Source organism: Methylobacterium currus (genome assembly GCF_003058325.1).
In the GTDB taxonomy this organism is placed as follows: domain Bacteria; phylum Pseudomonadota; class Alphaproteobacteria; order Rhizobiales; family Beijerinckiaceae; genus Methylobacterium; species Methylobacterium currus.
Genome location: NZ_CP028843.1, coordinates 2772092 through 2829762, shown reverse-complemented (window position 1 = coordinate 2829762; position 57671 = coordinate 2772092). Strand labels below are relative to the sequence as shown.

13 protein-coding genes, 1 tRNA gene and 1 pseudogene (1 of these 15 cut by a window edge) are annotated in these 57671 nt (G+C 72.3%); 7 read left to right on the top strand and 8 right to left on the bottom strand.

What is annotated here, in order from left to right; genetic code table 11:
• The 4 genes from DA075_RS13210 to DA075_RS13195 form a co-directional block, all read left to right on the top strand.
• A protein-coding gene (locus DA075_RS13210) for a PQQ-dependent dehydrogenase, methanol/ethanol family (protein WP_099953627.1) crosses the window boundary here: on the top strand, positions 1–1156 show its 3' portion. 680 nt of this gene lie to the left of the window's left edge; only the last 1156 of its 1836 coding nucleotides appear in the window; the start codon falls outside the window, past its left edge; the stop codon is at positions 1154–1156.
• A 26-nt stretch (positions 1157–1182) separates the two neighbouring features.
• Complete coding sequence (locus tag DA075_RS13205) at positions 1183–1677, top strand: hypothetical protein (RefSeq protein ID WP_099953626.1); 495 nt, start codon at positions 1183–1185, stop codon at positions 1675–1677.
• An 81-nt stretch (positions 1678–1758) separates the two neighbouring features.
• Positions 1759–2964, top strand: coding sequence for an acyl-CoA dehydrogenase family protein (locus tag DA075_RS13200; RefSeq protein ID WP_099953625.1), 1206 nt, complete (start codon positions 1759–1761; stop codon positions 2962–2964).
• A 72-nt stretch (positions 2965–3036) separates the two neighbouring features.
• Positions 3037–4005, top strand: coding sequence for an alpha/beta hydrolase (locus DA075_RS13195; protein WP_099953624.1), 969 nt, complete (start codon positions 3037–3039; stop codon positions 4003–4005).
• A gap of 122 nt (positions 4006–4127) precedes the next feature.
• On the opposite strand, the gene DA075_RS13190 is transcribed toward DA075_RS13195, so the two are convergent.
• The 5 genes from DA075_RS13190 to DA075_RS13170 form a co-directional block, all read right to left on the bottom strand.
• Positions 4128–4550, bottom strand: a complete 423-nt coding sequence (locus DA075_RS13190) for a thiol-disulfide oxidoreductase DCC family protein (protein WP_099956577.1) — start codon at positions 4548–4550, stop codon at positions 4128–4130.
• Between the two features lie 161 nt (positions 4551–4711).
• Positions 4712–5011 (bottom strand): hypothetical protein, encoded by a 300-nt coding sequence (locus tag DA075_RS13185; RefSeq protein ID WP_099953623.1) that lies wholly within the window; start codon positions 5009–5011, stop codon positions 4712–4714.
• A 50-nt stretch (positions 5012–5061) separates the two neighbouring features.
• Positions 5062–6078, bottom strand: a complete 1017-nt coding sequence (locus DA075_RS13180) for a CobW family GTP-binding protein (protein WP_232388598.1) — start codon at positions 6076–6078, stop codon at positions 5062–5064.
• Positions 6078–6371: a hypothetical protein gene (locus DA075_RS13175; protein WP_099953621.1), complete on the bottom strand. Its 294-nt coding sequence runs from the start codon at positions 6369–6371 to the stop codon at positions 6078–6080. Before DA075_RS13175 ends, DA075_RS13180 begins: the two co-directional genes overlap by 1 nt.
• A gap of 15 nt (positions 6372–6386) precedes the next feature.
• Complete coding sequence (locus DA075_RS13170; protein ID WP_099953620.1) at positions 6387–7286, bottom strand: polysaccharide deacetylase family protein; 900 nt, start codon at positions 7284–7286, stop codon at positions 6387–6389.
• A 140-nt stretch (positions 7287–7426) separates the two neighbouring features.
• On the opposite strand from DA075_RS13170, the gene DA075_RS13165 reads away from it, so the two are divergent.
• Together DA075_RS13165 and DA075_RS13160 are read left to right on the top strand one after the other, a co-directional pair.
• Positions 7427–7518 (top strand) — tRNA-Ser (locus tag DA075_RS13165).
• Between the two features lie 123 nt (positions 7519–7641).
• Positions 7642–7869, top strand: coding sequence for an Arm DNA-binding domain-containing protein (locus DA075_RS13160; protein WP_331254785.1), 228 nt, complete (start codon positions 7642–7644; stop codon positions 7867–7869).
• A gap of 25 nt (positions 7870–7894) precedes the next feature.
• Here DA075_RS13160 and DA075_RS13155 read toward each other — a convergent pair.
• The 3 genes and pseudogenes from DA075_RS13155 to DA075_RS13145 form a co-directional block, all read right to left on the bottom strand.
• Positions 7895–9078 (bottom strand): annotated as a pseudogene (locus DA075_RS13155) (IS3 family transposase).
• Positions 9079–9255: 177 nt separating this feature from the next.
• On the bottom strand, positions 9256–54753 hold the full coding sequence (locus DA075_RS36570) for an LEPR-XLL domain-containing protein (protein WP_099953619.1): 45498 nt from the start codon (positions 54751–54753) through the stop codon (positions 9256–9258).
• Positions 54754–54930: 177 nt separating this feature from the next.
• Positions 54931–55719 (bottom strand): SapC family protein, encoded by a 789-nt coding sequence (locus tag DA075_RS13145; RefSeq protein WP_099953618.1) that lies wholly within the window; start codon positions 55717–55719, stop codon positions 54931–54933.
• Between the two features lie 431 nt (positions 55720–56150).
• Between DA075_RS13145 and DA075_RS37040 the strand changes: the two genes are divergently transcribed.
• On the top strand, positions 56151–57239 hold the full coding sequence (locus DA075_RS37040) for a hypothetical protein (RefSeq protein ID WP_174800088.1): 1089 nt from the start codon (positions 56151–56153) through the stop codon (positions 57237–57239).
• Positions 57240–57671: the final 432 nt, after the last annotated feature.

Here is a 57671-nt window from a genome sequence, read left to right as displayed (position 1 = left end):
CGACGCCGAGACCGGCAACGAGGCCTGGAAGACCTATACGGTGGCCGGTCCCGGCGACCCGGCGGCGGAGACCTGGAAGGGCGACGCCTGGAAGACCGGCGGCGGCTCGGTCTGGATCCAGGGCAGCTACGATCCGGCGGCCAACCTCGCCTATTTCGGCACCGGCAATGGCGGTCCCTGGACGCCGGACGCCCGGCCGGGCGACAACCTCTACACCTCGTCGGTCGTCGCCCTCGACCTCGATACCGGCAAGATCAAGGGCCACCACCAGTACCACTGGAACGACGCCTGGGACTGGGACGAGGTCTCGGCGCCGGTGCTGATCGACATCGAGCGCGACGACAAAAAGATCCCGGCCGCCATCCATGCCGGCCGCAACGGCTATCTCTGGACCCTGGAGCGCAGCAAGGACGGGCCGCTGAGCTTCGTCGACGGCAAGCCCTTCGTCTACCAGAACGTCTTCTCCTCCCTCGACCCGAAGACCGGCCGGCCGAGTTACGACCAGTCCAAGATCCCCGGCATCAACCGCCGCGCCGCCTTCTGCCCCGGCCTGTGGGGCGGCAAGGACTGGCCGCCGGAGGCCTACAACCCGAAGACCGGCCTCTTCTACATCCCCAGCAACGACAACCTGTGCTCGGAGCTGGCCGGCGCCCAGGCCGGCACGCGCAAGCCGGGTGAGCTCTATATCGGCATCCCGATCGACGAGGTGCTGAACTCCCTGCGCCTGCGCGACGGCGTCGACAAGTCGAAGCCCTTCGCCATCGGGGCGATCCAGGCCTGGGACCCGAAGACCGGCAAGCGCGTGTGGCAGCACGACTTCCAGGATTCGGCCAACTGGGGGCCGCTGCTGACCACCGGCAGCGGACTGATCTTCGCCGGCGGCACCAGCGACCGGAAGTTCCGGGCGCTGGACGGCACCACCGGCAAGGTGCTGTGGGAGACGCGGCTCAATTCCGGCGTCACCGGCGTGCCCTCGAGCTACATGGTCGACGGCGTCCAGTACGTCGCGGTCCAGGCCGGCTGGGGTGTCGATGCCGAGCGCATGCTGACCGGCATCAACGCCCTCATCCCCGAGGAGCGCCGGGTCAGCATCCTGCCCCAGGGCGGCGTGATCTGGGTGTTCCGGGTCATGGGCGAGGAGGCGGCGGCCAAGTGATCTCTCGTCGAGTGAGGGGCCGTTCGATGGTGAAGCCGGGGCTGCGTCTCGCCGCCCTGGCGCTCGCCGGCCTGCTCGCGGGGCCGGCGGGCGCGCAAAGCCCCCCGGACGTGACGGCGGCCAGTGCCGCTGCCCCCCTCCCCTCGCAGCCGGACGCGCTCGTCGCCTACGTGACGACGGCCATCCGCGACCACGACCTCCCCGCCTTCGAGCGGCTGGTGAACTGGACTGGTACCCGGGCTCAGCGCAAGCGGCTGACGCTCTACCAGATCCGCTCCGGCTTCGGCCGGCCGATCAAGGCGGCGGCGCTGGAGCCGATGCCGGAGGACGGCCTCGCCGAGGCGACCGCCCGGGGCACCCTCAAGGCCAACATGCCGGTGACCGACCGGCTGCGGGTGGTGTTCGACGAGCCGCCGGTCGAGGGCGACGCCGCGCCCACCAGCGTGTTCCTGATCGGCCGCGAGGGCGGCACCTACCGCATCGCCCTGCTGGTGCCGACCGGGCCGCCCCGCGGCAAGTAGCGGGTCGGTCAGTGCTTGACCGCGGGCCCCGGGTGGCGCAAGCGTTCGGAATTATAATTCCACCGCCCGGAGGATTCGGTCATGGACTTCACGCTCTCCCCGCGCATCGAGGAGTTCCGCGCCCGCATCGCGGCCTTCGTCGAGAGCGAGATCCTGCCCGTCGAGGCCGACCGCAGCACCTGGGACGAGCACGAGAATATCGGCCCCGAGGCCCTGGCCGCCCTGCGCGCCAAGGCGAAGGCCGCCGGCCTGTGGTGCCTGCAGCTCAAGCCCGAGACCGGCGGCCAGGGCCTCGGCAAGGTCGGGATGGCGGCCTGCTACACGGAGATGAACCGCTCGATCTTCGGGCCCGTCGTGTTCAACTCCGCCGCCCCCGACGACGGCAACATGATGGTGCTGGAAGCTCTCGGCACGCCCGAGCAGAGGGCGCGATGGCTGGAGCCGATCGTCTCGGGCGCGGTGCGCTCGGCCTTCGCGATGACCGAGCCGCATCCCGGCGGCGGCTCCGACCCGTCGATGATCCGCACCCGGGCCGAGCGCCAACCGGACGGGTCCTGGCGGATCTCCGGCCGCAAATGGTACATCACCGGCGCCGAGGACGCGGCCCACTTCATCCTGATCGCCCGCACCTCGGACGATCCCCGCTACGGCCTCACCGCCTTCCTGTTCCACCGCGACCAGCCGGGCTGGGAGATCGTCCGCCGCATCCCGATCATGGGACCGGAGGAGCATGGCGGCCATTGCGAGCTCGCCTTCGACGGCCTGACGATCAAGCCCGAGGACGTGCTCGGGGGCGAGGGCAAGGGCCTGAAGGTGACGCAGGTCCGCCTCGGCCCGGCCCGGCTCACCCATTGCATGCGCTGGCTCGGGCTCGCCGGCCGCTGCGTCGAGATCGCCCAGGACTACGCGGCCAAGCGCGAGGGCTTCGGCGTGCGGCTCGCCGACCGCGAGAGCGTGCAGCTGATGCTCGGCGGCCTCGCCATGGATATCGAGATCGGCCGTCTCCTGGTGATGCGCGCCGCCTGGGAGCTCGACCAGGGCCGCTTCGCCCGGAAGGAGGTGTCGATGGCCAAGGTCCACGTCGCCAATACCCTGCACCGGGCGGCGGATATCGGCATCCAGATCAACGGCGCCCGCGGCTATTCCAAGGACACGGTGCTGGAGTGGATCTACCGCTACGCCCGCCAGGCGCGCCTGGTCGACGGCGCCGACGAGGTCCACCGCATGGTGCTGAACCGCCACCTCGAATCGGAGGGACGCGGCTTCTTCGCCTGGCCGACGGCGTAAAGCTTGAGCGCGACGGTCGGGGCGGAGACCTGTTAAGGATCTGTCCGCCCCGAATCTCTGGTCGAGTCTCCCATGCCCGCCATCCATCCCGACGTCCAGGCCCTGCTGGCGATGCTGCGCGCCGCCAACGCGCAGCCCCTCGAGGCCCTGCCGCCCGAGGCGGCGCGGCGCGGCTACCTGGCCGGGCGCCGGGCCCTTCAGCCGCCGCCGGACCCGGTCGCCGAGATCCGCGACCTCGCCGCCCCCTCCCCCGCCGGGCCCGTGCCGCTGCGGCTCTATCGCGGCGAGGGCACGGTCCCCGGGACGGCCCTGCCCTGCCTCGTCTACCTGCATGGCGGCGGCTGGGTGCTCGGCAGCATCGAGTCGCATGACTGGGTCTGCCGGCGGCTGGCCAACCTGACGCAAGCCTGCGTGATCGCGGTCGATTATCGGCTGGCCCCCGAGCATCCGTTCCCGGCGGCTGTCGAGGACGCGGCGGCGGCCCTCGCCTTCGTGGTCGAGCGGGCGGAAGGCTTAGGCGTCGATCCGGCCCGGCTCGCGGTCGGCGGCGACAGCGCCGGCGGCAACCTCGCGGCGGTGCTGGCCCTGATGGGCCGCGACGGCACCCTGCCGCAGACGGCGATGCAGGTGCTGCTCTACCCCTCCGTCGATCTCGGCCTGACCAGCGAGGGGTTCGAGCGCATCACCGAGGGCCAGCCCCTCACCGCCGGCACGATGCGCTACTTCGTCGACCACTACGCCCCCGAGCCGGGCGACCGCACCGACTGGCGCGCCTCCCCGGCCCGCGCCGCGAGCCTCGCCGGCACGGCGCCGGCCCTGGTGCTGACCTGCGGCCACGATCCGCTCTGCGAGGAGGGCCGCCTCTACGCCCACCGCCTCGAGCGCGAGGGCGTGCCGGTCACCGCCCTGCACCTCTCCGACCAGACCCACGGCATCCTGACGATGAGCCGCGTGGTGCGCAGCTCCGCGACGGTGCTGGCCTTCGTGGCCGAGGCCCTGCGGGAGCGCTGGAGCCTGGGCGGGCCGGAGGGCGGGCGCTGACGGACCGCAGGGCCGGGATCACCGATCGGGCTCGGTAGCGCGGCCGCCTTCGCCCCCGCCGGGCTCCAGCGTCCCGCGATAGGCGACGATCGCTTCGACGAGCTGGAATCAGGGCCTGTCCCTCACAGGATCCGGTCCCGGTACCGGTCGGGCGGCACCCAGCAGGTCTCCCGTCGCCCGAACAGGCGATGGCGGTTTCGCGCGAGGACTCGGTAGACCGGATCGCGCAGCACGGCCGGCACGAGCCGGAAGACGCGAGCGAGCCGCCAGGGATATCCGAGGGCCTCGCAGATGCCGAGGACCGCATCGCTGTCCCGGCGGACCCGGTCGCCCACCACCAGCAGGCTCGCCGGATCGTCCGGGTCCAGGCCGTGCCGCTGGAAGAGGGACCGGCCGGCCTCGCTCTGCATCGAGGCCAGGCGAAAGGTCGCGCGGCAGTCCCGTTCCAGGACGAAGCGGGCACTGGCCGAACAGAGCACGCATTCGGCATCGAACAGGATGATGGGGCCGGCGGGATCCGGTGTCGTGCGGGCTGGCGTCGCCATGGGCGAATCATAGCCGATCACCCCGGCGCGAGAGAAGCCGGCGCGCCGATCGGATCGCCGAGGCCGCGCGGATGTCGGCCTCGCTCAAGCGCGTGGCGAAGCCGGCTCCGCCGCGCGGGTCAGGCGATCCGGCTTCCAGCCCACTTCGTGCGAGGAGCGCCTCACGCCTCCTGGCGGGTTCTCCGCTTGGCGGAGGACGTCCGGCGGGGCTTCGGCGCCTCGGGCTCGGGCGCCGGCTCGGCTGCGCGCACCACCGCTTCGGGCGCCTTCGCCTCGCGGGTGATCATCTCCACCATGCTCTGCGGCAGGCGGACGAAGTGGCCGGTGCCGTGGCCGGACCGGTCGAGGATCTCGGCGAAGACCGGCTTGTGCGGCTCGTGCCCGGCCTCGCCCAGCGCGCAGGGACGGCGCGGCAGGGCGCTCAGCTTCGCGGCGAGTTCCTTCGGCACCAGTGCGTTCACGCCTCACCCTCCCGTCTGCCGGACAGAGCGGAGATGTAGGACCGTCAAGGTTAACGATCGGCTGCCACGGCGGCGGGTGCGCCCGGGAAGGAGGGGCGTGCGCCCGTGAAGGCTCTTGCGCCTGTAAAGGCTCCATAGGAGCGGCGCAGGAGGTTTGCATCGAGGTCGTGGCCGATCAGCACGAGGCGGGTGCGGGCGCCGCCGTCGGGCCAGGCGGGAAGGTGCCGCGGCGGATGCACCAGGTGTTGCACGCCCTGGATCACCACCGGCGTGTCGACGCCCGCGACCGCCACCAGGCCCTTGAGGCGCAGGACCCGGGCGCCGTGCCGGTTGAGCAGCATGCCGAGCCAGAGCCCGAACCGGGTCCAGTCCACCGGCCCGCTCTCGATCAGCACCGCGCCGACCGGGCCGTGCGGCGCCGCGGGGATCTCGGCGCAGAGCCAGCGCCGGGCGCTCGGGCTCCCGGTCGGGTCGTCGGTGAGAAGGGCGGCCTCGGGCGCGTCGTCGAGGGTGAGGTCGGTGACCGGCGCGAGGGGATTGAGCGCGGCCAGCCGCGCCCGCAAGGCCGCGGCGAGGCCGGGCTCCGCCAGGTCGGTCTTCGACAGGATCAGCCGGTCGGCGCAGGCCACCTGCCGCACGGCCTCCTCGTGGCTGTCGAGGGTGCGGGCCCCGTTCACCGCATCGACCACCGTGACGATGGCGCCCACCGCGAAGGCGTGGCGCAAGACCGGATCGGCCACCAGGGTGGCCACGGCCGGGCCCGGATCGGCGAGGCCGGTCGTCTCGATCACCACCCGGCGGAACGGGGCGACCCGGCCGCGCCGGCGGCGGTCGTGCAGGTCGATCAGGGCCGCCTTCAGGTCGCCGCGGATGCTGCAGCAGACGCAGCCGCCGCGCAGGAGCGCCACCTCGCCCTGCAACGGCTCGACCAGCAGGTGATCGAGCCCGACCTCGCCGAACTCGTTGATCAGCACCGCGGTGTCGGTGAGCGCCGGCCAGCGCAGCAGGCGGGCCAGCAGCGCGGTCTTGCCGGCGCCGAGGAAGCCGGTGAGCAGGGTGACGGGGATCACCCCTGCCCCTCGAGCGCCGCGATCACCACCGGGTCGAGGGGGTCGCAAGGCCGCCCGGACAGGCGCTCCGCCGCCGGCCATAGCGCGCCGAGATGATCGACCACCGCGCTCCGCCCGGTGCGCCCGGACAGGGTGTAGCGATCGGCCCAGGCGGCGAGGCGCAGGCCGTAGAAGCCGAGCACGCGGTTGGCGGCAGCGGCGCGGGCCCGGCGCTCGGCCTGCGGCGTGCCGCTCCTCACGCCGTCGCTCCAATGGTCGGGCGCCCCGAAGGCGCCGCACAGGCCGCACATCGGGCAGTCCCTCCGTCAGGATTGCGGCCGCGCCGTACCCTCGAACGGGAAGCGCCGCGAAAAATCCTCGGCGATCGTCTCCATCGTCACGAAGCGCACGCCCTCGTGGGCCTTGAAGTGCTGGAACAGGCGGTCGTGCATCTGCAGCACGTGCGGCTTGCCCGACACGTCGGGGTGGATGGTGATCGGGAAGACGGCGTAATCGTAATGGGCATAGACCCAGTCGAACTGGTCCCGCCACATCTGTTCGATGTCGCGCGGGTTGACGAAGCCGTGGCTGTTGGGCGCCGCCTTGACGAACATCATCGGCGGCAGGTCATCGAGATTCCAGGAGGCGGGGATCTCGATCAGCCGGGTCTCGGTGCCGTGCTCGAACGGGCGCATCCAGGTCGAGGGATGTTGGGAATAGTCGATCTTGGTCCAGGATTCGCCGACCCGCACGTAGTAGGGGTGGTGGTCGTTGTGCATCAGCGAGTGGTCGTAGCGGATGCCCTTCTTCTGCAGGAGCTCGTTGGTCTTCGGCCCGAACTCCCACCAGGGCGCGACGTAGCCGCGGGGCGGCTTGCCGGCGAGATCGGTGATGAGCCCGACGCACTTGTCGAAGATCGCCTCCTCCTGCTCCGGGGTCATCGCGATCGGGTTCTCGTGGCTGTAGCCGTGCATCCCGATCTCGTGGCCGGCCGCCGCCACGGCCTTCATCTCCTCGGGAAAGGTCTCGATCGAGTGGCCTGGGATGAACCAGGTCGTCTGGATGCCCCAGCGGGCGAACATCCGCAGCAGCCGCGGCGCCCCGACCTTGCCGGCAAAGACCCCCCGGGAAATGTCGCAGGGGCTGTCCTCGCCGCCATACGACCCGAGCCAGCCCGCCACCGCGTCGACATCGACGCCGTAGGACACGAAGATCTCTTTGGTCACGCCGGCCTCCCCGCCTGCCCGGCCGCCATCTGACAGCCGGCGGCGCTGCGAGGTCAAGCGGCGCCCCCCGGTGCGGAGCGCGGACACGCGACGAAACCGGTTGACCGCGCCCCGCCGATTCCCTAGAGCGTTGACCCACAGGAGACGTGGCCGAGCGGCTGAAGGCACTCGTTTGCTAAATGAGCAAGCCCCGAAAGGGGCTTCGAGGGTTCGAATCCCTCCGTCTCCGCCAGATTTGCGTTTCAGGCTGTTCCCAACCGTCTTCTAGCCGCCCCTAACCCATTGGGCTGGCTGTGAGGACGGCTTGCCGTCGTTCCAGACTGTCTCCTACAATTCAGCATCACCGCTGGGGTGAGTGCTGGGGCTGGGCGGGCAGGTGGCCCGGGAAATCGATAAGCTCAGCGCCCGAGCGGTCGCCACGCCGACCAAGCCGGGCCGGCATTCCGACGGCGGCGGCCTCTACCTCATCGTCGATCCAAGCGGCGCCAAGCGCTGGCTCTTCATCTATCGCCGCGACGGCAAGCAGAAGGAGATGGGCCTGGGCGGGCTCATGTCCGTATCGCTCGCGGAAGCGCACCGGTGATCCTCCCGTTTCAGCGGACACGGGGTTAGCCTGCGTTCCGCTCGGCCTGCTCGGGCGTGATGTAGCCGAGAGCCGAGTGGATACGCTGTCGATTGTAGTAGCCCTCGATGTAGGCGAACAGGTCGCGCCTGGTCTCGTCCCGGGTCGCCCACCGTCGCTGGTGGACGAGTTCGACTTTGAGGGTGTGGAAGAAGCGTTCCATCGGGGCGTTGTCGTAGCAGTAGCCGGCGCGGCTCATGGACGGTGTCGCCCGAATGCTGGCGAGTTGTCTACGGTAGACCTCCACCGCGTACTGGCTGCCGCGCGATCCGAGTGACAGATGAGCCCGGCGGCTGGTCGCTGCCGTTGGGTGGCCATCATCAGGGCGGCCGACGTCAGTTCAGTCCGCATGTGGTCGCGCATCGGCCAGCCGACGATCTTGCGGGTGGCGAGATCGAGGACCGCTGCCAGGAAGAGCCATCCTTCTCCCGTGGGCAGATCGGTGATGACCGCCAGCCGGACCTGGTTGGGCAACGTGACCGAGAGAAGCTGCTTGAGAAGGTTGGAGGCGATCGGCAGATCATGACGGCTGTCGGTCGTGCAGGGCCGGAACCGACGTCCCGCCAGGAGCCGGATGCCAGGACGGCGCATCAGGCGCTCACCCGCCCGCGGCTGGCTGTACGGCCCTCCGCACGCAAAGCGGCATGCACCCGAGGCGAACCGTATCGCCGCTGATGCCCGGCATGGATCCGTCGCACGTCGTCGAGGAGTGGCCGCTTGGAGGCTGCCCGCGCGCTCTCAGGACGCGATCGCCATCCATAATGCCCACTGGGCGATACTCCGAGCACGCGGCACATGTGACGCACCGGCCAGGTGGTCGCATGCGCGATGGAAGGCGAACGTCACTTGGGCATCGCCGCGAAGATGCCGATCGCTTTTTTTAGTACGTCGCGCTCCATGCGCGTCCGGTCGAGTTCGCGGCGCAGGCGGGCGATCTCGGCCGCCCGGTCGGACGGCGAGGCGACCGGGGCTCATCGTGGCAGTGCCCGGCGAGCCTGTGGGCCGCTCGTGCGGGGAGCCTTCCACCAGCACGGTCCGCCACTGGCGCAGCATGGAGGGCTGGATCCCGAGTTCGGCGGCGATCTGCACCTGCGACCGGCCGCTTCTCTCGAGCAAGGCCACCGCCTCGCGTTTGAACTCGGGGGTGAACTCGCGTCGTGTCTCTGCCATCAAACACCTTCCCCGCCCGCACCGAGCGTACCCGAGGTGTTCGCGAAACCGGGGGAGGATCATCCCGCACCACCGCTACGGTGCGCACGGCGTCGGACAGCACCTCGCCCGGACCGGATCCGGCCCGGGAGCAGGCCCTGCCGGGCGGAGAGCCGCGGGCGGCTCTCCGCTATTCGCTCAGTAGAACCGGATCTCGTCCGCCTCCGCCTTCCGCTCCAGAGCCCCGCTGTCCTCGTCGAGGACGTAGGTCGTGTAGCGGCCCTTCAGCACCTCGGGATCGGTCGGGTCGACCCGCACGACGATCGTCGTGTCCCGGATGGCCCGGATCACGTCGGCGGGCATCAGGGGCTTGTGCGCGAGGCCCCGGATCGGCGTGTCGGCCGCGACCTGGGCGGCGAGCAGGCCGGCGGCCGCCCGGCCCATGCCCGGACGGGTGACGCCGGCATCGAAGCTCCAGTAGGGCACCTTCTTGTAGATGCCGAGGAAGGTGTAGCCGGTGCCGCCGGTGATCACGTCGTTCCCCGACCGGTAGGACGGGGCGGTGCCGCTCATGATCGCCCCGATCTGGTCGGTGGTCAGCCACGGCGCCACGGCCTGCACCTGCCGGTACCACGCCAGCATCGCCTTCTTCCCCGGATGCGGGTTGTTCAGGAACGGATAGCTGATGGTGCCGCCCCAGCTCGCCGCACCGAGGTTCCCGGTCGCCGTCATGGAGTTGTACCAGGCCATCATGGCCTTCTTCCCGGGATGCGGGGTATTGGCGAACGGATACTGGTAGCCCCAGGGGAACAGGCCGGCCGCCCCGGGCGGCGAGCCGAAGGAGAAGCTCGCATAGGGGTAGAGGCCGTAGGCGCCCCCAGTCGCGGGAATGCCCCAGTAGGTGCTGTTGTAGGCCGCGAGCGCCTCGCCGGTCGACCGGCCTGGCACCGGGACGCCGTTCGTGTAGCTCAGCGCGTAGCTGGGCGAGCCTGCCGCGGTGATGAACCCGCGGGTGGCGCCGCCCATGCCGAGCGTCACCGCGCCTTGCGCCAGGCCGACCGGGCCGGGGGCGATGGCATAGAGGGCGTCCGGCCCGACGAGGCCGCCGGCCGCGTCGAGGGCCGGGACCAGCATCACGGTCTCGCCGAAGATGCGGTTGGCCTCGTTGCCGCCGTCGATCACGTCGCGGTTGATCAGCACCGCACCCGGATCCCGGGAGAAGTGGCGCCCGTCCGGTCCCCAGCCGTCCGTCGCCACGCTGAGCAGGACGCCGGTGCCGCGGACCTCGCCGTTCCAGGAGAACGGGCTGGTGGTGCCCGCGAACAGCCGGGCGAGGACCTGGATCCGGTCCGCCGCGAGGGAGTCGCGCGAGGTCTGGCCGCCCTCGCTGGTGCCCGCGACCGGCAGCTGGATGAAGGCGGTGTCGCCGACCAGAACGTCGGTCCCGGCACCGCCCGCGATGCGATCATTGCCGATGTCGAGCGCGTAGCCCTGCCCGTTGCCGAACACGATCTCGACCGTGGCCTTGGCGGCCAGGTCGGCCGGATGGTCCTTGGCGAGATGGGCGTTCAGCGCGGCATCCTGCTCCGCCACCTTGGCGACGAGGACCCCGTTCACCGCCCTGGCGAGGTCCCAGGCATCGGGATCGAACTCGGCATTGGTGCGGGCGACACCCGCCTGCACCATGATCAGGTTGTCGCCGGTCACGAGATCGTCGCCGTCGCCGGCATCGATCACGTCGTTCCCGAGCACCAGGTGGTGCGGCGCCCGGAAATCCGCCAGCGAGCCGGAGATCGTCGCCATCGAAGCGGCGACGAACTCGCGGGCCCGGCCCACCGTCGCGGTGAGGTCGGAGACCGCCCAGCGCATGTCGCCGAGGAAATCGGCGAGGGCGGTGGCCGAGGCCATGGACAGGTCGTCGAGCGGGCCGCGGCCGCGCACCACGATCCGGGCCTGGTCGCCGACGATGGTGTCGCTGCCGTCGCCGCCCGCGATCGAGTCGTTCCCGAACCGCAGTTCCTCCGGCGAGCGGATGCCCTTGGCGTGGTCGGTCATGTCGACGCCGGAGGTGAAGCTGTCGAGCGTGTCGAGCAACTGCTGCATGGCGAGCGTCACGGCGTCGATCCGGCCGTTGAGCGCGGCGTAGCGCGTCACGTCGAGGGCGAAGATCTGGACGTCGTCGCCGTAGACCGTGTCGTCGCCCGCGCCGCCCTCGAGAAGGTCGTTCCCCGGCAGGACGCCGTGGGTGTCGACGAGGTTCGGCACCACCGCGGCGTAGACGGTGAGCGCCGCCCCGTCCCCGCGCCGGATCGGACCGGCCCCGGCGATGTCGCCGAGCGCGCCCGCGAGGTTCGGGTAGGCGGTGACGCGCGGGGCGCTCGCATTGAGCACCTCGGGCATGAGGTTGGCCGCCGGCACCACCACCGCGCCGCCGAGTGGCAGGTCGAGCCCGGCCGAATCCGGTGCACCGATCAGGCGGACCGCGTTCACGATGGTCGGGACATCCGACACCGTCTCGGCGACGTTCGAGACACGGTCGCCGAAGATCAGGTCGTCGCCGGTCCCGCCGCGGATCGTATCGTCGCCGCGCTGGCCGAACAGCGCGTCGTCGCCATCGCCGCCGTCGATGACGTCGTTGGCGGCGGGTGCCAGCGACACCGCGAGCACCGAGGTGTCCGGGTTGCCGCCCGCAAGGCGGAGCGCCGCCCCGGCCGCGTCCCGCGCTCCCGTCGCGAGGAGCAGGTCCGACTTGGCCAGCGCCTCGATCTGCAGGGTGAGATCGACGCCGTCGCGGCTGTCGGTGCGCATCACCGCCGTGACGGTGCCGACCTCCTCCAGCACGACGTCGCGGTGCCAGCTTCCGTCGCTGTTGAGCAGGGCCGAGCCGTCCGCCCGGTAGGCCCGGACGATGCGGCCGACATCGCCCAGGACGACGTCCCGGCCGGCATCGCCGCTCAGGGAATCGGCGCCCAGCCCGCCGACGATCTCGTCGTCGCCGAGGCCGCCTTCGATCCGGTCGTCGCCGCGCTGGCCGAAGAGCCGGTCGTCGCCGTCGTCGCCGGTGATCACGTCGTTCCCGCCGACCCCGTCGACGAGATCGAACGGCATCACCTCGCGCCGCACTCCGCCGAACGGAGCCGGATCGCGCAGCCACGCCACCGCCTTCACGTCGTCCACGAGAACGTGGCGGGTGACGACCCCGTTATCGCCGAGGATCACGTCCGCACCGGCTCCGCCGGAGATCGTGTCGGCCCCGTCGGCGGCGCCGGCCACGTTCGATCCGCCGACGATGTCGTCGTCGCCCGTGTCGCCGAACAAGCGGTCGTTGCCCTGCTCGCCCACGATGGCGTCGTCGCCGTCACCACCGTGGATCTCGTCGTTGCCACCGCCGTCATCGATCCCCGTGAAGATCGCGACGCCGCGCTGGTTCACCGGCAGCGCCGTGTCGTAGAGCGCGTGGTCGCCGAACAGCCGGTCGTGGCCGTCGCCGCCCGCGATGGTATCGTCTCCCGTGCCGCCAGCCACGAAGTCGTTGCCCGCTCCGGCGTCGATCCGGTCCGCTCCGCCCGCGAGCGGGTCGGTGGCCTGAAGGCGGATCAGGGTGCGCTGGCCGGCGACGACCATGACGCTGGCCGTGCCGTTGTCGCCGAGGATGAAGTCGGCTCCGGCCCCGGTGGCGATCGTGTCGGACCCGAAGCCGCCGAGCACGACGTTGTCCCCGTCGCCCGCCGTGATCGTGTCGTCGCCGCCGACCGTGGCGTCGGTGGTGGCGAGCTGGCCGACCATTCCGGCGACGAAGCTCACCGAGCCGGCATCGCCCAGCACCACGTCGCCGCCCGCGCCGGTGGTGATCCGGTCGGCGCCCGCGCCGCCCAGCACCACGTTGTCGCCGTCGCCTGCCGCGATCACGTCGTCGCCGCCGACCCCGGTATCGGTCGCCCGGACCAGAACCGGAAGCCCGGACGCGTCGAACGTCACCTCGCCCGCATCGCCCAGGATCACGTCGCTGCCCGCCCCGGTGGTGATCGCGTCCGCATCCGCGCCGCCCAGCACCACGTTGGCCCCGGTCCCCGCCCGGATCTCGTCCGCCCCGCCCACCGACGGGCTCAGCGTGCGCACCGAGACCGGTACAGAGGCGCTCAGCGTCACCGTGCCGGCATCGCCCAGGAGCACGTTCGCGCCCGATCCCGCCTCGATCCGGTCGCCGCCCGCCCCGCCGAGCGCCACGCTGCCGCCGTCGCCCAGCGTGATCAGGTCGCGCGCGCCCACCTCCGGGCTCGTCGCCGTGATTACGCCCGCCCGCCCCTGGCCGTCGAAGTCGACCGTGCCGTTGTCGCCCAGCACCGCCGAGCGGCCGTCGCCGACCACGATCGTGTCCGCACCCGAGCCACCCAGCACCACCGCGTTGCCGCGGCCGAGGGTGATCGCGTCGTCGCCCGCCACCGTGACGTCGCCGGTCTCGGCATGCGCCGCCAGGCCCGCCGCGAAGCGCACCAGACCCGCATCGCCGATCACCAGGCCGGTGCCGGTGCCGGCCGCGATCACGTCCGCCCCGGCGCCGCCGATCACCACCTTGGCCCCGTCGCCGAGGGTGACGGCATCGGCCGCGCCGATCGCCGGGTCGAGGCTCACGGCCAGGGTGAGGAGGCCGGCCGCGAGCTCGACGCGCCCGCTGTCGCCCAGGACCAGGTCGGTCCCGCCGCCCGCCGTGACCGTGTCCGCCCCGAAGCCGCCGACGACGAGGTTGTCGCCCTCGCCCGCCGCGATCACGTCGTCGCCGCCGAGGCCGGTATCGGTGGAGAGCACCAGTTGCAGCAGCCCGTCGGCGTCGTAGGCGACCTCGCCCAGGTCGCCCAGGAGCACGTCCCGGCCCGCGCCCGCGGCGATCCGGTCGGCACCCGCGCCGCCCAGCACCACGTTGTCGCCCGCGCCCGCATCGATGCGGTCGTCGTCGCCCAAGCTCGGGTCGCTCGTGGCGATCCGCACCAGGCGGCCGCCCGCGAAGCGCGCCTCGCCCCCATCGCCCAGGATCACGTCCGAGCCCGCGCCCGTCGTCACCGCGTCGCGCCCGACGCCGCCCACCACGATGTTGTCGCCCTCGCCGGCCGCGATCACGTCGTCGCCGCCGTTGCGCGGATCGAGCGTCGCGAAGTCGGTGATCACGCCGGCGGCATCGAAATGCACGATCCCGTCGTCGCCCAGGATGATGTCGGCCCCCGACCCGGTCGTCACCGCGTCCCGATCGATGCCGCCCAGCACCACCGCGTTGCCGCCGCCGATCACGATCGTGTCGCGACCGCCCGAGTCCGGGTCGGTGCTGCTCACCTCCGCCCGGATCCCGGCCGCAAAGCGCGCCACGCCGTTGTCGCCCAGCACCACGCTGTCGCCCCGGCCCAGGGTGACGGCGTCGTTGCCGGCCCCGCCGATCACCACCTTGTCGCCGTCCCGGCCGCTGATGCGGTCGTCCCCGCCAAACAGCGGGTCGAGGCTCGCCATCACCGCCCGCACGCCGCCCGAGAAGGTCACCTGACCGTCGTCGCCCAGCACGAGATCGCCGCCGGTCCCGACCGTGATCGTGTCCGCGCCCACGCCGCCGATGACGATGTTGTCGCCATCGCCCGCCGCGATGCGGTCGTCCCCGCCCGCGTTCGGATCGGTGCTGCCGACCTGGCGGCGCACCCCGGCTGCGAACACCGCGTAGCCGTTGTCGCCGATCACCACGTCGGCCCCCGACCCCGCCGTGATCGCGTCGGCCCCCACGCCGCCGATCACCACGTTGTCGCCGGAGCCGACCTCGATCTGGTCGTCGCCGCCCAGCGTCGGGTCCAGGCTCTCGGCCCGCACCAGACGGCCCTGCCCGTCGAAGGTCAGGTGAGCGTCGTCGCCCAGCACCACGTCGGCATCGGTGTCGGCCTTGCCCGCGTCGATCACGTCGCCGCCAAGCCCGCCCACCACGATGTCGGCGCCCGCGCCGGTGATGATCCGGTCGGATGCACCGCCGATGCGGTCGCTCGTCACCTCGGCGATCACGCCGGCGAGGTAGGCGACGCTGCCGTTGTCGCCCAGGACCAGGTCGGTCCCGCCGCCCGCCGTGACCGTGTCCGCCCCGAAGCCGCCGACGACGAGGTTGTCGCCCTCGCCCGCCGCGATCACGTCGTCGCCGCCGAGGCCGGTATCGGTGGAGAGCACCCGCTGCAGCAGCCCGTCGGCGTCGTAGGCGACCTCGCCCAGGTCGCCCAGGAGCACGTCCCGGCCCGCGCCCGCGGCGATCCGGTCGGCACCCGCGCCGCCCAGCACCACGTTGTCGCCCGCGCCCGCATCGATGCGGTCGTCGTCGCCCAAGCTCGGGTCGCTCGTGGCGATCCGAACCAGGCGGCCGCCCGCGAAGCGCGCCTCGCCCCCATCGCCCAGGATCACGTCCGAGCCCGCGCCCGTCGTCACCGCGTCGCGCCCGACGCCGCCCACCACGATGTTGTCGCCCTCGCCGGCCGCGATCACGTCGTCGCCGCCGTTGCGCGGATCGAGCGTCGCGAAGTCGGTGATCACGCCGGCGGCATCGAAATGCACGATCCCGTCGTCGCCCAGCACGATGTCGCGCCCGGCTCCCACCGTGACCGTATCCGCGCCCACGCCGCCGATGACGATGTTGTCGCCCGCGCCGCCCAGGATCGTGTCCGACCCGCCCGCGGACGGGTCGCTGCTCGCCGCCTCGCGACGGATCCCGTCGGCAAACACCGCGTAGCCGTTGTCGCCGATCACCACGTCGGCCCTCGACCCCGCCGTGATCGCGTCCGACCCCACGCCGCCGATCACCACGTTGTCGCCGGAGCCCGCCTCGATCTGGTCGTCGCCGCCCAGCGTCGGGTCCAGGCTCTCGGCCCGCACCAGACGGCCCTGCCCGTCGAAGGTCAGGTGAGCGTCGTCGCCCAGCACCACGTCGGCATCGGTGTCGTCCTTGCCCGCGTCGATCACGTCGCCGCCAAGCCCGCCCACCACGATATCGGCCCCCGCGCCGGTGATGATCCGGTCGGATGCACCGCCGGTGCGGTCGCTCGTCACCTCGGCGATCACGCCGGCGAGGTAGGCGACGCTGCCGTTGTCGCCCAGCACCACGTCCCGGCCTGCGCCCGCCGTGATCGTGTCGCTGCCCGCCCCGCCGAGCGCGAGGTTGTCGCCCTCGCCCAGCGTGATCAGGTCGTCGCCCCCGGTCTGCGGGTCCAGGCTCTCGACCCGCACCAGCACGCCTGCCGTCAGGCTGACCTGGCCGCTGTCGCCCAGCGCCACGTCCCGGCCTGCGCCCGCCGTGATCGTGTCGGCCCCGAAGCCGCCGATGACGAGGTTGTCGCCCTCGCCCGCCGCGATCACGTCGTCGCCGCCGACCCCGGTATCGGTCGCCCGGACCAGAACCGGAAGCCCGGACGCGTCGAACGTCACCTCGCCCGCATCGCCCAGGATCACGTCACCCCCCGCCCCGGTGGTGATCGCGTCCGCATCCGCGCCGCCCAGCACCACGTTGGCCCCGGTCCCCGCCCGGATCTCGTCCGCCCCGCCCACCGACGGGCTCAGCGTGCGCACCGAGACCGGTACAGAGGCGCTCAGCGTCACCGTGCCGGCATCGCCCAGGAGCACGTTCGCGCCCGATCCCGCCTCGATCCGGTCGCCGCCCGCCCCGCCGAGCGCCACGCTGCCGCCGTCGCCCAGCGTGATCAGGTCGCGCGCGCCCACCTCCGGGCTCGTCGCCGTGATTACGCCCGCCCGCCCCTGGCCGTCGAAGTCGACCGTGCCGTTGTCGCCCAGCACCGCCGAGCGGCCGTCGCCGACCACGATCGTGTCCGCACCCGAGCCACCCAGCACCACCGCGTTGCCGCGGCCGAGGGTGATCGCGTCGTCGCCCGCCACCGTGACGTCGCCGGTCTCGGCATGCGCCGCCAGGCCCGCCGCGAAGCGCACCAGACCCGCATCGCCGATCACCAGGCCGGTGCCGGTGCCGGCCGCGATCACGTCCGCCCCGGCGCCGCCGATCACCACCTTGGCCCCGTCGCCGAGGGTGACGGCATCGGCCGCGCCGATCGCCGGGTCGAGGCTCACGGCCAGGGTGAGGAGGCCGGCCGCGAGCTCGACGCGCCCGCTGTCGCCCAGGACCAGGTCGGTCCCGCCGCCCGCCGTGACCGTGTCCGCCCCGAAGCCGCCGACGACGAGGTTGTCGCCCTCGCCCGCCGCGATCACGTCGTCGCCGCCGAGGCCGGTATCGGTGGAGAGCACCAGTTGCAGCAGCCCGTCGGCGTCGTAGGCGACCTCGCCCAGGTCGCCCAGGAGCACGTCCCGGCCCGCGCCCGCGGCGATCCGGTCGGCGCCCGCGCCGCCCAGCACCACGTTGTCGCCCGCGCCCGCATCGATGCGGTCGTCGTCGCCCAAGCTCGGGTCGCTCGTGGCGATCCGCACCAGGCGGCCGCCCGCGAAGCGCGCCTCGCCCCCATCGCCCAGGATCACGTCCGAGCCCGCGCCCGTCGTCACCGCGTCGCGCCCGACGCCGCCCACCACGATGTTGTCGCCCTCGCCAGCCGCGATCACGTCGTCGCCGCCGTTGCGCGGATCGAGCGTCGCGAAGTCGGTGATCACGCCGGCGGCATCGAAATGCACGATCCCGTCGTCGCCCAGGATGATGTCGGCCCCCGACCCGGTCGTCACCGCGTCCCGATCGATGCCGCCCAGCACCACCGCGTTGCCGCCGCCGATCACGATCGTGTCGCGACCGCCCGAGTCCGGATCGGTGCTGCTCACCTCCGCCCGGATCCCGGCCGCAAAGCGCGCCACGCCGTTGTCGCCCAGCACCACGCTGTCGCCCCGGCCCAGGGTGACGGCGTCGTTGCCGGCCCCGCCGATCACCACCTTGTCGCCGTCCCGGCCGCTGATGCGGTCGTCCCCGCCAAACAGCGGGTCGAGGCTCGCCATCACCGCCCGCACGCCGCCCGAGAAGGTCACCTGACCGTCGTCGCCCAGCACGAGATCGCCGCCGGTCCCGACCGTGATCGTGTCCGCGCCCACGCCGCCGATGACGATGTTGTCGCCATCGCCCGCCGCGATGCGGTCGTCCCCGCCCGCGTTCGGATCGGTGCTGCCGACCTGGCGGCGCACCCCGGCTGCGAACACCGCGTAGCCGTTGTCGCCGATCACCACGTCGGCCCCCGACCCCGCCGTGATCGCGTCGGCCCCCACGCCGCCGATCACCACGTTGTCGCCGGAGCCCACCTCGATCTGGTCGTCGCCGCCCAGTGTCGGGTCCAGGCTCTCGGCCCGCACCAGACGGCCCTGCCCGTCGAAGGTCAGGTGAGCGTCGTCGCCCAGCACCACGTCGGCATCGGTGTCGTCCTTGCCCGCGTCGATCACGTCGCCGCCAAGCCCGCCCACCACGATATCGGCCCCCGCGCCGGTGATGATCCGGTCGGATGCACCGCCGGTGCGGTCGCTGATCACCTCGGCGCGCAGGCCGAGGGCGTAGTCCATCGCACCGTTGTCGCCGAACACCACGTCGTCGCCGGCCCCGGTCGTGATGGAGTCGGAGCCGGAACCGCCGAAGACCACGTTGCGCCCGTCGCCGGCCACGATTGCGTCGTTGCCCGAGACGCTGGCGTCCTCGGTCTCGGCGCGCACCAGGATGCCGGAACGGAACGTCACCCGGCCATCGTCGCCCAGGACCGTGTCCGAACCGGCACCGGTGGTGAGGGTGTCGTCGCCAGTGCCTCCGATCACGACGTTGTCGCCGTCGCCCGCCTCGACGACGTCGCCGCCGCCGAGCATGGACTCGAGGCTCCGGGCCAGGACGAGCACGCCGTCCGCGAAGGTGAGGCTACCGTCGTCACCGATGACGACGTCGCTGCCGTTGCCGGTGACGATCCGGTCGGCGCCGACGCCGCCGATGACGGTGCTGCCGCCATCGCCGAGGGTGATGGTGTCGGCCCCGCCCGCCATCGGGGCGGACGACACGACCGTCGCCGGCCGGCCGAGGGCGTCGAAGGCCACCTGGCCGTTGTCGCCGAGCACCACGGCCCGGCCGTTGCCGCCGCGGATCGTGTCGGCACCGGAGCCGCCGAGGATGACGCTGCCGCCATCGCCGACCGTGATCCGGTCCGCGCCACCCACTGCCTCGTCGCTGGTCTCGGCCTGCACCGGCAGGCCCGTCGCCGTGAGCGTGGCGCGACCGTTGTCGCCCAGGATGACGTTCTGCCCGTCCCCGGCCGTGATCACGTCGGCGCCCGCGCCCGCGATCACCACGTTGCGGCCCTTGCCGAGCGCGATGGTGTCGACGTCACCGATGGTCGGGGCGACGCTGGCGATCGCCACCACCTGACCGTTCTCGAAATCGGCCTGCCCGCCATCGCCCAGGACGACGTTGGCGCCGTCGCCGAGCGAGATGCGGTCGCGCCCGACGCCGCCGATCACGACGTTGTCGCCGGCCCCCGCGGTGATGACGTCGTCGCCGCCGATGTCGGGCGAGGCCGTGATCGCGCGCAGGATGGTGCCGGCCGCGTCGAAGGTGACGGTGCCGTTGTCGCCCAGGATCACCGCGCCGCGGTCCTGGCCCTCGATGGCGTCGCCGCCCGCGCCGCCGAGCACGACGTTGCGCCCGGAGCCGAAGCTGATCCGGTCGCCGCCGCCGATATCGGCCGCCAGGGTCTCGACCCGCGTGCGGGTGGCGGTGGCGACGCCGCTCGCGAGGCGAACCACGAAATCGGCCCGGCCGCTATCGCCCAGGATCACGTGATCGCCGGCTCCCGCCGTGACCAGGTCGCTTCCCGCGCCGCCGATGACGACGTCGTTGCCGTCCGACGCCGTGACCGTGTCGTCCCCGCCGATCTCGAAATCGATCGATTCGACGTGATCCGCCAGGCCGGCAGTGAAGCTGGCCTTGCCGCTGTCGCCCAGGATGACGTGGTTGCCGCGGCCGACCGTGATCGCATCGGCGCCGAAGCCGCCGATGATGGTCACGTCGCCGTCATCGGCCTGGATCGTGTCGCCGCCGCCGATATCGGTGGCGATCGCGGTCACGGTGGCGATCAGGCCGCCCGAGAACGTGGCGCGGCCGCTGTCGCCCAGCACCACCTGCGTGCCAGAGCCGACCGTGATCCGGTCCGCATCCGCGCCGCCGATGATGGTCGAATTGCCGTCGCGAGCCGCGATCGTGTCGGCGCCGCCGATCTCAGGATCGATCGATTCGATGCGGGTCAGCACGCCGGCCGCGAAGACGGCCGTGCCGTTGTCGCCCAGGATGACGTGGTTGCCCTGGCCGACCGTGATCGCATCGGCGCCGAAGCCGCCGATGATGGTGGCGTCGCCGTCGTCGGCCGTGATCGCGTCGTCGCCGCCGATGCCGGTCGCGACCGAGGTGATGCCGGCGATCAGGCCGCCCGAGAAGGTCGCGCTGCCGCTGTCGCCCAGCACCACCTGGCGGCCCTTGCCGACCGTGATCCGGTCCGCATCCGCGCCGCCGATGATGGTCGAATTGCCGTCGTGGGCCGCGATCGTGTCGGCGCCGCCGATCTCAGGATCGATCGACTCGATGCGGGTCAGCACGCCGGCCGCGAAGGCGGCCGTGCCGTTGTCGCCCAGGATGACGTGGTTGCCCTGGCCGACCGTGATCGCATCGGCGCCGAAGCCGCCGATGATGGTGGCGTCGCCGTCGTCGGCCGTGATCGCGTCGTCGCCGCCGATACCGGTCGCGACCGAGGTGATGCCGGTGATCAGGCCGCCCGAGAAGGTCGCGCGGCCGCTGTCGCCCAGCACCACCTGCGTGCCAGAGCCGACCGTGATCCGGTCCGCATCCGCGCCGCCGATGATGGTCGAATTGCCGTCGTGTGCCGCGATCGTGTCGGCGCCGCCGATCTCAGGATCGATCGACTCGATGCGGGTCAGCACGCCGGCCGCGAAGGCGGCCGTGCCGTTGTCGCCCAGGATGACGTGGTTGCCCTGGCCGACCGTGATCGCATCGGCGCCGAAGCCACCGATGATGGTGGCGTCGCCGTCGTCGGCCGTGATCGCGTCGTCGCCGCCGATGCCGGTCGCGACCGAGGTGATGCCGGTGATCAGGCCGCCCGAGAAGGTCGCGCGGCCGCTGTCGCCCAGCACCACCTGGCGGCCCTTGCCGACCGTGATCCGGTCCGCGCCGGCGCCGCCGATGATGGTGGTGCCGCCCTCGCTGGCCTCGATGACGTCGTCGCCGCCGATCGCCGCCTCGCCGTCCCGGGTCGTGATCGACGCCAGGGCCCGAGCGCCGTTGACCGGCGTGAAGGTGGCCTCGCCGGTATCGCCGAGGATGACCTGCGTGCCCTTGCCGACGCGGATCCCGTCGGCGCCGGCCCCGCCGACGATGACCGAGTCGCCATCCTGCGCGGTGATCGTGTCGTCGCCGCCGATCGTGCCCGACAGGCTCGTGATCGCCGTCAGGACGCCGCCCGTGAAGACGGCGTCGCCGTTGTCGCCGAAGATGACGTGGTTGCCCGCACCGGCGGTGATCACGTCGGCACCGGCACCGCCGATGATGACGCTGTCGCCGGCCGTGGTGGTGACGGTGTCGCCCGCCCCCGCGGCGGTGTTGGTCGAGACGGCACGGCTGAGGACGTGCGTGCCCTCGAGGAACACCTGCGGCGTCGTCAGCCCGTCCTGGTAGAGCTGGCCGTGGTCGCCGATCACCACGTTGGCACCGGCCTTGGCGTCGATCGTGTCGGCGCCGGCCGCACCGGTGTCGTCGATGGTCAGGATCCGGGTCGCGGCCGCGAGGTTGAAGGCGGAATCGCCCAGGATGATGTCGGCGGCCGGACCGCCGGTGATGGTGTCGTTGCCGGAGCCGCCCGCGATGACGTTGCGGCCCTGGCCGCCGATCAGCACGTCGTCGCCGGCGCCGCCATCGATCATCACGATGCCCGTGGCGCCCGAGGCGTCGATCCGGTCGGCGAGGCTGACGGGCCGGCCGTCGCCGCCGACCATGCCCTCGCGCCGGAAGGCGTAGGCGCGACCGGTCGGGTTCTCGGGCGTGGAATCGTAGCGGCTGCCGTCGGCCGTGGTGTCGCCGAACAGGGCGAGCGGACCGGTGGACCCGGTCACCGTGAGCGTGTCGGCGCCACCGCCGCCATGGATCTCGGTGAGCGTGGCGGTCGCGGTGCTCGCCACCGTGAAGGTGTCGTCACCCTGGCCGAGCAGCACCTGGACCACGCCGAACCCGGCATAGGTGACGCCGCCGCGATAGGTCCCGCTGCCGGTGACGATGCTCGCCGCGGACATCCCGAGGCCGCCGATATGGTCGGCCTCGAGCACGCCGCTGACGCCCACGCTCGTCGAGTCGTTGTAGACGGTGAGCCGGTCGAGATCGGGCTGGCCGTTCGACGCGATGGCCCGCGCGATCGGGGCGTTCGCCTCGCCCGGCAGGGCCACCGCCTGCTGGAGCCCGCGGTTCTGCGGACCGGTTCCGCCCTGGAGCACCAGCGGACCCTGGATGCCGCTGACGTCGTGCGGCTGGCGCGAGAAGGTCTTGAGGTCGTTCTGGGTCTTCGCCCCCTGGGGATCGCGGGCGATGGTGATGCGGATCGGCACGTCGTAATCGGCCGGCCCGAAGGTCACGGTGGCGGGCCGTCCGGCCGCCGCCGCGGTGAAGCGCGGATCGCTGCTCGACAGGATCGTCTGGCCGTCGCCCGCCAGCGTCACCGTCACGGGCGCGGTCGGCGGCGCCGTCAGCACCAGGTCGTAGTAGGAGGTCTGCGTGTCGGTGACGGTGACCCCGCCCGGGGCCGGACGCACCAGCACGCCGGCGGAGTTCCCGTCCACCACCGTGACGTTCACCACGGGCGCGTCGGCCATGCTGCCGAAGAAGCCGCCGGCACCGAGCGAACTCGTCACCCGGTGGGTGATCTGGACGGTTTCCCGGTTCTGGACCTGGGCGTCCGGCGGCGCCGAGACGAGCACGGTCTGGGCGACGTTCCAGTCGGCCGCCGTGAAGGTCAGGACGGCGTTGCCGTCCGCATCGACGGGAAGCGCGCTGCCGTCGGCCCGGGTCAGATGAATCCGGCCGCTCGTCGTCGACAGGGCGACGGTGACGGTCTCGCCCGGCCGCGGCTGATTGTTGAGGACGACCGTGTAGCTGTCCTTCTGCTGCGGCTTGGTGCCTTCGAGGACCGTGGTCTCGCCGTCGGTCTGGGTGATGATCAGGCCGGGCTTGTCGTCGTCGATCACCGTGACGATGACGGTGCGCAGGGCCGCGCCATCGACCTCGGCATTCGAGCTGATCACCGAATGACCGACCGCGATCCTCTGGTCGCCCTCGGCGGCGGTGTCCGACTTGGCGCGGACATAGACCGTCCGGGCCGGCGCCCAGACGTAGCCGCCGCGTCCGTCCGCGACGGTCGTGAAGCTCAGCGTCAGGCTGTCGGCATAGGTGATCCCGTCGAGCGAGACCTCGACCGTGCCGGCCTGGCCCGCCAGCGCCCGCATCTGCGCCGAGGATTGCGCCGCCGAGACCGTGATCACGGCGACGTCCGTCGCGGTGAGCGCCGTGGTGGCCGGCGGCGGCGGCGCCACCGTGTAGGTGGCGACGCGGCTGCCCGCCGCGTTCGCGGCGGTCACGGCGCTGTCCTCGCGCACCGTCAGGCCGCCGCCATCGCCGATCGCCTGGCTCTGGTCGGTCCCCACCGTGGCGTTGATGCCGGCGGCGAACACGCCGTCGTAGCGCTTGTCGGCGCTGGACGTGGTGTGGTTGATCACCGCCGAGTTGCCCTTGGCGTCGCGCGAGACGACCTCGCCCGAGACGTCGCCCGCCACCACGAAGGTGTCGCTGCCCAGGCCGCCGATCAGGGTGGTGACGACATCGGCCGCGGTCGACAGCACGTAGAAGGTGTCGTCACCCTCCAGGCCGTCCACCTCGACCGCCTGGATGTTGCTGAACTTGATCGACAGCCCGGCGCCGAACACGCCGTCCTTGGTCACCACGAAAGTGTCGGCGAACTCGGTGCCGAGTGCCACGATCTTGTTGAAGCCGCTGCCGCCGTCGATGTCGAGCGGGGCGTTGATGTTGTACTCGACCTTGTCGTCGCCGGCGCCGGCATTGAGCTTGATCTTGCCCGTGGTGGCGAGCGCGAAGGACCGGATCACGAACGTGTCGTCGCCATCCTCGCCGTTGAGGCGCAGGTCGGCCTTGTTCGAGTAGATCTGGAACGTGTCGTTGCCGGTGCCGCCATAGATGACGATCGGCACCGAGTTGCCCTTCGAGAGGTAACCGCCGAAGGAGAGCTGGACCGTGTCGAAGGCGTCCTCGGCGAGCAGGCCGTTCGCGACGTCGCGCGGGGTCGCGAAGACCTGTCCCATCTGGAAGAAGTCGTCGCCGGCGCCGCCGTCGATGGTCATCAGCGCGGCGTCGTCGTCCATGTAGAAGCGGTCGTCGCCCAGCCCGCCCTCGACCACGATGCGGCCGTTGAGCGAGGCGTCGACGTTGATGCGCTCCACCGCCGCATCGGCCGGGTAGGTGCCGTCCGGGTTGGGATGCAGCAGGGCGATGAAGTTCCGGCGGCTGAGGAAGGTGTCGGCGGCGTCGGTCCCGAGGATCGTCAGCGTATCGACGCCACGGTCGGCATCGCCGCTGTCATGGACGTTGATCCGGTAGGAGGAGGTCCCGGCGAGCTGGATCAGCACCGTGTCGGTGTCCTGGCCACCGTCGATGTCGAGGGTATCCCGGCGCCCGTTATTGACGCTCGACAGGCTGGGGAGGCGGGTGACCGTGATCGCGTCCTGCCCGTCCTCGCCGCGGATCCGGGTGTTGCCGGCGATCTCGGTGAGCGCGGCGTCGAGCACGTCGTCGCCCGCGCCGAGTGCGATGTCCGTCGTGGTCGACCGCAGGCGTCCGCGCAGGGTCACGCGGTCGCGTCCCGCAAGCGTGGTCAAGGCCAAGGTGGAAGCCGCGACCGTGCTGCCGAGCAGCGTGATCACGTTGTCGCCCGCGCCCGCCCGGATCGCGACCGAGCCGGCCTGGATCGCGGCCGTCTGCAGCACGACGCCGTTCGCCGACACGGCGTCGGTGATCGTGTCGAGATCGGCCCCGGTGTCGAGCGTGAAGGCGCCCGAGGCGGTCCAGCGGCCGCCGAGGGTCACGGTGTTGGCGCCCTCGCGCAAGTCGATCGCCACCGAGCCCGCGTTGACGGTCGCGGAGGCCTGGACGGTGCCGGAGACGATCGACGCGTCGGTCAGGGTGTCGATCCCGCCGCCGCCCTGGATGGTCAGGGCGCCGGTGACCGTGGTGAGGCTGGTCAGCCTGATGTCGTTGCGGCCGTTGCCCGGGCCGCTGCCAGAGGCGGCGGCGATCTCCATCGAGCCCGCCTGGATGGTGCCCGCGAGGGTGATCGTGTCGGCGTCGCTGCCCGTCCGCACCGCGAGCGCCCCGGTCACGGCCAGGTCGGCGTTGACGTCGATGGTGTTCGCGCCCTCGCCCGCGTCGATGGTCATCGACGCCGCCTTGTAGCGGCCAGCGAGGGTGATCGCGTCGGCATCGGAGCCGGACGTGATCCCGACCGCGCCGCCGACATTGAACTCGCCGTCGAGCGTGACCGCGTTGCGCCCACGTCCGGCGTCGATGCGCAGCGAGCCGAGGCCGACCACGCCGCCGGCGATCGAGCCGTAGGTCCCTCTGAGCGTGATGGTGTCGTCGCCCGACCCGGTGACCAGGGCGAGCTCGCCCGTCACCGTGATGAGGCCGCCGAGGGTGATCGCGTTGGTGCCGTCGCCGGCCATGATCGCCAGCGAGTCAGCCTTCAGCGTGCCGGTGAGAGAGATGGTATCGGCGCCGGTGCCCGACGCGATCTGCGCCGCAGCACCGATGGTGAGGTCGCCAGCGAGCGTGACCGCATTGGTGCCGTCGCCGGCATCGATGGAGAGCGAGCCCGCCTTGGCCGTGCCGGTGAGGGAGACCGTGTCGTCGCCGGAGCCCGACGCGAGCTGCGCCGCGCCGCCGATGTTGTACTCGCCGGTGAGCGCGACCGTGTTGGTCCCGCCGCCCGCGTCGATCCGCAGGGAGCCCAGGCCGACCACGCCGCCCGCGACCGAGCCGTAGGTCCCCTTGAGCGTGATGCCGTCCTGGCCCGTCCCCGTGACCACCGCCAGCTCGCCCGCGACCGTGAAGTCGCCGTCGAGCGTGACCGTATTGGCGCCGTCGCCCGCCGTGATCGCCAGCGAGGCCGCCTGCATCGCCCGGGTGATGGAGATCGTGTCGTTGCCGAGGCCCGTCGTGATCTGCGCCGCACCACCGATGGTGAAGCCGCCGTCGAGCGTGACCGCGTTGGTACCGTCGCCCGCCGTGATCGCCAGCGAGCCCGCCTTCAGCGTGCCGGTGAGGGAGACCGTGTCGTCGCCGGAGCCCGATGCGAGCTGCGCCGCGCTGCCGATGTTGTACTCGCCGCCGAGCGCGACCGTGCTGGTCCCGTCGCCCGCGTCGATCCGCAGGGAGCCGAGGCCGACCACGCCGCTCGCGACCGAGCCGTAGGTCCCCTTGAGCGTGATGCCGTCCTGGCCCGTCCCCGTGACCACCGCCAGCTCGCCCGCGACCGTGAAGTCGCCGTCGAGCGTGACCGTATTGGCGCCGTCGCCCGCCGTGATCGCCAGCGAGGCCGCCTGCATCGCCCGGGTGATGGAGATCGTGTCGTTGCCGAGGCCCGTCGTGACCTGCGCCGCGCCACCGATGGTGAAGCCGCCGTCGAGCGTGACCGCGTTGGTACCGTCGCCCGCCGTGATCGCCAGCGAGCCCGCCTTCAGCGTGCCGGTGAGGGAGACCGTGTCGTCGCCGGAGCCCGATGCGAGCTGCGCCGCGCTGCCGATGTTGTACTCGCCGCCGAGCGCGACCGTGCTGGTCCCGTCGCCCGCGTCGATCCGCAAGGAGCCCAGGCCGACCACGCCGCCCGCGACCGAGCCATAGGTCCCCTTGAGCGTGATGCTGTCCTGGCCCGTCCCCGTGACCACCGCCAGCTCGCCCGCGACCGTGAAGTCGCCGTCGAGCGTGACCGTATTGGCGCCGTCGCCCGCCGTGATCGCCAGCGAGGCCGCCTGCATCGCCCGGGTGATGGAGATCGTGTCGTTGCCGAGGCCCGTCGTGACCTGCGCCGCGCCACCGATGGTGAAGCCGCCGTCGAGCGTGACCGCGTTGGTACCGTCGCCCGCCGTGATCGCCAGCGAGCCCGCCTTCAGCGTGCCGGTGAGGGAGACCGTGTCGTCGCCGGAGCCCGATGCGAGCTGCGCCGCGCCGCCGATGTTGTACTCGCCGCCGAGCGCGACCGTGCTGGTCCCGTCGCCCGCGTCGATCCGCAGGGAGCCGAGGCCGACCACACCGCTCGCGACCGAACCGTAGCTCCCGCCCAGGGTCACACCGTCGACGCCCGTTCCGGTCAAAACCGCGAGCTCGCCCGTGATCGCGTAGGTGCCCGCGAGGCTCACCGAATCGGCGTCGTTGCCGCTCGCGCCCGGTGCCGCCACGTCGATCGACAGGGCACCGCTGCGATAGCTGCCGGCGAGGGTGACGGTGTCGCTCCCGTCCTTGCCCAGGATGGACAGAGAACCGCCGACGGTCAGCACGCCCTCGACCGGGTTGTCGTTCTGGTCGAGGGTGATGGTGCGCGTGCCCGTCGCGAAGCTGCCGTCGAGACGGATGACGTCGCTGTTGGCTCCGCCCTCGATCCGGATCGAGGCGCCGACGTAGAGGCCCTTGAGGTCGATGGTCGCGCCGGTGTTGTCGGGCGTGCCCGAGGCGCTGTAGTCGCCGCGCAGGATGATCGCATCCCGGGCCTTGATCACCGCGCCGGCCTGGATGGTGAGGTTGTCGCCGGCGTTGAGCGTGACCGAGCCGCCGGTCGAGAAGATGGTGACGCCGGCGAGCACGGTGAGATCGTCGCCGGACGCGCCGGTCTCGCCGGCGGTCTGGACGATGTCGCTGCCCGAGATGATGTCCCGGTCGATGGTGAGCGGGCTCGACGTGCGGATGCTCAGCGTCCCCGCCGCGCGGAAGCCGGGCGCGGTGTTGGTGGTGACGCCGCCGACCCGCAGGCCGCCGATATTCCACAGGTAGACGCTGCCGGCGGTGCTGTAGCCCTCGATGCCGCCGAAGCTGTCCGCGTAGGTGCTGCCGTTGTCGGCGCTCATCCGGGCGACGATCCGCCGTCCGCTGGCGCCGATGTCGCCCTTGGCGATCAGATAGGCCTTGCCGGAGGTGAGGTTCGAGCCGGTCGCGTCCTTGTTGGCGTCGTCGTAGAGCGCGAGGCCGTTGAAGAGGGCGCCGTCGGCCGCGGTGAGGAAGGCGACGCCCCGGTTGCCGGTGCCGACCGTGCCGAGGGCGAGATCGCCCTTCACCTCGTTGAGGTAGAGGTTGCCGAAGGTCGTCTGCGCGGACACCGCCCCGAGGCGATTGCCGCCGGCGCGGCTGTCGATGTCGAAGTTGTTCGCCGCCGTGCCGATGGTGTTTCCGGCGATCAGCGTGACGCCGTTGCCGGTGACGTTGATCCCGGGCTGCGAGTCGACGCCGGCGCTGCGGGCGGAATCGATGTCGGTCGGGTCGACGAGGTCGCCCGCATCCAGGATCGAGACCGCCGCCTTCAGGGTGACGTCGCCGTTGCTCGCGGTGACCGCGAGCACGTTCATCGAGCCGCCGGTCTCCTCCAGGTAGGCGCCGTCGCGGCCGGAGGCCAGGACCGTGCCGGTCAGCCGCATCTCGATCCGGTCGCCGGCGGTGCCGATGCTGCCGCCCTTCGCCTTCAGGTAGACGCTGCCCGCGACGATCTTGTTGGTCTCGGTATGGACCCCGTCGAGGATGCCGCCGGTGTCGGCGACGAGCGTCACGTTCCCGCTCTGCGAATAGGCGGATTCCAGGTTGAGGTCGCCGCTGCGCTCCGTGACGTAGATGTCCCGGGCCGTGCGCACGGTCAGCGTGCCGCTCCCCTGGAGGTCGATCCCGATCACGCGGGCCGCCTCGCCGATGCCGCCGTCGCCGCCCTCGAGCACGATGTTGCCGCCGCGCACCGTGGTGCCGTTGGCGTCGCCCGCGTTGGCGATGCCGGTCTTCGCCTTGATGCGGATCTCGTCGCCGGTGGTCGAGACCACGGAGGTGAGCTTGAGCCCGCCCTGCGTGCCGAGGAAGATCTGCCCGGCGGCGTTGACGTCGAGCCCGCCGGTCGCCGCCAGGTTCATCGCCTTGCGGCCCTGGATCAGCACCTGCTTGATCAGGTTGCCCGGGTTGGTCGGGTCCAGCGCGGACTGGAACACCACCACGCCGCGCGCGCTCTCCGCGGTGATCCGCGCGACCTCGACCACCGTGATGGTCGAGGCCGTCACGGAGGCGATCGTGTAGTAGGTCGTCGCGTCGGTCTGGTTGCGCGTGGTGACGCCGAAGGTGCCGGCCACGCCGATCCGCATCCCGACGGCGAAGCCGTCGTCGATGAAGCTGCCCGAGGACCGGGTCAGGGTACCGTCCGCCCCGAAGGCGACGGTGGCGGTGATGCGCGGGCCCTCGCCCTTGGCGACCGACTGGCCGAGGCTGATCGTCTTGGCGGTCTCGGCCGCGAAGGTCTGGCCGGCCGTGGTCAGGATCACGCCGCCGGCGACGGAGGCGATCGTGTAGACGCTGGGCGTCTCGCCGGTGGCGTTCTGGGTCGCGCCGCCGATGTAGAGCGTGCCGCCGACCTTGAAGATCGCCGGATCCCAGCCCTGCCCGTCGGTGCGGGTGATCCGGCCCTGGCCGTTCACGTTGTCGAAGTCGACCCGCGCCTGGACCGGGGCCGCGGTCAGGAAGACGATGTCGTTGCGCTCGGCCGCGCCGAGCGCGATGAGCTGGTCGCGGCTCAGGGGCTGCCGGTTGGTGAGGTCGATCACCGTGACACCGTCGACCGAGCCGATATTGCCGGACGCGCTGGCGCCGCGCACCACGAGCGTGACATTCGCGCCGCTGATGATCGGGTCCTGCCGGGTGACCTGGGTGCTGGTCGTCTCCTTGAGCAGGCCCTGCCCGACCGCGTTGAGCAGCTCGTCCTGCGTCCAGCGCTTGATGCTGGCATTGATCGCATCCTGCATCGTCTGGTCGATGAAGAAATGCGGGTTCTGCTTCTGCGTGTTGCCGAGGCCGAAGGTCGCGAAGAAGCCGTCGAGCTTGGCGTAATCCGCGGTCCGCTCGGCCTGGAGCGTCGCCACCCGGGCGGCCACGGCGGCGTCGATGACCGCGCTGGTGAGCGTGCCGGCCGCGAGCGCGGCCGCGCCGTCCGCCTGGTACTGCGCGAGGGCGGCGGCGAGCGCGTCGCCGGTGAGGCGCGGCGCGAAGGCGGCGTTGTAGACGCCCGGATTCGCCTGCTGGTTGCGATACCCCCAGTAGGTGACGTAATCGGCCCCGTCGGCGGCCGACAGGGTCAGGGCGTAGGCCGCGTCGTAGCTGTTGGCGTGGGTGCCGAAGCGGGCATGCAGGGCCTGGTAGGACGCGCCGAGCTGCCCCTCCGCCGTCGCGAGCCGCGAGGCCACGTAATCCGCGATCGCCGCGTCGCCGAGGGAGGTCGAGCGGCCTGCCGTCGTGAAGGTCTCCGTGGCCTTCGCCCGCTCGCCGGCGGTCAGGTGCACGCGGCCATTCGACAGCGTCGCGCGCTGCGCCCAGTAGGTGGCGTAGTTCGTCGCGAGGTCGGCGTTGTAGACGCCGCCGAAGCGGTCGAAGGTCGCCTTGAGCGAGGCGTAGTCCGCCGAGCGGCTCGCCTGGAGCGTCGCGAACTTCGCCGCGACGTAATCGGAGAGATCGCTCCCGGTCTTGCCGGCCTGCGTGCCCTGGTCGGTATAGAGCGCCTGATAGTAGGTCTGCAGGGCCGACGAGAGGAGCGGGGTGCCGTCGCCGGCGAGGTTGCCGCGATAGGTCCAGTAGGCGTCGTACTTGGCGCCGAAATCGGCGATCTGGCTGCTGCCGAGGCCGCCGAAGACGGCGTCGAGATCCTGGTAGGCGCCGTTGCGCGCCGCCTCGAGCCGGTCGATCTGCCCGGCGACGTAGTCCGTCAGCACCTGGTCGCGATAGTTCCAGTACGTCCGGTAATCGGTCTGGTCGGCGGCCGACAGGGTCTGGGCATAGGTCGCGTCGTAGCGGTTGCCCCGGGCACCGAAGCGGGCGTCCAGTGCCTGGTAGGCCGTGCCGGACTGCAGCACCACGCCGCCCAGGGTCGAGGTGAGCACCTCGCCGCGGATGGCGGCACGCTCGGCCTGGGAGACCGGTACCGTGAAGGCCGGATCGTAGGCGCCGGAATTCGGCTGCTGGTTGCGGTAACCCCAGTAGGTCGCGTAGGCGGCGGAGAGATCCGCCACATCGGTATCGCCGTACTTCCCGTATTGCGCGTGCAGGGTCTGGTACTGCAGCGTGCGCGAGGTCTCCAGCGTCGCGATCGACTGCGCCACCGAGGCGTCGAGGTCGCTGCCGCTCAGGCCCCGGTCGAGGCCCTGCTGGCGGTAGAGCGCCTGGTAGGTGGCGAGCTCCGCCGAACCGGCCGCGAACCGGAAGCGGTAGGTCGGGTCGTAGTGCGAGGGATCGGCCTGGAGGTTCCGGTAGCGCCAGTAGGTGGCGTATTCCTGCTCGGCCACGCTCTCGTAGGCGTCGAGCGTCTCGTTGAACTTGCGGTCGGCGTCGGCGTCGGTGAGGGCGAGGTCCTTCCACACGCCGTTGATGAGCTGCGCCTCGACCCGCTCGTCGCGCACCGTGATGGTGTTGACGTTGAGCAGGCTGCCGGCATCGACCTTCACCAGGACGTTGCCGTTGGTGGTGAGGCTGAAGAGGCGCAGGTCGCCGCTGGTCTCCTGGATCCCCACGTCGCCCGCCGCCGTGATGGTCACGCGGTCGCGCTGCCGGGAACCGGTATCGAGCTTGAGCACGCCCGCATCGGTCGCGGCGCCGACATTGCCGCCGGCGGTGACGGTCAGGCTGCCCGCCGTGATCGCGCCGGCCCGGCCGGACGCGACCTTCACGTCGCCGCGCGCCACCAGCATGACGTCGTAGCCGTTCCGCGCCGTGATCCGGTCGACCGCGAGGTCGCCCGTGCTGCGCAGGTAGATGGTTCCCGCATTGGTTGCCGCGGCGACCGAGCCCGTGGCGTTGACGACGAGCGCCTGGTCGGTCGCCGAGGCTCCGCTGCCCTGCCCGATGCTACCGCCGGCATTCAGCACGACGTTCACGCCCGAGACCGTGCCGGCCGGGTTCAGCGCCTGGATGGCGCCGCCGGAGGTGATGCTGGTGGTCCCGGTGGTGTTGGCCACGCCGCCGACGAGCAGCACCCGGCCCGCGCCGGTCGAGGTGACGGTGACGTTGCCGGTGCTGCCGCCGATGAAGCCCATCGAGATCGGATAGCTCGCGAACACGCTGTGCGTGCCGTCCGTCTCCGTATAGGTGACCGTGATGCTCTCTTGGTAATAGGTCTTCTTGCCGTACCACGTGCTCGTGGTCCAGCTCCGGCCCTTCAGGTGCTGCGGATCGGCCGTATTGATGGTCACCCGGGAATCGTAGTTGTAGGCGCCCTTCCCGGTGGCATCGAGGTAGAAATAGTCGCTGTTCGGAATCAGCGCGCCGAGCTTGACGTTCTTGGTATCGTAGTGGTTCTGGTCGGCCGGCTGCGAGGCGAAGGCCTGGATGCCGAGCCAGGCCGAGGTGCCGCGGGTGAGGGTGTAGGTGGTCTTGTCGCCGCGGCCCGCCGTGAAGGCGTAGCGGTAGGTCTGATCGCGGCCGTTTCCGTCCTTCAGGCCGGAACCCGGGGTGTAGGTGGCGATCGCGCCGCCATCCTGGTGACCGCCGATCTCCTGGCCGCTGGCCCCGACCAGCGCCTGATAGCTGGTGACCGAGCCGTCCGCCTGCTGGGTCAGAAGGGTCTTGCGCGCGACGGCGCCGGTCGCCGCATTGGCGTAGGCGAGGTCGGTGATGTCGATGATGCCGGCGCCGCGCTTCGACACGTCGATGCGGGCCACGACCACGTCGTAGTCGAGCTGGTTGTTCACCGTCACGCTGGCGTAGCCGCCGAGCGCGCGGATCGCACCCTGGTTCGGGCTCGTGTTGACGATCGTCCCGGTGAGCGACACCTTGCCGCCGGTGGTCGCGATCTCGTTGATGACGATGCGGTTGTTCTGGCGGTCGAAGACCGCGGAGTAGCCGTCCTTCGTCAGGGACTTGATGACGGTCGTGCGGTAGGGGTCGCGCCTGATCTGCTCGATCTCGGCCGAGACGTCCGAGTTCTTCAGGATGTTGATGGTGAAGCTGTCGCGGCCGCTCTGGATCAGGCCCCGGACGTCGAGGTACTGCGCATTGATGACGATGTCGCCGCTGGCGATGATGCTGCCCTGCGGCGCCATCTGGAGCGCACGGAGCACCGTGGTCGCGTCGCCGGCATCGACGATCTTGTTGGGATCGCCGCCGGTGATCGCCCCGGCCACGGTCCCGTAGGGATTGCCGCCGATGGCGTAGATCGTCTGGTCCTTGATCGTGACGGACCCGCCCACGTCGCTGAAGCTGTTCTTCACGCGGATCGTGCCGCCGATGACGAGGTTGCCGCTCGCCGCCGCGGTGAACAGGTCGGCATTCACCGCGATGATGTCGCCGGCGATGTTGAGCGTCGGTGCCGGCACCAGGGTGTCGTTCAAGACCGTCGCGCCGAGCCAGTTCTTGAGCTTGATCTGGCTGTTGCTGGTCGCCGAGACCACGCCGCCCGAGGTCAGCGTGCCGAAATTTGCCGACCCGGCCGGCAGGGTGGGGAACAGCAGGGCGTTCTCGTCGGCGATCGCCTTGCGCTTGTCGGCGAGGGCATCCGTGCGGGTGACGTTCTGGCCGTTGTAGAAGGTGCCGCCATTCGATTCTGGCATCGTGATGCCGGCGATCGTCAGCGTGGCGCTCGAGTAGTTGTTGATCTCGACCTTGGTGTCGGACTTGGCGTCGAGGCTGCCCGAGCCGACGAGCTGCCCCGCCACGACGTTGATGCGTCCCGCGCCGGCCGTGAACCGGCCGATCGTCACCGCCGGCCGTTCCTGCTGCAGCGGCAGCACCGTCACCTCGTTGCCGTAGCGGACGACCTCGGCCAGGCCCTGGCTCTCGAGGAGGTCGGTCAGGCGCTGGACCTCGCTCCGGTAGAAGTTCTGCAGCGTCGCGTTCTGGGCGTAGTTCTGCAGCTTGTCCTGCGCGTTGTAGAGCTGCTCGATCATGGCGCTCTGCGCGAAGACCGAGCCGAAGCTCACCGTGATCGGCACGCGCTTGAGGGTGACGCTGCCGCCCGAGGCGATCGAGAAGGTCTTCTGCGAGGCATCCGCCGGGACGAGGGCGCCGCCGGCGGTGAGCTGCTGGTCGTTGATCAGCACGGTGCCGGTCAGGCTGGAGGCGCCGCTGGTCGGGTCGACCGACATCTGGTCGATCGCGATGGCGATGTTGCGCGCAATGCCCGTGACGATGGTGCCGTCGACGGAGACGCGGCCGACGCCGCCCTGGTTGGCGGTGCCGGAATACGAGGCCTCGGCGCTGCCGCCGAGCAGGCTGTTGATCGCCCCCGCGACCGCGGCGAGCCAGTTGGTGCCCTTCGCCTTCGCGTCGGTGCTGGCGAGGTTGAGGCGGTTGGTGATGAGGTTGGCGTCGCCCGCCGTGGCGATGCCGGCGCCGGCCGCGACCGTGACGGTGTTGGTCTGGTAGACGTTGATGTCGGCGCTGATCGTCTGGATCGGGATCGCGCTGCCCGCGAAGGTGTCGGTGCGCGCCGAGGTGACGTAGAGGTCGTCGATCTGCCGCAGGTCGCTGCCGGCCAGGAGGTTCACGTCGCCGTAGGCGGTGACCGAGGCGCCCCTCGCCACCGTGACGGCGTTCGACGGCCGCAGGTCCACCAGCGTGTTGCCGGCCGCCACGGTAGCGGCGCCGTAGGTCTCCGAGTTGGCGACCGCGCTGGCGCTGCCCCGTCCGTTCGCCGAGGCGGTCAGCGTGCCGAGGGTGTAGAGGCTGGCATTCTCGCCGATCAGCACCTGCGCGGCGAAGGCGTCGGTGACGATCTTCGAGGTCGTGCCGGCTCCCGCGAGCGCCCCGCCCGTCTTCAGCGTCACCTTGTCGAAGACGTCGATCAGGTTGAGGGCGCTGAGGGCGATGCCGCCGGGGGCGCCGACGCCGCCGACGGTCTCGAGCTGGGTCGGGCTCGTCGGCGCGCTGCTCGCCACCGTCACCGTCGCGGTGACCGCGATGGTGGTCCGGCTGTCGGCCCCGGCGCCGCTGGCGAGGCCGCCCGTGGTTCCGACGATGTTGGCCGAGCTGAGGACCGGCTTGAGCACGGAGTTCTGGGCGCTGGCCTGGATGTCCCGCGCCAGCACGCTCGATCCGGCCCCGAAGGTGGCGCCGGTGTCGTGGCGGAAGTCGGTGCGCACGACCGCGCCGCTGCCGGCCAGCGCGCCGTAGGCGCTGGTGATGACCTGGCCGTTCCCGGAGGCGACGTGGTTCGCCGCCATGTAGAGCAGGCCGCTCGCGGAGGGGTTGAGCGTCAGGTCGATGCGCGCGCCGGCATCGAGGCCCGCCTGGGTCGAACCGGTCGAGGTGCTGGTCGCCACGCCCGCGCTGCCCGAGGCGAGCCCGTAGGCGCCGGACTCGGCGGCCGCTCGGTTGTCGTCCGAGCCGGTCGCCGTCACCGTCATGGCGCCGGCGCGGATCGCGCCGGTGCTGCGCACCTGCGCGCTCGTCCGGGTGTTCGAGGTCGCCGAGGTGACGGTCGCACCGGCGCCGACCAGGCCGGCGCTGGCGCTGCTGGCATCGGCGATCTGCTGGGTGCGGGCGCTCGCCGCGAGCGTCACCGTCCCGGCCACGGTCAGGACCGTGCCGGCATCGAGGGTGCCGGCGACGCGGCTGTCGTTCGTCGCCTGGGTCACGGTGGAGTTGAGGCCGATCAGGCCGCCCGCCGACCCGGTCGCCTCGGCGAGGGCGCTGCTCTTGTTGGCGGCCTGCGCCAGGGTGGCCTGGACCGCGAGATTGGCCGCCGTGATCGTGGCGTTGCGGGTGAAGGCCGACACCGTCGCACCGACGCGGGCGAGGGCGGTCGAGGCGCCGACCGCCGCGGTGCCGACATTGATGCCCGCTGCCTTCGCATGCACGTCGGGCGTCGCGGCCGCGTTCACCGTCACGGTGGCGCCCGTCACCTGGGCGCCGTCGATCGCCGCGGTCACGGTCGGCGTCACCGCCGCGTCGGTCACCGCGCCGCCGGCCGCCAGGGCGATGATCCCGGCCGCGACCGAGATGCTGAGCACCGCGCTGTCGACCGAGGTGGTGTCCTGCGCGTCCACGGTCACGTCGCCCGCGGCCGTGACGCTGCCGCCCGACGCGATGGTGGCGGAGGTGCGGCTGTCGACCCGGTCGATCGTGGCCGCGCCGCCCCCGGCGAGGCTGAAGCCGAACGGGCTGAAGCTCCCGGCGAGCGAGGCGGTCGCCGCGCGGCTGGTGAGGCTCGCGGCCTCGGTCGCCCGCACGGTCACGGAGCCGGCGGCGGCGAGGCCGCCGGTGGTCCCGCCGATCCGGGCGACGACGTCGTTGGAGATGGTGTTGGTCGCGGTGGCGACCGCGATCGCGACCGAGCCCGCGATGGCGCCGAAGCTCGCGGCGACCGAGGCCGCGCCGACGCTCACCGAGACCCGCGAGGTATCCGCCGCCGTGACGGCGACGTCGCCCGCGCGGATGCCCGCGCCGCTGCCCTCGATATGCGCGGTGACCCCCGCCGACACCTCGTTGCGGGTGCCCGCCCCGGCCCCGGCGCCCTGGGCGCTGGCCGCCCCGCCGCCGCCGATCGCGACGGCGCCGGCGGCGGTGAGCGCCGTGATGGCCTGGTTCGCCTGCGCGCTGACCTCGAGCCGGCCGCTGGCGGTCAGGCTCGCGTTGCTCGCCAGGGCCTCGACCGCGAGAGCCTGGCGGGCGGTCGTCCCGTCGAGGATCTCGCGGTTCTGGGTGGTGAAGCCGATGATGTTGAACGCGGTGCTGACGCCGAGGCTGACCCCGACGGACACGCCACCCACCGAGGCCGCGGCCGCCAGCGCGACCGTGCGGGCGGTGATCGCCGCATTGTTCTCGGCATGCACGGTGATGCCGGTCCCGGCCCCGAGCGTGGCGTCGATCACGGTCGCCCGGGTCGCGCCGCCGATCAGGTTGGTGGCGACGGCGCCGCCGCCGGCCACGCTGACGCCGACGCCGCCGCCCGACAGGGCGGCGGAGGCCGCCGCCACGTCGGCGCTGATGGTGGGCGTCGACAGCGCCTGGACGGCGACGCCGCCGGTGCGGGCGGTCACGGTGGCCGCGTTGATCGCGCCCGTGACGGTGCTGGTGATGACGTTGAGGGCGGTCGCCACGCCGATCGCGGGCGCGACGCCCACGGCGCCGAAGGCCGCCGCGATGGCGGCGGTGCCGACGGACACCGATTCCGTCGCGGTGTCCCGCGCCGTGACGCTGACGTCGCCGGCCGTGACCTGCGTGGTGGCGCCATCGATCGAGGCGCTGGTAGAGAGCCCGATCGCGTTGCCCGAATAGGACCCCGCCCCGGCGACGCCGACGCCGACGAGGGCGCCGGTGACCACCGCGGCGGCCGCCGTGACGGTCGCCCGGATGGTGCTGGTGGATGTCGCGGACACCGCGACGCCGCCCTGCGCGTCGAGGCGGGTGTCGGCGATGCGCGCCTGGACGGCGCTGCTGCCGGTCTGGAGCGGCCGCTCGCGGCGCTGGCCGTTGTCGTCCGTCGACCACGTGCCGACCAGGTTCTGCGCGCCGCCGAGGCCGAGCGCCACCGGGACGCTGGCGATGCCGGCGCCGCCGCCCGCCACGCTGGCGAAGGCCACGGTCGCGGCGATCGCGGCGGTGCTCGCCGCCGTCACGGCGACGTCGCCCGCGCTGGTGATCCTGTTGAGCCCCGTGCCGCTGGTGTCGACGAGGGCCCGGGTGCTGCCGGTGATGACGTTGAGCGCCGAGGCGCCGCCGCCCGCCACCTGGACGTTGGCGATGCCGGCGCCGCCGAGGCTGATGGTCGCCGCCGAGACGGTGGCGGCGATGCTCGCGCCGTCGGTGGCCGAGACCGCGACGCCGCCGCCCGTGGCGGTCAGCCCGTTGCCGAGGTCGCGCAGATAGGCTTCGGTGTCGTTGGCGATGGTGTTGGTCGCCACCGTCGCGGCGACCGTGAGGCCGACGCTGGCGACGCCCGCGCCGCCGCCCGCCACGCCGACCGCTCCGGCGATCGCCGTGATCGTGGCGCGGTTCGCCGCCGTGACGGCGACGCTCGCCGCCCGGATGCCGCCGGCGGCGGCATCGCGGATGAAGGCCCGCGTCGGCACAGTGACGGTGTTGACGACGCCGCTGACCGAGCCGGCGACGCTGGCCGACGCCGCGCCGCCGCCCTGGATCGAGGCCGAGGCCGCCACCAGCAGGGCCTGGATCGTCTGCTGCGACAGGGCGTTGACGCTGAGCGCACCTGTGGCGTCGAGCGTGGAGCCGGCCATGTAGGCCTGGACCTCGCTCCCGTTGCCGATCTGGTTGCTCGCCGCCGCGATGCCGATCGCCGCGCCGATGCCGGCCGCGCCGCCGCCGCCGCCCGAGGCCGCCGCCGCGTCGATGCTCGCCGTGATGGCCGCATCCGCGCTCGCGGCGATGCCCACCGCGCCCTGCGCGGAGAGGCGGCTGTTGGTCACGAAGGCGTCGGTCTTCGAGCCGATGGCGTTGCGCGCTCCCGCGCCGCCGCCGGAGACGCCGACGCCGGCGGCGCCACCGCCGGCGATCGTGACCGCCGCCGCCGCCGAGACCGCCCGGATCGTGCCGGTGCTGGTGGCGGCGACCGAGATGCTGCCCGCCGTGGCGGCGAGGCCGTCATTCGCCCCGTCGATCGAGGCCTGCACGTCGTCGGCGATGCTGTTGAGGGCGAGCGCGAAGCCCACCGCCACGCTCACGCCCGCGGCGCCGCCGCCGGAGCCCGCCAGCGAGGCGGCCCCGGTGATCGCGCTGATCGCCGAGGCGTCCCGCGCCGAGACCGTGACGCTGCCGGCGCGGATGCCGGTGCCGTCGCCCTGGATGATCGCGTGCGTCGCCACCGCGATCGCGTTGGCGGCGACCGAGCCGGCCGCCGTCACCGAGACGCCGGCCGCGCCGCCGCCGTTGATCGCCGCGGCGGCCGCGACGATGGTCGCGGTGATCGCCTGCTCGGCGGTCGCGGTGACGCCGAGGGCGCCGGTGACGGCCAGCGCGGAATCGATGACCGCCGCCTGCACGCCCATGGCGCTGCCGGTCGCGGTATCGACCCGCTGGCCGCTCCCGTCGACGCCGCTCGACCAGCCGCCGATCCGGTTCTCGGCCCCCGCGACGCCGATGGCGACGCCGACGCCGGCCGCGCCGCCTCCGCCGCCCGCGGCAGCCACCGCGGAGATGATCGCGGTGATCGCGGAACTCGCCGCGGCACTGACGGCGAGCGCCCCCGCGCTGGTGACGCGGCTCGCCTGCACGGTCGCGTTGACCGAGCCGAGGATCGCGTTCGACGCGAAGGCGCCGCCGCCGCTGACGCCGATGCCGGCCGCGCCGCCGCCCGCGACCGACAAAGCCGCCGCCGCGGCCGCCGCGAAGATGCTGCCCGTCCGGCGGGCCGTGACGGTCACGTCGCCGGTCTGGGCGGTGAGGCCGGTATCCGTGTTGCGGATCGCCGCCTCGACCGCGCCCGAGACGCTGTTGAGGGCGAGGGTGAATCCGACCGCGACCGCCACACCGGCGGCGCCACCGCCGGCGCCGCCGAGGGAGGCCGATCCGGCCAGGGCCCGGATGCTCGACCGGTCCGAGGCGTCGAGCGCGACGCTGCCGGCCGCGATTCCGGTCGCCCCGTCCCCGTCGATGACCGCCCGGGTGACGACGCCGACCGCGTTGGTGACGGCGACGCCCGCCGCCGCCACCCCGACGCCGGCCGAGCCGCCGCCGCCGATGGCGGCCGATGCGGCCGCGACCTGGGCCTCGATGGTCTGGTTCGAGGTCGCCGTCACCGCGAGCGCGCCGGTGGTGGCGATGCTGCTGCCGGCGATCGTGGCGAGCACGCTCGATTCGCCGCCGATCGTCGGCGTGTCGACGCGGTTGCGGTCGCTGCCGCTCGTCGACCAGGCGCCGATCTGGTTGGCGGCCGCGGAGGCCCCCACCCCGACGCCGATGCCGGCCGAGCCGCCGGCCCCGGCCGAGAAGGCTGCGGCGAGCACGGTGGCGGTGATGGTGGAGGCGGCCTCCGCGGCGACCGCGAGGCTGGCGCTGCCGGTGATCCGGCTGGCGTCGACATGCGCCTTCGTCGCCGTGACGATCGCGTTGAACGCGAAGGCGCCGCCGGCCGAGACCGACACGCCGGCCGAGCCGCCGCCGCCGACGCTGACCGCCGCCGCGGTGGTGCTGGTGGAGATCGTGGCCGCGCTGCGCGCCGCCACGGAGACCGCCCCCGTCGCCGAGAGCCCGTCCGTCACGTCGGCGACCGCCGCCTCGACCGTGTTGGCGATGCTGTTGAGGGCGAGCGCGACGCCCACCGAGACGCCCACGCCCGCCGAGCCGCCGAGGCCGGCGCTGATCGAGGCGGTGCCGGCGGTCGCCGCGATGGCCGAGCTGTCGGTGGCGCTGATCCGCACCGCCCCCGCGGTGACGGCGTTGCTGGCGATGGCGCTGCCCTGGACGCCGGCTCCCTCGATGAAGGCCCGGGCCGAGACCGCGATGGCGTTGACCACCACGGTGCCGCCGGCGGCGACGCCGACGCCGGTGCTGCCGCCGCCGCCGATCGCCACCGAGGCCGCGGCCACGAGGGCGTTGATGGTGTTCTTCGACTGCGCGTCGAGGCTGAGGGTGCCGGTCGCCTGCGTCCTCACGCGGGTGAGCGAGGCCTCGACGACGGTGCCGCCGCCGGCCGCCAGGGTGTCGCGCCGGTCCTTGCCGCTGCCGGTGCTGGTCCAGGTGCCGATGCGGTTCTCGGCCGCCGCCGCACCGATGCCGACCCCGACGCCATTGCTGCCGCCGACCCCGGCGGCGAGCGAGGCCGCCACGATGCGCGCGGTGATGGCGGCGGAGGCCTCCGCCGCGACCGCGAGGTCGCCGGCGCTGTCGAGCCGGCTCTCGCTTCCGGTCGCCCGGGTGCTGGTGGTGATCACGTTCGACGCGAAGGCGCCCGCGCCGGCGACCGCCACGCCGTTGGAGCCGCCGGCGCCGATGCTGAGGGCCGCCGAGGCCGCGACGGCCTCGATCGTGCCGGCCGACTTCGCCGAGAGCACGAGCCCGCCGCTCGTGGTCTTCAGGCCCTGGTCGACCCGCGTGATCGTCGCCGCGACGTCGTTGGCGATCCGGTTGAGCGCGATGCTCGCGCCGATCGAGACCGCGACGCCGGTGGTGCCGCCGGCGCCGACCGCGAGGCTCGCCGACAGGGCCGTGGTGGTGATGGTCGAGGTGTCGGCCGCCGTCACGGCGGCGCTCGCGGCGCGGATTCCGGGCGTGGCGCCGGTGCCGTCGCCGTCGATCGTCGCCTGCGTGGCGAGACCGATGAAGTTCTGGGCGAAGGTGCCGCCCGCGCTGACCGCGCCGCCGTTCTGGCTGCCGCCGGAGAGCGCGGCCGCGACCGCCACGATCGTGGCCGTGACCGTGTTGGTCGTGGCGGCGGCGACCGTGAGCGCGCCGGTCGCATCGACCCGTGCGTTGCGCAGGGTGGCGGTGACACCCGCGCGGTTGCCCTGGACGGGCGTGTCGGAGATCCGGTTCGTCGCCGCGTCGTAGGCGGTCCAGGCGCCGATCTGGTTGTACGCGATGGCCACGCCGAGCGCCCCGGCTCCGGCCGAGCCGCCGCCCGAGGCGCCGATCGACGCCGCCGCGCCGACGATGTCGGCCTGGATCGCGAGCGTGCTGCCGGCGGTCACGCCGACCGCGCCGCCGGAAGTGACGGCGCCGCCCTCGACCAGCGCCGAGGTGGTGCTGTCGATCAGGTTGACCGCGCCCGCCCCGGCGGCGGCCACGCCGACGCCGCTGCTGCTGGCGCTCGCCCCGGCGGCGAGGCTCGCCGCCGCCGCCACGGTCTTGATGCGCCCGGAATTCGTCGCCGCGACGGACAGGCCGCCCGCGCCGGAAGCGAGGCTGGCGACGTTCGCCACCCGGGCCGCCACGTCGCCGGCAATGCGGTTGACCGCGACGCTGGCGCCGAGCGCCACCGAGACCGCCTTCTCCTGGCCGAGCGCCACCGCGAGAGAGAGAGCGCCGAGATTGGCGGTGATGGCCGAGCTGTTGCCGGCCGCGACCGTGACGCCGCTCGCCGCGAGGGTCGCCGCGTCGGCGATCTCCGCCACCGTGGCGGCGCCGACGGTGTTGCCGGCGCCCGCCCCCGAGAGGCTGACGCTCGTCGAGGAGCCCGAGCCGGAGGCCGCGATGCCGATGGCCGCGGCGACGACGGTGGCGTCCACCGTCCGGGCCGTGCTCGCCGTGACGGCGACCGCCCCCGTGGCGTTGACCGGGCTGCGCAGCAGCGAGGCGCGCACCTGCGCGCCGCTGCCGACGCTGTTGGTGGAGACGGAGACGCCGACGGCGACGCCGGTCGCCGAATCCTTCGCGGCGATGCCGGCCGCGATCGAGAGGGCGCCGGTGAGCGCCTGCACCGACGAGGTGTCGGTTGCCGAGACCGTGACGCCGCCGACCGCACCGTTGCCCGAGCCGAGGGCCGAATCGGTGATCTCGGCGATCGTCGAGCCCGCGATGGTGTTGAGCGCGACGGCGCCGCCGCCGCTCAGCCCGAAGCCCGTGCCCTGTCCGCTGACCTCAGCGGTGACCGAGGCGGCGATGGTCTGCGCCGTGATGCTCGCCGCGCGCTCGGCCACGGCCGAGACCGTACCGGCGCCGGACACCGTCGGGACGGCGCGGATCGCCGCCGTCACGTCGCTGGCGATGTCGTTGGTCGAGAACGAGCCGCCGATGGCGACGGAGGTGCCGTTGCCGCTCGACTTGGTGCTGACATTGGCCGCGACCGCGATGGCGCGGGCCTTGGTCGTGATGGCGGATTCGTCCCGCGCCCTGACGGCGACGCCCTCCGTGCCCGACGCGACGGCGGCATCGGCCCGCCCGGTGCCGTCGATCAGCGCCGTGACGGCGGTGACGATCTTGTTGCCGGCATAGAGGCCGGCTCCCGCGAGCGAGGTGTTGCCCGAGCCCGAGCTGCCGCCGCCGCTCGACGCGCCGACCGCCGCCGCGGTGGCGCCGATCGACGCGTCGACCGCCGCCGCGGAGCCCGAGGCGACCGAGACGCGCCGGTCGGCATTCACCTTGGTCTTGGTGATCCGGGCCGAGACGTCGAGGGAGGACGTGGTCCCGGGGCCGAAGCCGTTCCCGGTCGGCAGGCCGCTTCCGTAGAAGCCGATCATGTTGAAGGCGAGCGAGACGCCGATCGCGAAGGCGGAGGCGGAGTCCTTGCCGACGACCACCGACGCGGCCGTGGCCTCGATGTCGGCCGCGATCGTCGAGGCGTTGCGCGCCGAGACGTCGACCGCACCGCTGCCGCCGGTGCCCTGCGCGGTCTCGCGGGTGGTCCCGGTCGCCCGGATGGCGCTGTTCGCGATATGGGCGTCGACGCCGCCCAGGATGGTGTTGAACCCGAGCGCGCCGCCGCCCGCGAAGCCGACGTTGTTGCCCGTCTCCTTGCTGACGATCGCCGCGACCGCGGTCGCCGCCGCCGCGGCGTGGATCGCCGCCGCGCTCTGCGCCGCCACCGTGACCTTGCCGTCGGTGGCGGTCAGGCTGTCGACGCCGTCGATGCCTGCGCTCAGCGCGGCATCGACGATCGTGTTGCGGGCGATGCTCAGCCCGACCGTGATCGAGGTCGTGGTGGTGCCGCCGCTCCCGGAACCGCTGCCGCCGGTCCCGGTGCCGGAGCCAGTGCCGCCCGCCCCGTTCGTGTCGGGCAGGCGGTAGACCACCGCCGTCACCGGAGCGCTGACATCCGCCGCGATGGCGGACTCGCTCGTCGCGGTCACCGCGACGCCGCCGGTGGTCAGGCTGCCGCCCCCGGTGATGTCGGCGGCGGTGGCCAGCTTGACGAGGTTGAGGGCGCTCACCACGCCGACGCTGGTCGTCGCCTCGCCGATGCTGGTGACGGCATTCTTGATCGCGCTGTTGATCGTCGCATGCGAGTGCGCGGCGACCGTGACCGGCCCCGTGGCGTTGACCGGGGTCGAGGCGATGCTCGCCCGGGCGGCGAAGGGCGACTGGCCCTGGATCGTGGTCGCCAGGTCGGTGCCGGCGATCGCGTCGACGAGGTCGAGCAGGAAGTTCTGCGAGGAGACGCCGATCTTGTTGGCGGCCAGCGTCACGCCGACCGCGGTCCCGCTCGAATCGACGGTGCTGTCGACCGTGGCGGTGATCGTCGCGGCGTTGGTGGCGGCCGCCGTCACGGCGCCGACCGTGGCGGATTGGGCGGGGTCGCCGAGCGTGCTGCCGGTGATCGTCGCGCTCGCCGAGCCGAGAACGGCGTTGCCGGCGATCACGCCGCCGATGGCGAGGGAGGTCTTGCCCGCCTCCTGGCCGGGCTTCAGCTTCGACTCGACCTTGCTGGCGACGGTCGCGGTGATCGTGCTGCTCTGGTCGGCCTGGACCGTGACGTCGCCGGCCTTCTCGACCGTGACGTCCCTCAGCGCCGCGGTCGCGTCGCTGCGGATGCTGTTCTGGACCAGGATGCCGCTGACCGCGACGGCGTAGGGCTTGGCCGCCGCCTGGCCCGTGCCGCCTCCGGTGCCGCCGCCGGTGCCGCCGCCGCCCGCGGCCGGCTGCGAGGAGCCGCCCACGTCCTTGCTCTCGCCGAGATTGAGGATCCCCGGCGGCAGGAACTTCACGAACTCGCGGAGATTGTTCTCCCGCCACGACTTCGTCGGGTCGAATTTCGCGAAATCGATGGTGGTCGTGGGGCCGTAATAGACGTAGATCTTCTCGCCCGACGCGTCCTTGGTGTAGACCGTATCGCCGAACTTGACCTGCCGACTGCCCGAGAGGGTCGTGTAGGTGTAGTTGCCGAGAACCTTGTCGGCGAAGTCCTGCAGCAGGCTCTTTTTGGTGAGGCTGGCGATCGAGGAGAGGGAATTCTCCGCATCGATCACGGCGGTGCTGGAGGCCTTGATCGTCACCGCGCCGCCGGCATCCACCGAGGTCGCCGAGGCGGAGCCGTCGATCTCGGCGACGGCACGGGTGTTGACGAGGTTGCTCGACAGCGCGAAGCCGAGCGCCAGGGCGCTCGCGTCCTTCAGCGCGGTGTTCGAGGCGCTGGCCTTGTTGGTCAGCGTGGCGGCGATCGTCGCCCGGTCCGTCGCCTGAACGGCGAGCGACGCACCGGCGCCGGTGGTGACCGCGCTCCCGGCGATCGACGCCCGGGCGCCCGCCGGGGTGTCGTCGAGGTGCTGGGCGTTGGCGATCACCGGATCGCCCGTGAGCGTGTCGACCGCCCGGAACAGGACGTTCTGCTCGCGCCAGCCGATCGTGTTGAAGGCGAGCGTGACCGCGACCGCGCTGCCGTCGCTGGAGGTGGCGTTCTTGTTGGTGGCGGCGATCTCCGCCGTGTCGTCCGCCGACACCGTGACGCCGTCGCCGCCGTCGAGGGTGGCGTTCTGCACCGTCGCGCTGGCCGCACCGAGGACGGCGTTGGTGGCGATCACGCCGCCGAGCGCCAGGCTTCTGGTCTGCGAGCTGTCGGCCGCCTGGCCGCCGGTCGGCTTGTAGGAGCTCGCCGACTTCACCGTGGCGGCGCTGTCGGCCTTGGCCTCGATCGTCCCGGTCTCGCTGGCCGCGACCTCGATCGCGCCCGTCCCGCTCGTCACGCGCGCATCCGTGATCCGCGCGGTCGCGTCGCCGTGGACGCTGTTGAGCACCACGAGGCCGCCGAGGCCGAGCGCCGAGGCGGATTGCGGGCGCGTCGCCGCCGCCGGGTTGGCCGCGGAGGGGTCCCCGGTCGGCGCCTGGGTCTCGCTCGCGTCCGTGGCCGGCGCGGGCGCCGCCGGCGTCGCGCCGCTGCCCGGCAGCTTGAAGTCGTCGGGGATGAACGACGAGTCGAGCGACCGCTTCCAGAGCAGCTTGTTGGTGAAATCCGTCGCCGCGAGGTCGAGCGTCGCCGGGCCGGCGCCCATATAGACGAAGATGTCGCCGGCCTTGTAGTCCGAGGCGCTGTTGGCGATCTTGACCCAGTCGGCGTTGCCGGCGGTCTTCGTGGTGAGGTCGACCGAGGCGAGGAGGGCGTCCTTGATCGCGCTCGTGCCGACGTATTTCCAGATCTGGCCGCCCGCGGTGGCGAGCGTGTTGCCGGTCTTGATGGTGACGGTGGCGGCGGAGGCGCTGCGCAGATCGAAGGTCGGCTTGGTGTAGCCCTCGCCGATGCGCACCCGCGTGCCGAAGCTCACCTCCTGCCGGTTCGCCGTGAGCTTCGCGGCAGCGGCGGAATCGAAGTCGCCGAAATCCGAGAGCGAGAGCCCGAGCGGCGCCAGGAACCCGTCGATCCGCTCCTTGATCCGGTCGATCTGGGCCTGCGCCTCCTTCTTCAGGCTCGCGACGCTGAGTTCCTGACCGAGCAGGGTGCCGAGGCGCTTCTGCGCCTCGGACCCGGCCCGCAGCGCCTCGTCGCGCAGGAGCCCGATGCCGGAGGCCTCGATCAGCCCCTCGATCGCCGCCTTGCGGCCCTCGGCCTTGCCGTCGACCGCGCCCTGGAGCTTGGTCTTGGCGAGGACCAGCGCGGATTTGAGGGTCTGGTTCTCGACCGAGGCGTCGGCCTTGGCGGCGATCGTGGTGACGACGCCGTCGATCGCATCCGCGATGGCGCCGTCGAGCGCGGTCAGCAGCGCCGAATCGAGGGTGGTGAGCTTCTCGACCAGGCCCTTGGCCTGGTCCTCCAGGCCCTGGAGCTTGTCGAAGAGGCCGCTGGCGAGCTCCTTCGCCTTGGCGACCTGGGCGACGACCTTGTCCTCGAGGGCGGTCACCTCGGCGGGCAGCAGGTCCCGGCGGTTGCGCACGAGGTTGCCCTGGACCGTCGCGGCCTGGACCTCGTTCGGGTCGGTCGAGAAGTCCGACGGCAGGAGCTTGTTGAGCTTGCTCTGATTCGTGACCTTGCCGCCGTCGGACTTGGTCACCGTCGAGCTGGTCACGATCTGGACGTTCGAGGCGATGCCGTTCGAATCGACCGCCGCGACGCGCACCCCGCCGCCCGCCACGGCGGTGTCGGTGCCGCCCGCCGTGTCGACCGGGAGCCCGGCATTGTCGATCGCCGCGGTCGCGCTGCCGCTGACCTTGTTCGAGGCGAGGACGACGCCGAAGCCGCTGCCGCCCGACCCCTTGAGAGCGTCGGTGCTGCTGAGCGCCGCGTTGCTCACCGTCGCGTTGATCGCCGCGGCGGCGTTGGCCGCCACCGCGATGTCGGTGCCCGCCGAGACCCTGGAGGCGACGATCGTCGCCTTGGCGCCCGAGCCGACCTCGCCGCCGAACGCGTCCGCCAGGGTCGGCGAGCCGATCAGCGCGTCGAGCGTGTTGAAGAGCAGGTTCTGGGTCTGGTAGCCGACCGAGTTGAAGGCGAGCGTGACGGCGCCGGAGACGCCGCCATTGTCCCCGCCCGTCGTGGTCGAGGAGGCCCGCAGCCGCGCATCGACGCCGGCCTCGTTGTCGGCCTGGACCGTGAGCGAACCGTCCGCGGCCGTGGCGGTGCTGCGCAGGATCGAGGCCTCGGCCCCGCCGCGCACGACGTTGGTGACCGCGATGCCGTTCGCGGCGATCAGCGTGCCGGAATTGCGCGCCGGCTCGCCCGGGGCGGGCGCTGCCGCCGACTTGAACGCCTGGCCGCCCGACGCGGTGACGGTGCTCACCACCGTGGCGGCGATGTCGCTCTTGTCGGTGGACAGGACCGAGAGATCGCCCTGCGCCGCGACGGTGGCATCGGTGACGCGGGCGAGCGCGCCGCCGGTCACCTCGTTCATGACGATGAGGCCGCCGAAGGCCTTGGAGGCGGGGGCCGGGGTCGGGGCGGCGCTGGCCGGGACCGTGACGGCGTTGGTGACCGGGTCCTTGGCGTCCGGTTCCGTCGTCGGCGTCACGCCGCTGTCGGTCTTCGTAGCCTCGCCGGTCACCGCCGGGGGCAGTGCGATCTTGTCGATCTGCGGCGCGGCCGAGAGGGCGAGCGCGCTCACCCAGTCCGAGCTGGTATAGTCCGCTCCCCGGAGCGTGACCTTGGCGTTGTCGGGACCGCGATAGATGTAGATCGCGCCGCGGATGCCGGTGGACTCGGTGTCGTTGACCGAGAGCTTCACGGCCTCGCCGACGCGCATGTACTGGTAGCCGTCGAGCGACGAGTAGCGGGCGCGGGTCTTCTTGACCGTGGTGGTGGTGTTGGAGCCCGCGTCCTCGCTGACCGTGGTGATCGCCTTGGCGTCCGAGGTGGTGCCGGCGGTGTCGGAGGGCTTCGTCGGCGCCTCGGTGACGGTCACGCCCTCCGCCACGTTCAGCCACTTCGTCGCGTCGCTGTAATCGACCGCGCCGAGATCGAGCGCGGCCTTCGCGCCGATATAGACGTAGACCTGCCCGTTGATTCCCTTGGTGGTCGCCGTGCCGGGATTGTAGTTCGCGGCGAGGCGCACGCGGTCGCCGGTCAGGACGGTCTTGGTGCCCGACTTCGTCGTGTAGTCGTAGGTGTTGAGGGCCCGCGCCTCGGCGATCCTCGCCACCTCGGCGACGACCCCGTCGACCGCCGACGCGCTGACGAGGGTGCTCGACGAGGTCACGCCCGCCTCGTTCGTCGCCGTCACGGCGACGCCGCCGAAGGCCGAGGCGACGCTGCCCTGGCTGGTCGCGGGCACCGTCGCCCCGACGGTCGGGGCGCCGATGAAGGCCTCGGCCCGGCCGCTGACCTTGTTGCTGGCCAGGATCGCCCCGGCCGAGACGCCGCGCGCGCCGGTCTTCGCCGCGTGCTCGTAATCCTCGGCGGTGGCCTGCGTGACCTCGTTGCCGACCTCGGCGCCGATCTGGGCGGAATTCTCGGCCCCGACCGCGACGTCGCCGCCGGCCTTGACCACCGTTCCGGTGATCGATGCGGTGGCGTTGGCGGGCTGCTCCGCCTGGGTCGCCGAGGCGATCAGCGGGTCGCCGACGATCGTGTCGACGGCGTTGAAGAGGATGTTGCCCTGCTGGTAGCCGACCGCGTTGAAGGCCAGCACGAAGCCGACCGCCGCGGTCTCGCCGGCCACCGATCCGGTGGCGCTGGCCTCGATCTCGCCGGTGTTGCGGGCCTGGACGCCGACGAGCCCGCCGGTGGACAGGCCGGGGCCGCCATCGACCGTGCTCGCCGCGATGCTGGCGCTTGCCCCGTTCAGCACCGTGTTGGTCACGGCGACGCCGCCGAAGCCCTTGCCACCCTCGATCACGCTGGCATCGGAGGCGGTGATCTTCGCCCCCGATTCGGCCGTGACCGTGACGTCGGAACCGGTCGCGACGACGCGGGCGCCGGTGATCAGCGCCTGCGCCTTGCCGGAGACCTCGTTGCGGTCGAAGAGCAGGCCGATGCCGGTCGAGTCGATGCGCCCGGCCTTCGGCTGCGAGCCGGTGGTGCCGCCCGGCACGACGTTCGATTCGTCGAGCTTCTTCCAGAGGGAGAAGTCGGAGAAGTCGCGCGCGGTGTCGCCCAGGACCGCGTTCGCGAGCGGCGTGCCGCCCATGTACTGGTAGACCGCGCCGGCCTCGCCCTTGCCGGCACCGGTCGGGGTCCAGGCGGTGCCGAGCCGGATCTTCTGGCCGAAATTGACGGTGCGCGTGCCGGAGGCGGTGGTGAAGTCGTACTCGCCGAGCAGCTGATCGACCGCCTTGGTCGCGCCGGTCACGTCGCCGGTCTTCGTCGCCGCGGCGCTCGCGCCCACGGAGGTGGTGGCCTCGATCGCGGCCTCGTCGGTGGCGGACACCGCGACGCCGGCCCCCCGGATGGTCCGGGCGCCGGACTGCCCGTCGATCGTGGCGGTGGCCGCGCCGCTGACGCGGTTCATCGCCACCAGGCCCGAGACGGCGAGGGCGGAGGCGTTGGCCGCCTCGACGCTGGCGCCGACCTTGTTGCCGAGCTCGGCCGTGATGGCGCCGGCCGATTGCGCCGCGGCCTTGACCGTCCCGGTCGCCGTGACGTCGGCGTTGGCGATGGTGGCTTTCGCCTGGGCCGGGCTGCCGGTGCCGAGATTGGTGCCGATCACCGCGTTCAGGGTGTCGAACAGCAGGTTGCTGCTGTCGTACCCGACGGCATTGAAGGCGAGCTGCACGCCGGCCGCGCGGGCGGTCGTGCGCGGCGGGGTGGCGAGCGGGGTCGCGCCGCCGCCGCTGCCGGTGCCCGTGCCCGTGCCCGTGCCGGCCGCTCCGGTGGCGCTCGCGGTGATCTCGGCCTCGATCGTGGCCTCGATCGAGCCGGCGGTCTCGGCCGTCACCGCGACGTCGCCGCTCTCGCCGGTCGTCGTCACGCTGCCGCCGTCGATCGCGGCCGTCGCCAGCGCGTTGACGGTGTTGGTGGCGATCACCGCGTTGATCGCGAGCGCGGTCGCGTTCGAGGTCTGCGCCTTGTCGAAGGCTGAGACGGTCCCGGCGGTGTCGGCGCTGGCGTCGCCGGCATCCGCCTTGTCCTTGAGGGTGGCGGTGGCCTCCGCCGTCGCCTCGGCCTTGGCGGTGATCGTCGCGCTGCGGTTGGCGGCGACCTCGACGCTGCCGGACTCGATCGTGCTGGCGCCGGCGATCTGCGCCGTGGCGCCGCCCGCGATCTCGTTGCGCACCACCATGCCGCCGGCCGCCGTCGCGCCCGCGCCGGTCGCCTTGCGCTGCACGGCCTCGGCCTCGCGGACCGGGCGCCAGAGGTCGAGGTTGCCGTAATCCTGGGTCTTGAGGTCGAGCTTCGTCGCTGCGCTGCTCGGGATGTCGGCGCCCATATAGGCGAAGACGGCACCCTTCTGGCCGATCTTCTTCCAGAGCGTGACGTCGGTATAGTCGGTCGTGGCGAGGTTGATCGGCGCCGAGGCGGCGGTCCCGGCATAGCGGTAATAGGCGCCGGCCTCGCCCTTCTCGGCCGGGTAGCCCTCCTTCAGGAGGACCACGTCGCCCGGCTGGACCACCCGCGTCAGCGTCGCGGGGGCGGGAGGCGTGGCGGGGGTGCCGGGATTCCCGGGATCGACCGCGTCCGCCGTGCCGGGCTTGACCGGATCGGGGGAGCTCGGGATCGCCGTGGGGACATCGAGCACGACGCGCTGACCGAGGGCGATCGCCACGGGCGCGCTCGCGCTGGCCTTGAAGTCCGCGGGCCTGGTCTTGCCGGTGTCGAGGCCGCCGTCGCTCTCGGCCGTGCTCGAGGCGACGAGCTTGACGTTGGCGTTGATGGTGGCGACGTCGGTGCCTCGCACCGTGAGGGCGTCGCCGTTGGTCACGGCGGAGCCGGTGATCTCGGCGGTGGCGGCGCGCGCCATCCGGTTCTGGACGATGATGCCGCCGATGCTGCGGCTCGACGCGCTGGCGGTGCCGCCGCTGCCGGCCGACGGGTCCTTGCGCTGCGGCAGGCTCAGGCGGGCCAGCACCGTGTTGAGGGCGCTGCGCTTCAGGTCCTCCTTCGCCTTCTGGCCCTCGGTCTGCTCGGGGCTCGCGCTGGTCACGCTCGTGCTGACCGTGGCGTTGACCGTGCCGGCGCTCGAGGCGTTCGCCTGAACCGCGCGGTCCGCCCGCACGGTGGCGGCGGTGATGCGTGCGCTCACCGCCTGGGTGGCCATGGCGGAGAAGAAGGCGGTGCCGAGGATGGCGTCGATCGCCGTGCCGGTGAGCTTGTCGGCGAGCGCCTCGGTGGCGATGCCGCCGAGCCGGTAGCCGATGATGTTGAGCGCCGACGCCCCGCCGATGGCGGTGCCGCCCGCCTGGGCCCCGCCCTCGGCCGAGCTGCGCGCCCGCGCGTCGATAGCCGAGAGGTCGAGGGCGTTGACGCGCACGTCGCCGGTCCTGCCGGCAGTGAGCGCCGAGTCGCTCGCCGTCGCCCGGACCGTGCCGCCGTCGATGGTCGCGGTGGTGCCGCCGAGCACGATGTTGGCGGCGATCGAGCCGGCGACGCCGACCTTCGAGGCTACCGCAGCGGCCTCGGCCTCGGCCGTCAGCGACAGGGAGTTCTGCGCCTGGACCGAGACGCCCTCGGTGCCAGTGACCACCGAGTTCGTGAGCGCCGACGCAATGGTGCGCTCGGCGGTGTTGATTGCCGAGCCGCGGCCGATCCCGAGCGCGGCCGCGTCGCTCGTCTGGGGCTCGTCGGTGTCCGAATTCGTGTCGACCGGCACGGCGGTCGCGGTGGCCTGGGTCGCGTCCAACGCCAGGAACGAGACTGCGCCGGTCGCGGTGATGCGTGCCGCCTCGGCGAGGGCGCGGGTGGTCCCGGTCAGGACGTTGCGTGCCTGGATGGCGGTTGCCTCGATTTCGGTCTCGTTGGTGGCGGAAGCCTCGACCGAGGCGGCTCTGACCGCCACTCCGCGCACCGTGACCGAGACCGTGTCGGCGATCGTGCTGGTGATCGCGCCGGCCTTAATCGGCGCCTCCAGCGAGCCGTTCGCCTCGCCGTCCCCGGCGACGACGATCTCGTTCCCGTTGGCGTCGTGGCCGATGCCGGGCGTCGCCGCGCCGATGCTGGTGATGACCGTGCCGCGATTGTCGGCGGAAAGCGACAGACCGCCCTCCGCGTCGATGACCGGGGTCGCCCCGACCGCCGGCAGGGTTCCTCCCGTCGTCGCGCCGATCGTCACTCCGGTCGTCCGGGCGACCGTGGCGTTGCCCGTAAGGGCGAAGAAGTTGAGGAGGTCGCTGACGATCGGCAATGCGGCGCCATCCGTCGCCACGAGGCGCGTCGCGACGTCGGTGCGATCCTTGGCGGCGATCGTCACGGCCGGGTCGGCCGGCGCCTGACCGCTGGCGGCCTGCACGATCCGGGCCGACGGGTCGACACTGATCGTCGTGACGTTGGTCACGCTGGTTGCGGTCTTCTTGACCAGCCCGGTGGCGGCCTGCTGGGCGGGCGTGAACACATCCGACAGAGCCGCGTCGCCCTTGGCGACGGCCTTCATCTGGTCACCCGTGCCGCTGGCAGCCCCGGTCAACGTGCCGACACCCGGCAGCACCAGGCCGAGCTGCGTGATGGCGACCTCGGCCGTCGTGTCGGCGGTGAGCGCGACCGTGCTGCCGTTCACCGCCCCGCCCGCGCCGACCGCGATCGTCGAGGTGTTGACGAGGACCGGGGTGACGGATTTCAGCTGCGGCGAATCCGCGGAGGTGAGGGTGACGGCGTTGTCGACGCGCGTGGCGATCGAGGCCGCCCCCGCGGTGGCCGTCACCGTGCCGGCCAGGGTCACGGTGGCCGAGCCGGTGGCGTTCACCGACAGGGTCGAGGCCAGCGCCGGCACCGCGTCGTCCGCCCCCGCATTGAGGGCGAGGCTGCTGCGCACCGCGACGTCGACCGAGGTGCCCTGGATCACGGCATTGCTGGCGAGCGTCAGCGCCATCTCGGCGTCGACGGTGCTCGACAGGGCATGGCTCCCCGAATTGCCCAGGACCGTCGCGGAGGTCGCATCGGCCGAGAACGCGAAGGTCCCGGTCGCCTTGATGCCGGAGGTGCCGAAATTGGCGGCGTTCTTGCCGATGCCGCCCGAGAAGGACAGGTCGACATTGCCCGCGATGGCGGTCGGCCCGGTATCGATGACGAGCGTGTCGTCGCCCGCGCCGCCCTGAACGGACACCGCGACCGAGGGCGGCAGGCTGGCGATGTGGAGCGTGTCGTTGCCCGCGCCGAGCAGGATGCCGAGGCTCGTCGTCGGCGCCTGGAAGGCGACGAGCGGCGACGCCGCGCCGGTCGTGCCGAGGCCGAAGCCGCCCCCGCTCGCCGCGAGGGTCAGGTCGGAAGCGGCGCTCCCGAGGGCGCCGCTGAGATCGAACGAGAGGTCCTTCACCCCGCCGAAGGTGCCGCTGAGGCTGGCGCCGCTGCCGAGGGCCATGGTGGCGCTGCTGCCGCTCGCGCCGTTCAGGGACTCGACGCCGCTGAAGCTCGCGGCGAACTTGCCCGCCGTCAGCGAGCCCTGGTCCGTCCCGGTCAGCGTCCACAGCGCCGAGGGCCCGCTTTCGAGAACGAGCGAGTCCTGCCCCCCGGCCCCGAGGATGGTGAAGCTCGGCAGCGTGGCGGCGGCGGCATACTTGTTGAGGGCGGCGAAGGAGGCCGCATCGACCTTGATGACGTCCTTGCCGGTCGAGCCGTTGATCGTGACCGAGCGCAGCTCGCCGATATCGCCGAAGGCCAGGACCTTGCCGGGGTCGCCGTTCGTTCCGGCCTGCTTGAGGTCCAGGATCTGGACGCGCTCGACCTGGACGCTGTTGGCCTGCTGGATGGCCGTCGTTTCGATCAGCCGGACCAGCAGCTGGTGCTCGCCGGCCACCGGCGTCGCGTCGGTGGCGATGTTGACCGTGATGTCGGTGCTCAGGAGGACGCGCGGCTCGAGCGGATCGAAGATCAGCCGGTCGCGCCGCAGGGCGAGGTGCGACTTCGCCTTGAGCTTGGCGACGAGATCGCGCTTCGAGGCCCGCCGCGGCCGGGCGGCCGGCACCCGCAGCGCGGCCTGCGCGCGCTCGCGGCGGCGGAAGAGCGGTCCCCAGAAGCCCTGCGACGTGAACGGGAACGCCATCCTCGAATCTCCTGACGTGCGTGCGGCTCTCGGCAAGCTCCGCGGGCCGCCTCGCGACGAGGACGGCAGGCTGCGCGGAGCCGACGCGGGACGGATGGCGCGCAGGGCAGCCTGCGCACCGTCCGGAGCGTTGTGGAATCGGATCGGGCGCGGGCCGCGGCGGCGGCCCGCGGAGAATCAGACCGCGCCGTCGTCGGCCGCGGCGGCGACCGGGGCGGCGGGCGCCGTGTCCGGCACCGGCTGGCCCACCCGCTCGGCGATTGGCGAGAGGTTCGCGAGCGAGGCGAGGTGCAGGTAGATCAGCTCGAGCTCGTCGGCCTGCATCAGCTCGGCCAGCTTGTCGCCCGGGACCGCCTTCAGGCGCTCACGGTTGACGACGCTGAAGCCCGAGAGGGTCGCGCGCTGGCCGGTGCGCAGGGTGAACTGCGCCTGCATCGGCTCGAGCAGGCCGAGCGCCTCGAGCCGGGCCACGAACTGCTTGGTGCGCTGGAACTGCGCCTGGTAGGCCTGCAGGAATCCCAGCACGTTCTGGAGGTACTGGGTGCGCTCGCCGTCCGCGTCGAACAGGCGCTCGCCCCGACCCTCGGCGTTGCAGCCGGAGAATTCCTCGTCGACGCACAGGGTGAAGAGCGCGTCCGGCGCGTTCGGATCGTCGGCCGAGAACACGAACGGATAGCGGCGCAGGAAGGCCGGAACGTATTTGCCGGTCCAGGAGCCGTCCTCGCCGACGTAGAGGTTCTCGCCGTCGCGAATGCCGAGCAGCACGACCGGAATGATCTCTGTCCCTGCACCGCCGAAGACGATCGTGTACTCGGGCGCGGCCGGTGCGAATTCTGCCGCCATCAGTGGGACGGAATTGATGTCCCGGGCGAACTCGTAGCTCGAGCCTGCCTTGATCGACAGCGTGCCGTGACGCTGGCGCGTGACCGGAACGGCGCGCTCATAAATCAGAAGCTGCTTCGCCATCGGTGTTCAACCCCCAAAGGTGCGTTTTTGCTTGGTTGCCGTGCCTAACAGACGGCTTACCTGATTCGCATCGGGAGCGCGTCGTTTTGGGTTGACCTACCGTCTCACGGCTGGAACCAAGTCTCACGGTGATGCATTGGCAACACCGTTTGTTAGCGCCTCGGATTGTCAGTCCTCCAGAGATGAGGCCGCCGGGGTTGGGCCCGCGGCCAGCGGCATGACGAGGAGCCGGACTTCAAGCACGGCGCGCGACCCTCGGGCGGAAGACGCCGGGCGCCCGATCCGCGCGCGACGGCCCGCAACGGGCGGGCGCCCTCAAGACGACGGGGAGCAACGCCCCGGTCGTGGGCCGACCGTCGTCCCTGCCCGATTCGGGCGCCGCTCCGTCAGCCGGTCTCGACTCCCGGGCGCGACTGGATATTGTCGCGCGCATGATGATGCGCGGCGCTACGGTCCTCCTGGCCTTCTGTGTTCAAGGCGCCGTCGGGGTCGCGTTTGCACAGGATGCCGTCGACGAGGCCAGCCGCCGGAAGAGCGTGCTTCCGTCCATCCGCGCCGCCCGGGAGTGCATCGCCCGCGAGGCCCTGAACGAGCGGGCGGTCAGGACGGCGAGCGACGGGAAACAGTTCCGCGCCGCCTTGACGCAGCCGATGCGGCGCTGCGCCGACGAACTGGACGCCATGGTGGCGATGCACGACAGCGTCTACTCTCCCGGAGCCGGCGAGGCCTTTTTCCAGGGCCCCTTTCTCAAGACGCTCCCTCAGGCCGTGCGGCAGCGCATCGCTCCCAAGCCCGCCCGGCGCGCCCCCGAGGCGGAGACGTCCCGGGTCGCGCCGGTCGCGCCGGACAATGCCGCGCTCGTCGAGGCGAAGCCGCTCGCCTGGCCCAGCGAGTTCGTCGAGGAGGAGAAGCGGCGCGCGGCAGCGGAGCCGGAGCCGCGCCCCATCGAGGACACCCGGGAGGCGCCTCGGACGGCCGAGCCCTCTTCCCGTGAGGTCCCTGCGCGTGAACTCCCTGCGCGTGAGTTCCCTTCCCACGAGCCCCCTCCCCGTGAGCCCGCAGCACGCGCCGCCCCCGCTCAGGCGGCGGGCCTTCCACCCGCGCCGCCCCGTCCCCCGAGCGCGGCGGAGGTCGGGCCTCGCCCTGACCCCCAGGACGGTCCCGGCTCCGGCCAGCTCGTCGTCCTGAGCATCCTCGGCTCGGGCGTCCTCGGCCTGGGCATCGTCGGCCTCGTCCTGCGCGGCGCGTCGAGAGCCGTCAGGAATGCCCGTCGCCGCAAGCCGCTCCGCGTCAAGTATGGAAGTGCCGACATCGCCAACCGCATCCTGTCGGGAAAGATGTGGACGGGGATGACGGCCGAGATGCTGCGGGATTCGTGGGGCGATCCCACCCATGTCAGGCGGCAGGTTCACAAGACGCGAACGACGGAGATCTGGAGATACGTGCAGACCGGTCGGCAACGCTTCAAGAACCGGATCACCCTCGAGAACGGCGTCGTGATCGGGTTCGAGCACCTGTAGCGTGCCGGCGCGCGTTCCTCGGCCACCGGCATGACATCGCGCCCGGCCTCCCTCGCCCAGAGCCGAAGCGGGCCCGGGAATCCCCCATCGTTCCGGTCGGGTCATGACGACCGGCGGCGGGTCCTGTGCTGCGATCAAAAATATGCACGCAACCCGGCAGACCGGCTTCGCGATCGACTGCTTCATTTGCAGCACGCCAAATCTCGATCTTAAAACGACTGCCGAAGCTTGTTGCATTCTGCATGTAACGAGCAGCCGTCTCTGTCGACTCCAGAAATGGACCCGCCCCTGCGCGTGGCCGCAACGCCGCGTCGGTGAAATCGAGCCGGAGGACGGACGAAAAGCCTTCGCCGTCCAGCCTGAGCATCATTCCGCCGGCCGCAAACGGCCGGTGCCGAAGCGGTTACCGGTTCGGCGACGAAACCGATGCGA

What these genes read in the sequence shown, in the direction of transcription:
- DA075_RS37040 (WP_174800088.1), top strand. Translation starts at nt 56,151, where the DNA reads ATGATGATGCGCGGCGCTACGGTCCTCCTGGCCTTCTGTGTTCAAGGC.
- DA075_RS13205 (WP_099953626.1), top strand. Translation starts at nt 1,183, where the DNA reads ATGGTGAAGCCGGGGCTGCGTCTCGCCGCCCTGGCGCTCGCCGGCCTG.
- DA075_RS13190 (WP_099956577.1), bottom strand. Translation starts at nt 4,550, where the DNA reads ATGGCGACGCCAGCCCGCACGACACCGGATCCCGCCGGCCCCATCATC.
- DA075_RS13145 (WP_099953618.1), bottom strand. Translation starts at nt 55,719, where the DNA reads ATGGCGAAGCAGCTTCTGATTTATGAGCGCGCCGTTCCGGTCACGCGC.
- DA075_RS36570 (WP_099953619.1), bottom strand. Translation starts at nt 54,753, where the DNA reads ATGGCGTTCCCGTTCACGTCGCAGGGCTTCTGGGGACCGCTCTTCCGC.
- DA075_RS13175 (WP_099953621.1), bottom strand. Translation starts at nt 6,371, where the DNA reads ATGTGCGGCCTGTGCGGCGCCTTCGGGGCGCCCGACCATTGGAGCGAC.
- DA075_RS13200 (WP_099953625.1), top strand. Translation starts at nt 1,759, where the DNA reads ATGGACTTCACGCTCTCCCCGCGCATCGAGGAGTTCCGCGCCCGCATC.
- DA075_RS13195 (WP_099953624.1), top strand. Translation starts at nt 3,037, where the DNA reads ATGCCCGCCATCCATCCCGACGTCCAGGCCCTGCTGGCGATGCTGCGC.